Annotated in this window: 51 protein-coding genes and 3 pseudogenes (2 of these 54 only partly in view); 33 read left to right on the top strand and 21 right to left on the bottom strand. The window is 70.1% G+C overall.

Annotated features, from left to right (window positions below):
- The 6 genes from ABZW18_RS03335 to ABZW18_RS03310 all read left to right on the top strand — a co-directional run.
- Window positions 1-1391: the 3' portion of a sialate:H+ symport family MFS transporter gene (locus ABZW18_RS03335; protein WP_356181463.1), read on the top strand. The gene continues 112 nt to the left of window position 1, outside the view; only the last 1391 of its 1503 coding nucleotides appear in the window; its start codon lies beyond the left edge, outside the window; its stop codon occupies window positions 1389-1391.
- A 73-nt stretch (window positions 1392-1464) separates the two neighbouring features.
- Window positions 1465-1857 carry an MmcQ/YjbR family DNA-binding protein gene (locus tag ABZW18_RS03330; protein WP_356181358.1) on the top strand — a complete coding sequence of 131 codons (393 nt, stop codon included), beginning with the start codon at window positions 1465-1467 and terminating at the stop codon, window positions 1855-1857.
- A 149-nt stretch (window positions 1858-2006) separates the two neighbouring features.
- Window positions 2007-3218 carry a CaiB/BaiF CoA-transferase family protein gene (locus tag ABZW18_RS03325; protein ID WP_356181355.1) on the top strand — a complete coding sequence of 404 codons (1212 nt, stop codon included), beginning with the start codon at window positions 2007-2009 and terminating at the stop codon, window positions 3216-3218.
- Entirely contained in the window at window positions 3215-4357 is a 1143-nt protein-coding gene (locus ABZW18_RS03320) for an acyl-CoA dehydrogenase family protein (RefSeq protein WP_356181353.1), read from the top strand. Before ABZW18_RS03325 ends, ABZW18_RS03320 begins: the two co-directional genes overlap by 4 nt.
- A gap of 80 nt (window positions 4358-4437) precedes the next feature.
- Entirely contained in the window at window positions 4438-5652 is a 1215-nt protein-coding gene (locus tag ABZW18_RS03315) for an acetyl-CoA C-acetyltransferase (protein ID WP_356181350.1), read from the top strand.
- 33 nt (window positions 5653-5685) lie between these two features.
- Window positions 5686-7857: a 3-hydroxyacyl-CoA dehydrogenase NAD-binding domain-containing protein gene (locus tag ABZW18_RS03310; protein WP_356181347.1), complete on the top strand. Its 2172-nt coding sequence runs from the start codon at window positions 5686-5688 to the stop codon at window positions 7855-7857.
- 155 nt (window positions 7858-8012) lie between these two features.
- On the opposite strand, the gene ABZW18_RS03305 is transcribed toward ABZW18_RS03310, so the two are convergent.
- Window positions 8013-8474, bottom strand: a complete 462-nt coding sequence (locus ABZW18_RS03305) for an ATP-binding protein (RefSeq protein WP_356181344.1) — start codon at window positions 8472-8474, stop codon at window positions 8013-8015.
- 164 nt (window positions 8475-8638) lie between these two features.
- On the opposite strand from ABZW18_RS03305, the gene ABZW18_RS03300 reads away from it, so the two are divergent.
- Together ABZW18_RS03300 and ABZW18_RS03295 are read left to right on the top strand one after the other, a co-directional pair.
- Complete coding sequence (locus ABZW18_RS03300; protein ID WP_356181341.1) at window positions 8639-9502, top strand: helix-turn-helix transcriptional regulator; 864 nt, start codon at window positions 8639-8641, stop codon at window positions 9500-9502.
- A complete protein-coding gene (locus tag ABZW18_RS03295; RefSeq protein WP_356181338.1) occupies window positions 9499-9705 on the top strand; it encodes a DUF397 domain-containing protein in 207 nt (68 codons plus the stop codon). Before ABZW18_RS03300 ends, ABZW18_RS03295 begins: the two co-directional genes overlap by 4 nt.
- 112 nt (window positions 9706-9817) lie before the next feature.
- Here ABZW18_RS03295 and ABZW18_RS03290 read toward each other — a convergent pair.
- A pseudogene (locus ABZW18_RS03290) lies at window positions 9818-10186 on the bottom strand (class I SAM-dependent methyltransferase); the annotation flags it as partial.
- A gap of 435 nt (window positions 10187-10621) precedes the next feature.
- Here ABZW18_RS03290 and ABZW18_RS03285 point away from each other — a divergent pair.
- Both ABZW18_RS03285 and ABZW18_RS03280 read left to right on the top strand, forming a co-directional pair.
- Window positions 10622-10855 (top strand): annotated as a pseudogene (locus ABZW18_RS03285) (TetR family transcriptional regulator); the annotation flags it as partial.
- Between the two features lie 577 nt (window positions 10856-11432).
- Window positions 11433-12368 (top strand): nitroreductase/quinone reductase family protein, encoded by a 936-nt coding sequence (locus tag ABZW18_RS03280; RefSeq protein ID WP_356181335.1) that lies wholly within the window; start codon window positions 11433-11435, stop codon window positions 12366-12368.
- Between the two features lie 226 nt (window positions 12369-12594).
- On the opposite strand, the gene ABZW18_RS03275 is transcribed toward ABZW18_RS03280, so the two are convergent.
- Window positions 12595-13434: an SDR family NAD(P)-dependent oxidoreductase gene (locus ABZW18_RS03275; RefSeq protein ID WP_356181333.1), complete on the bottom strand. Its 840-nt coding sequence runs from the start codon at window positions 13432-13434 to the stop codon at window positions 12595-12597.
- Between the two features lie 71 nt (window positions 13435-13505).
- Here ABZW18_RS03275 and ABZW18_RS03270 point away from each other — a divergent pair, with 71 nt between their 5' ends.
- Window positions 13506-13961, top strand: coding sequence for a MarR family transcriptional regulator (locus ABZW18_RS03270; protein WP_356181330.1), 456 nt, complete (start codon window positions 13506-13508; stop codon window positions 13959-13961).
- 280 nt (window positions 13962-14241) lie between these two features.
- On the opposite strand, the gene ABZW18_RS03265 is transcribed toward ABZW18_RS03270, so the two are convergent.
- The 6 genes and pseudogenes from ABZW18_RS03265 to ABZW18_RS03240 all read right to left on the bottom strand — a co-directional run.
- Entirely contained in the window at window positions 14242-15021 is a 780-nt protein-coding gene (locus ABZW18_RS03265) for a MerR family transcriptional regulator (RefSeq protein ID WP_356181327.1), read from the bottom strand.
- Between the two features lie 297 nt (window positions 15022-15318).
- Complete coding sequence (locus ABZW18_RS03260; RefSeq protein WP_356181324.1) at window positions 15319-16506, bottom strand: cytochrome P450; 1188 nt, start codon at window positions 16504-16506, stop codon at window positions 15319-15321.
- A gap of 76 nt (window positions 16507-16582) precedes the next feature.
- Window positions 16583-16924, bottom strand: coding sequence for a hypothetical protein (locus tag ABZW18_RS03255; RefSeq protein ID WP_356181321.1), 342 nt, complete (start codon window positions 16922-16924; stop codon window positions 16583-16585).
- A 185-nt stretch (window positions 16925-17109) separates the two neighbouring features.
- Window positions 17110-18093: a sphingomyelin phosphodiesterase gene (gene sph, locus ABZW18_RS03250; protein WP_356181318.1), complete on the bottom strand. Its 984-nt coding sequence runs from the start codon at window positions 18091-18093 to the stop codon at window positions 17110-17112.
- A 71-nt stretch (window positions 18094-18164) separates the two neighbouring features.
- Window positions 18165-20117 (bottom strand): ABC transporter ATP-binding protein, encoded by a 1953-nt coding sequence (locus ABZW18_RS03245; protein ID WP_356181315.1) that lies wholly within the window; start codon window positions 20115-20117, stop codon window positions 18165-18167.
- A 134-nt stretch (window positions 20118-20251) separates the two neighbouring features.
- Window positions 20252-20371: pseudogene (locus tag ABZW18_RS03240) on the bottom strand (PLP-dependent aminotransferase family protein); the annotation flags it as partial.
- A gap of 327 nt (window positions 20372-20698) precedes the next feature.
- Between ABZW18_RS03240 and ABZW18_RS03235 the strand changes: the two are divergent.
- Window positions 20699-21517, top strand: a complete 819-nt coding sequence (locus ABZW18_RS03235; RefSeq protein ID WP_356181460.1) for an oxygenase MpaB family protein — start codon at window positions 20699-20701, stop codon at window positions 21515-21517.
- A gap of 219 nt (window positions 21518-21736) precedes the next feature.
- Here ABZW18_RS03235 and ABZW18_RS03230 read toward each other — a convergent pair whose 3' ends face one another.
- The gene (locus ABZW18_RS03230) at window positions 21737-23251 is read right to left on the bottom strand and encodes a M1 family metallopeptidase (RefSeq protein ID WP_356181312.1); all 1515 of its coding nucleotides are present in this window, start codon (window positions 23249-23251) and stop codon (window positions 21737-21739) included.
- A 603-nt stretch (window positions 23252-23854) separates the two neighbouring features.
- On the opposite strand from ABZW18_RS03230, the gene ABZW18_RS03225 reads away from it, so the two are divergent.
- The 9 genes from ABZW18_RS03225 (at window position 23855) to ABZW18_RS03185 (ending at window position 31359) form a co-directional block, all read left to right on the top strand.
- The gene (locus tag ABZW18_RS03225) at window positions 23855-24184 is read left to right on the top strand and encodes a chorismate mutase (RefSeq protein WP_356181309.1); all 330 of its coding nucleotides are present in this window, start codon (window positions 23855-23857) and stop codon (window positions 24182-24184) included.
- Window positions 24185-24186: 2 nt separating this feature from the next.
- On the top strand, window positions 24187-25194 hold the full coding sequence (locus ABZW18_RS03220; protein ID WP_356181457.1) for an MqnA/MqnD/SBP family protein: 1008 nt from the start codon (window positions 24187-24189) through the stop codon (window positions 25192-25194).
- Window positions 25191-25484 (top strand): Dabb family protein, encoded by a 294-nt coding sequence (locus ABZW18_RS03215; RefSeq protein ID WP_356181308.1) that lies wholly within the window; start codon window positions 25191-25193, stop codon window positions 25482-25484. The genes ABZW18_RS03220 and ABZW18_RS03215 overlap by 4 nt, the downstream gene beginning before the upstream one ends.
- Window positions 25485-25572: 88 nt before the next feature.
- The gene (locus ABZW18_RS03210) at window positions 25573-25989 is read left to right on the top strand and encodes a DUF2000 domain-containing protein (RefSeq protein ID WP_356181305.1); all 417 of its coding nucleotides are present in this window, start codon (window positions 25573-25575) and stop codon (window positions 25987-25989) included.
- A 39-nt stretch (window positions 25990-26028) separates the two neighbouring features.
- Window positions 26029-27453 carry a phenylacetate--CoA ligase family protein gene (locus tag ABZW18_RS03205; RefSeq protein WP_356181302.1) on the top strand — a complete coding sequence of 475 codons (1425 nt, stop codon included), beginning with the start codon at window positions 26029-26031 and terminating at the stop codon, window positions 27451-27453.
- Complete coding sequence (locus tag ABZW18_RS03200) at window positions 27450-28463, top strand: branched-chain amino acid transaminase (RefSeq protein ID WP_356181299.1); 1014 nt, start codon at window positions 27450-27452, stop codon at window positions 28461-28463. The genes ABZW18_RS03205 and ABZW18_RS03200 overlap by 4 nt, the downstream gene beginning before the upstream one ends.
- A gap of 36 nt (window positions 28464-28499) precedes the next feature.
- Window positions 28500-29105 carry a prephenate dehydratase domain-containing protein gene (locus ABZW18_RS03195; RefSeq protein ID WP_356181296.1) on the top strand — a complete coding sequence of 202 codons (606 nt, stop codon included), beginning with the start codon at window positions 28500-28502 and terminating at the stop codon, window positions 29103-29105.
- A gap of 125 nt (window positions 29106-29230) precedes the next feature.
- Window positions 29231-30217, top strand: a complete 987-nt coding sequence (locus tag ABZW18_RS03190) for an ornithine cyclodeaminase family protein (RefSeq protein ID WP_356181293.1) — start codon at window positions 29231-29233, stop codon at window positions 30215-30217.
- Between the two features lie 65 nt (window positions 30218-30282).
- Window positions 30283-31359 (top strand): histidinol-phosphate transaminase, encoded by a 1077-nt coding sequence (locus tag ABZW18_RS03185; RefSeq protein ID WP_356181290.1) that lies wholly within the window; start codon window positions 30283-30285, stop codon window positions 31357-31359.
- On the opposite strand, the gene ABZW18_RS03180 is transcribed toward ABZW18_RS03185, so the two are convergent.
- On the bottom strand, window positions 31343-31795 hold the full coding sequence (locus tag ABZW18_RS03180) for an Lrp/AsnC family transcriptional regulator (RefSeq protein ID WP_356181287.1): 453 nt from the start codon (window positions 31793-31795) through the stop codon (window positions 31343-31345). The two genes, ABZW18_RS03185 and ABZW18_RS03180, sit on opposite strands and share 17 nt — an antisense overlap.
- 169 nt (window positions 31796-31964) lie before the next feature.
- Here ABZW18_RS03180 and ABZW18_RS03175 point away from each other — a divergent pair, with 169 nt between their 5' ends.
- The 3 genes from ABZW18_RS03175 (at window position 31965) to ABZW18_RS03165 (ending at window position 36031) form a co-directional block, all read left to right on the top strand.
- Complete coding sequence (locus tag ABZW18_RS03175) at window positions 31965-32897, top strand: DMT family transporter (protein ID WP_356181284.1); 933 nt, start codon at window positions 31965-31967, stop codon at window positions 32895-32897.
- A 265-nt stretch (window positions 32898-33162) separates the two neighbouring features.
- On the top strand, window positions 33163-34839 hold the full coding sequence (locus ABZW18_RS03170) for a BCCT family transporter (RefSeq protein ID WP_356181454.1): 1677 nt from the start codon (window positions 33163-33165) through the stop codon (window positions 34837-34839).
- A 391-nt stretch (window positions 34840-35230) separates the two neighbouring features.
- On the top strand, window positions 35231-36031 hold the full coding sequence (locus ABZW18_RS03165; protein ID WP_356181281.1) for a pyrimidine reductase family protein: 801 nt from the start codon (window positions 35231-35233) through the stop codon (window positions 36029-36031).
- Window positions 36032-36308: 277 nt separating this feature from the next.
- Here the strand turns inward: ABZW18_RS03165 and ABZW18_RS03160 are convergent, their stop codons facing one another.
- Entirely contained in the window at window positions 36309-37304 is a 996-nt protein-coding gene (locus ABZW18_RS03160; protein WP_356181278.1) for an FAD-dependent oxidoreductase, read from the bottom strand.
- A gap of 145 nt (window positions 37305-37449) precedes the next feature.
- Between ABZW18_RS03160 and ABZW18_RS03155 the strand changes: the two genes are divergently transcribed.
- Complete coding sequence (locus tag ABZW18_RS03155; protein WP_356181275.1) at window positions 37450-38505, top strand: oxidoreductase; 1056 nt, start codon at window positions 37450-37452, stop codon at window positions 38503-38505.
- Window positions 38506-38798: 293 nt separating this feature from the next.
- On the opposite strand, the gene ABZW18_RS03150 is transcribed toward ABZW18_RS03155, so the two are convergent.
- Together ABZW18_RS03150 and ABZW18_RS03145 are read right to left on the bottom strand one after the other, a co-directional pair.
- Complete coding sequence (locus ABZW18_RS03150; protein ID WP_356181272.1) at window positions 38799-39449, bottom strand: TetR/AcrR family transcriptional regulator; 651 nt, start codon at window positions 39447-39449, stop codon at window positions 38799-38801.
- Window positions 39446-39601, bottom strand: coding sequence for a hypothetical protein (locus ABZW18_RS03145; protein ID WP_356181269.1), 156 nt, complete (start codon window positions 39599-39601; stop codon window positions 39446-39448). The genes ABZW18_RS03150 and ABZW18_RS03145 overlap by 4 nt, the downstream gene beginning before the upstream one ends.
- A gap of 205 nt (window positions 39602-39806) precedes the next feature.
- On the opposite strand from ABZW18_RS03145, the gene ABZW18_RS03140 reads away from it, so the two are divergent.
- A complete protein-coding gene (locus ABZW18_RS03140; protein WP_356181266.1) occupies window positions 39807-41444 on the top strand; it encodes an ABC-F family ATP-binding cassette domain-containing protein in 1638 nt (545 codons plus the stop codon).
- A gap of 312 nt (window positions 41445-41756) precedes the next feature.
- Here the strand turns inward: ABZW18_RS03140 and ABZW18_RS03135 are convergent, their stop codons facing one another.
- From ABZW18_RS03135 to ABZW18_RS03120, 4 genes are all read right to left on the bottom strand, one after another.
- Window positions 41757-44177: a Tex family protein gene (locus ABZW18_RS03135; protein WP_356181263.1), complete on the bottom strand. Its 2421-nt coding sequence runs from the start codon at window positions 44175-44177 to the stop codon at window positions 41757-41759.
- Window positions 44178-44265: 88 nt separating this feature from the next.
- Window positions 44266-44385, bottom strand: a complete 120-nt coding sequence (locus ABZW18_RS03130) for an LPFR motif small protein (protein ID WP_356181451.1) — start codon at window positions 44383-44385, stop codon at window positions 44266-44268.
- 117 nt (window positions 44386-44502) lie between these two features.
- Window positions 44503-44697 (bottom strand): hypothetical protein, encoded by a 195-nt coding sequence (locus tag ABZW18_RS03125; protein WP_356181466.1) that lies wholly within the window; start codon window positions 44695-44697, stop codon window positions 44503-44505.
- Window positions 44694-45443, bottom strand: coding sequence for an enoyl-CoA hydratase/isomerase family protein (locus tag ABZW18_RS03120; RefSeq protein WP_356181260.1), 750 nt, complete (start codon window positions 45441-45443; stop codon window positions 44694-44696). The genes ABZW18_RS03125 and ABZW18_RS03120 overlap by 4 nt, the downstream gene beginning before the upstream one ends.
- A gap of 368 nt (window positions 45444-45811) precedes the next feature.
- On the opposite strand from ABZW18_RS03120, the gene ABZW18_RS03115 reads away from it, so the two are divergent.
- On the top strand, window positions 45812-46333 hold the full coding sequence (locus tag ABZW18_RS03115; RefSeq protein ID WP_356181257.1) for an ATP-binding protein: 522 nt from the start codon (window positions 45812-45814) through the stop codon (window positions 46331-46333).
- Between the two features lie 177 nt (window positions 46334-46510).
- Here ABZW18_RS03115 and idi read toward each other — a convergent pair whose 3' ends face one another.
- The 3 genes from idi to galE all read right to left on the bottom strand — a co-directional run bounded on the left by idi (window position 46511) and on the right by galE (window position 49456).
- Complete coding sequence (gene idi, locus ABZW18_RS03110) at window positions 46511-47131, bottom strand: isopentenyl-diphosphate Delta-isomerase (protein ID WP_356181254.1); 621 nt, start codon at window positions 47129-47131, stop codon at window positions 46511-46513.
- A gap of 191 nt (window positions 47132-47322) precedes the next feature.
- Window positions 47323-48267 carry a cation diffusion facilitator family transporter gene (locus tag ABZW18_RS03105; RefSeq protein ID WP_356181251.1) on the bottom strand — a complete coding sequence of 315 codons (945 nt, stop codon included), beginning with the start codon at window positions 48265-48267 and terminating at the stop codon, window positions 47323-47325.
- A 202-nt stretch (window positions 48268-48469) separates the two neighbouring features.
- Window positions 48470-49456 (bottom strand): UDP-glucose 4-epimerase GalE, encoded by a 987-nt coding sequence (gene galE, locus ABZW18_RS03100; protein ID WP_356181248.1) that lies wholly within the window; start codon window positions 49454-49456, stop codon window positions 48470-48472.
- 695 nt (window positions 49457-50151) lie between these two features.
- On the opposite strand from galE, the gene ABZW18_RS03095 reads away from it, so the two are divergent.
- From ABZW18_RS03095 to ABZW18_RS03070, 6 genes are all read left to right on the top strand, one after another.
- Window positions 50152-52116 carry a DUF5941 domain-containing protein gene (locus ABZW18_RS03095; RefSeq protein WP_356181448.1) on the top strand — a complete coding sequence of 655 codons (1965 nt, stop codon included), beginning with the start codon at window positions 50152-50154 and terminating at the stop codon, window positions 52114-52116.
- Window positions 52113-52850, top strand: a complete 738-nt coding sequence (locus ABZW18_RS03090; protein WP_356181245.1) for a phosphocholine cytidylyltransferase family protein — start codon at window positions 52113-52115, stop codon at window positions 52848-52850. The genes ABZW18_RS03095 and ABZW18_RS03090 overlap by 4 nt, the downstream gene beginning before the upstream one ends.
- Window positions 52838-53899: an iron-containing alcohol dehydrogenase family protein gene (locus tag ABZW18_RS03085; protein WP_356181242.1), complete on the top strand. Its 1062-nt coding sequence runs from the start codon at window positions 52838-52840 to the stop codon at window positions 53897-53899. Before ABZW18_RS03090 ends, ABZW18_RS03085 begins: the two co-directional genes overlap by 13 nt.
- Window positions 53877-54662: a CDP-alcohol phosphatidyltransferase family protein gene (locus ABZW18_RS03080; protein ID WP_356181239.1), complete on the top strand. Its 786-nt coding sequence runs from the start codon at window positions 53877-53879 to the stop codon at window positions 54660-54662. The genes ABZW18_RS03085 and ABZW18_RS03080 overlap by 23 nt, the downstream gene beginning before the upstream one ends.
- Window positions 54659-55576 carry a glycosyltransferase gene (locus tag ABZW18_RS03075; RefSeq protein WP_356181236.1) on the top strand — a complete coding sequence of 306 codons (918 nt, stop codon included), beginning with the start codon at window positions 54659-54661 and terminating at the stop codon, window positions 55574-55576. The genes ABZW18_RS03080 and ABZW18_RS03075 overlap by 4 nt, the downstream gene beginning before the upstream one ends.
- A gap of 107 nt (window positions 55577-55683) precedes the next feature.
- Window positions 55684-56422, top strand: partial view of an ABC transporter permease gene (locus ABZW18_RS03070; protein WP_356181233.1) — the 5' portion only. It continues 197 nt past the right edge of the window; 739 of the gene's 936 nt are visible here — the first part of the coding sequence; its start codon is at window positions 55684-55686; its stop codon lies off the right edge, out of view.

Here is a 56422-nt window from a genome sequence, read left to right as displayed (position 1 = left end):
TCGACGGCTTCGACTTCGTCCTCATCACGCTCGTCCTGACCGAGATAGCCGACGACTTCGGGCTCGGCACCGTACACGCGGCGAGCCTCGTCTCCGGCGCCTTCATCACCCGCTGGCTGGGCGGAGCCCTGCTCGGCGCGATGGGCGACCGCTACGGCCGTAAGCCCGCGATGATCGCCAGCATCCTGCTCTACTCGCTGGGCACCTTCGCCTGCGGCTTCGCCTGGGGCTACACCAGCCTCTTCGTCGCCCGGCTGCTGATCGGCATGGGCATGGCGGGGGAGTACAGCGCCAGCGCCACCTATGTCCTGGAGAGCTGGCCGACCCGGCTGCGCAACCGTGCCTCCGGGTTCCTGATCTCCGGCTACGCCTTCGGTACGGTCCTCGCCGCCGAGCTCTACAAGTGGGTCGTGCCCGCCCTCGGCTGGCGCTGGATGTTCTGGATCGGTGTGCTGCCGGTGCTGGTGGCGCTCTGGGTACGGCGCGCACTGCCGGAGGCCGAGGACTGGAGCGCCGAGATCGGCGCTGCGGGGGCGCGGCCCAATCCGTTCCGCCCGCTGTTCGCCGGCCCGGGGCGGGCGGCCGTCAATTCGGTGCTCACCGTCGCCGCCGGTGCCGCGCTGTTCTGCGTCTTCACCCCGGTCGGGGCCGGCATGGTGCCCGCGCTGTCGGCGGTGGCGGGGGCCTGCCTGATCGCCTTCGCGGTGCAGCTCGGCGGCCGGAAGGGCTGGGTCCTTTACGTGGCGCTGATGGCGACCGTCTTCTGTGCCTTTCTCTACAGCTGGCCCATCCAGGCCCTGTTGCCGACCTATCTCAAGACGGAGCTGGGGTACTCGCCCGCTCAGGTCACCGACGTCATGTACTACGCCGGGTTCGGCACGATGCTCGGCTGCTGGCTCGCGGGTTTCGTCGGCGACCGGCTCGGCACCCGCAAGGCGTACACCGTCACCCTTGTCGCCTCACTGGCCTTCATCTTCCCCGTCTTCGCGGTCCAGGACAGCCTTGCCGGGCTCGGCGTACTGCTGTTCTGCATGCTGGCGCTCAGCCAGGGCATCTCCGGCATTCTGCCCAAGTACATCGCGGGCCACTTCCCCACGGAGACCCGGGCGGCCTCGCTCGGCTTCGTCTACAACGTGGGGGCGCTCGGCGGGGCCGTGGCCCCGGTCCTCGGCGCGAACCTTGCCGAGGGCATGTCCCTGGGCCGGGCGCTGGCCGTGCTCGCCTTCGGTCTGACGGCGGTCGTGATCGTGCTGGTCGGTGGCAACATTCCGCACCGGCTGCATCTGCTGACCGACCGGACGGCCGAGAGCGACCACCTGGTGCCCGCGCCGGTGCCGGAGCGCGGGGCTAGCGTGGGACGCACCGGGCAGTCGCCCGAGCCGGCCGGTTGAGCGGCTGCCCGCCGGCGGCTGCCCCACCAGCCGGGTCACCACTGAGGATCCACTCACTCCGGAGGAAGAGGCGATGGCCGCGGCGAAGGATCCCCTGAAGGGGCCGCTCAAGGCGCGGGAGAAGGTGCGGGAGTTCGCTCTCGGCCTGCCCGGCGCCGTCGAGGAGTTTCCCTGGGGCGAGAGCGTGATCAAGGTCAACAAGAAGGTCTTCGCCTTTCTCGGTGTCGACGACGGGAGCTATCCGCCGGGTATCACCGTCAAGCTCAAGGACGACCAGGTGCACGAGCACGCGATGTCCGCCCCGGGTGCCGAGCCGGCAGGCTACGGCCTCGGCAAGGCCGGATGGGTGTCCGTGCCGCTCGGCGAGAGCGGTGCTCCGAAAGCGGAGCTGCTGTGCGACTGGGTGGAGGAGAGCTACCGGACGATCGCGCCCAAGAAGCTGATCGCGGAGCTGGACCGCGGCTGAACGCCGCCCCCCGTGCAGCGCTGAGCGGATGTGGTGACCCAGGGGCCGCCGCATCCGCTCATTGGTGCCCGTCGGGGCTTGTGCAAAGTGGAACACGTTCTTAGCATCACTGATGTTACATCAACAGTGTCAAACAGCTTGGGGGCTTGATGGCAGCGACGGGAACGGGCCCGCTGTCCGGGGTGAAGGTCGTCGAGCTGGCCGGAATCGGACCCGGCCCGTTCGCCGCCATGCTCCTGGCCGACCTCGGCGCCGATGTCGTACGCGTGGACCGGCCCGGCGGTCACGGTCTCAACATCGACCCCGCGTACGACGTCACCAACCGCAACAAGCGGTCGGTTCTGCTCGACCTCAAGGACCCGGCGGGCCCCGCGGCCGTGCTCGCTCTGGCGGAGCGCGCCGACATCCTCATCGAGGGCTACCGCCCCGGAGTCGCCGAGCGCCTCGGTGTGGGTCCCGAGACCTGCCTCGCCCGCAATCCGCGGCTCGTCTACGGGCGGATGACCGGCTGGGGCCAGCAGGGCCCGCTCGCCGACCGCGCCGGACACGACATCGGGTACATCGCCATCACCGGCGCCCTGGGCATGATCGGCGCCGCCGACGAGCCGCCCGTCGTCCCCGCCAACCTCCTCGGCGACTACGCCGGCGGCTCCCTCTACCTCGTCATCGGTGTCCTCGCCGCCCTCCAGCACGCCCGCGCCACCGGCACCGGGCAGGTCGTCGACGCCGCGATCGTCGACGGCACCGCCCACCTCACCGCGATGATCCACGGGATGATGGCGGCCGGCGGCTGGCAGGACCGGCGCGGAGCGAATCTGCTCGACGGCGGCTGCCCCTTCTACGGCACGTACGAGACCGCGGACGGCGGCCATATGGCGGTCGGAGCGCTGGAGCAGCGGTTCTACGACGAATTCGTCCAGCTGCTCGGGATCGCGGACCAGGCGCCCGAACGCAAGGAGTGCGACCGGTGGCCCGAGCTCCGCGCCACCATCGCTGCCTGCTTCAGGACCCGCACGCGCGAGGAGTGGACGGCCGTCTTCCAGGACTCCGACGCCTGTGTCGCGCCCGTACTCTCGCTGCGCGAGGCTCCGGCGCACCCGCACCTCGCGGCCCGTGGGACCTTCACCGACCACGGCGGCATCACCCAGCCCGCGCCCGCCCCGCGCTTCTCCGTCACGCCCGGCGCCGTACGCCGCCCGCCGGCCCTGCCCGGCGCGGACAGCGCCGAGGTGGCCCGCGACTGGGACGTTGCGGGCCTCGCCGGGACAGCGGACGGAGCCGGTGACGCGGGCACGTCCGAAAACGCCGGGAAGCCCGGAAACGCCGACCAGGCCGACGAGGTTGTTCAGGAGGACCGTTGAAGCGCCAGATCTTCACCGCCGAGCACGACGCGTTCCGGGAGACGGTCCGCACCTTCCTCGCCAAGGAGGTGCTGCCGCACTACGAGCAGTGGGAGCGGGACGGCATCGTCGACCGCGCGGCCTGGCTCGCGGCCGGCCGCCAGGGACTGCTGGGCCACGCTGTGCCCGAGGAGTACGGCGGCGGGGGGAACGACGACTTCCGGTACGCCGCCGTGCTCTCCGAGGAGTTCACCCGGGCCGGGGCGCCCGGACTCGCCATCGGCCTGCACAACGACATCATCGGCCCGTATCTGACCTCCCTCGCCACCGAGGAGCAGAAGCGCCGCTGGCTGCCCGGCTTCTGCACCGGTGAGATCGTCACCGCGCTAGCGATGACCGAACCGGGCGCGGGCTCCGACCTCCAGGGCATCCGCACCACCGCCGCGGACGAGGGCGGCCACTGGCTGCTGAACGGCTCCAAGACCTTCATCTCCAACGGCATCCTCGCCGACCTGGTGATCGTGGTGGCGAAGACCAGCCCGGAGGGCGGCGCGCACGGGCTGAGCCTGCTCGTCGTCGAGCGCGGCGCGGAGGGCTTCGAGCGGGGCCGCAATCTGGACAAGATCGGGCAGAAGTCCCAGGACACCGCCGAGTTGTTCTTCAACGACGTCAGGGTCCCCAAGGAGAACCTGCTCGGCGAGCTGAACGGCGCGTTCGTCCACCTCATGACCAACCTCGCTCAGGAGCGGCTGGCGATCGCGGTGTCCGGCATCGCCGCCGCCGAACACCTGCTGGAGATCACCACGGGGTATGTGAAGGAGCGCGAGGCCTTCGGCCGGCCGCTCTCCGAGCTCCAGCACATCCGCTTCGAGATCGCCGAGATGGCCACCGAGTGCGCCGTCACCCGCACCTTCCTCGACCGCTGCATAGTCGATCACGGAGCCGGTGAACTCGACGCCGTACACGCCTCGATGGCCAAGTGGTGGGCCACCGAGCTGCAGAAGCGGGTCGCCGACCGATGCCTCCAACTCCACGGCGGCTACGGATACATGAACGAGTACCGCGTCGCCAAGGCCTTCACCGACGGCCGTATCCAGACCATCTACGGCGGCACCACCGAAATCATGAAAGAGATCATCGGCCGGTCCCTCCTCGGCTGAACCCGCACGCATACCGGTCGCGGGCAACGGCGACCGCCGGGACTCCCGGGAACCCACCCTCACCCTGCGAAAGGCTTGACGTGAGCACCGAAGCATTTGTGTACGACGCGATCCGCACCCCGCGCGGGCGCGGCAAGGCCAATGGCGCACTGCACGGCACCAAACCGGTCGACCTCGTCGTCGGCCTCATCCACGAGATCCGCCGCCGCTTCCCCGATCTCGACCCCGCGGCCGTGGACGACGTCGTGCTCGGTGTCGTCAGCCCGCTCGGCGACCAGGGATCCGACATCGCCAAGGTCGCCGCCATCGCCGCCGGGCTCCCCGACACCGTCGCCGGCCTCCAGGAGAACCGCTTCTGCGCCTCGGGCCTGGAAGCCGTCAACCTGGCTGCCGCCAAGGTGCGTTCGGGCTGGGAGGACCTCGTCCTGGCGGGCGGTGTCGAGTCGATGTCGCGCGTTCCGATGGGCTCCGACGGCGGAGCCTGGGCCATGGACCCGATGACCAACTTCGAGACCAACTTCGTGCCGCAGGGCATCGGCGCCGACCTCATCGCCACCATCGGCGGCTTCACCCGGCACGACGTGGACACGTACGCGGCCCAGTCGCAGGAACGGGCCGCCGAGGCGTGGAAGGACGGCCGCTTCGACCGCTCCGTCGTGCCCGTCCGCGACCGCAACGGCCTCACCGTGCTCGACCGTGACGAGCACATGCGGCCCGGGACGACCGCCGAGAGCCTGGCGGGGCTCAAGCCCTCCTTCGCGACGATCGGCGAGGCGGGCGGCTTCGACGCCGTCGCGCTGCAGAAATACCACTGGGTCGAGAAGATCGACCACGTCCACCACGCGGGCAACTCCTCCGGCATGGTCGACGGCGCCGCGCTGGTCGCCATCGGCAACCGCGAGGTGGGGGAGCGGGCCGGCCTCACGCCGCGGGCCCGTATCGTCTCCGCCGCGGTCTCCGGCGCCGACCCGACCATCATGCTCACCGGCCCCGCGCCCGCCTCGCGCAAGGCCCTCGCGAAGGCGGGCCTGTCGATCGACGACATCGACCTCGTCGAGATCAACGAAGCTTTCGCGGCGGTCGTGCTGCGCTTCGCCGCGGACATGGGCCTCAGCCTGGACAAGATCAACGTCAACGGGGGCGCCATCGCCCTGGGCCACCCGCTCGGCGCCACCGGCGCGATGATCCTCGGCACGCTCATCGACGAGCTCGAGCGCCGCGACCAGCGGTACGGCCTGGCCACCCTGTGCGTCGGCGGCGGCATGGGTGTCGCCACCGTCATCGAGCGTCTCTGACCGTCCGTCCCACCCCCTTACGGAGCACACCAGATGAGCGAGTCCACCACCATCCGCTGGGAGCAGGACGAGACCGGCGTCGTCACCCTCGTCCTCGACGACCCCCACCAGTCCGCCAACACCATGAACGAGGCCTTCAAGGCCTCGATCGCGGCGGTAGCCGACCGCCTGGAGGCCGAGCAGGAATCGGTCCGCGGGATCATCTTCACCTCCGCCAAGAAGACCTTCTTCGCGGGCGGCGACCTCAAGGACATGAGCAAGGTCGGGCCCGAGCACGCCCAGCAGGTCTTCGACACCGGCATGGCCATCAAGCGCGCCCTGCGCCGTATCGAGACCCTCGGCAAGCCCGTCGTCGCCGCCATCAACGGCGCCGCGCTCGGCGGCGGTTACGAGATCGCCCTCGCCTGTCACCACCGGATCGCGCTGGACGCCCGCGGCTCCAAGATCGGCCTGCCCGAGGTCACCCTCGGTCTGCTGCCGGGTAGCGGCGGCGTTGTCCGTACGGTCCGGCTGCTCGGCATCACCGACGCGCTGCTCAAGGTGCTGCTGCAAGGCACGCAGTACAGCCCGGAGCGCGCACGGGAGGCCGGCCTGATCCATGAGGTCGCGGCCACGCCGGAGGAGATGCTGGCCAAGGCCCGCGCCTTCATCGACGCGAACCCCGAGGCCCAGCAGCCCTGGGACGTCAAGGGTTACAAGATCCCCGGGGGGACGCCGGCCAGCCCGAAGCTCGCCGTCAACCTCCCCGCCTTCCCCGCCAACCTGAAGAAGCAGGTGGGCGGCGCCCCGTACCCCGCCCCGCGCAATATCCTCGCCGCGGCCGTGGAGGGCTCCCAGGTCGACTTCGAGTCGGCGCAGGTCATCGAGTCCCGCTACTTCACCGAGCTGGTCACCGGCCCGATCGCCAAGAACATGATCCAGGCCTTCTTCTTCGACCTCCAGGCCGTCAACTCCGGCGCCAGCAGGCCGTCCGGCATCGAGCCCCGCGCGGTCACCAAGGTCGCCGTCCTGGGCGCGGGCATGATGGGCGCGGGCATCGCCTATTCCTGTGCCAAGGCGGGCATCGAGGTCGTCCTCAAGGACGTGTCCGCCGAGGCCGCGGCCAAGGGCAAGTCGTACGCGGAGGGCCTGCTCGCCAAGGCGCTGGCGCGCGGCCGTACGACCGAGGCGCAGCGGGACGAACTGCTCGCCCGGATCACCCCGACCGGCGACCCCGCCGATCTGGCGGGCTGCGACGCCGTCATCGAGGCGGTCTTCGAGGACCCGGCCCTCAAGCACAAGGTGTTCAAGGAGATCGAGGCGGTCGTGGCCCCGGACGCGCTGCTCTGTTCCAACACCTCCACCCTCCCCATCACGCTGCTCGCCGAAGGGGTGGAGCGGGCGCGGGACTTCATCGGCCTGCACTTCTTCTCACCCGTCGACAAGATGCCGCTGGTCGAGATCATCAGGGGAGAGAAGACCGGCGACGAGGCGCTGGCACGCGCCTTCGACCTGGTCCGGCAGATCCGGAAGACCCCGGTCGTCGTCAATGACTCGCGCGGCTTCTTCACCTCGCGCGTCATCGGCCACTTCATCAACGAGGGCGTGGCGATGGTGGGGGAGGGCATCGACCCGGCCTCCGTCGAACAGGCCGCCGCCCAGGCCGGATACCCGGCCAAGGTGCTCTCCCTGATGGACGAGCTGACCCTCACCCTGCCGCGCCGGATCCGCGAGGAGTCCAAGCGCGCCGTGGTGGAGGCGGGCGGGGTGTGGGAGCCTCACCCGGCGGAGGCGGTCGTCGACCGCATGGTCGACGAGTTCGACCGCCCCGGCCGCAGCGGAGGCGCCGGGTTCTACGACTACGTGGACGGCAAGCGCGCGGGCCTCTGGCCGGGCCTGCGCGAGCACTTCGCCAAGCCCGGAACGTCTGTCCCGTTCGAGGACTTGAAGGAGCGGATGCTCTTCGTCGAGGCCATCGACACGGTCCACTGCCTGGAGGAGAACGTCCTCACCTCGGTGGCCGACGCCAACATCGGCTCCATCCTCGGCATCGGCTTCCCCGGCTGGACGGGCGGCGTGCTCCAGTACATCAACGGCTACGAGGGCGGCCTGCCCGGCTTCGTGGCCCGCGCGCGCGAACTCCAGGCGGCGTACGGCGACCGCTTCGCGCCTCCGGAGCTGCTGGTGGAGAAGGCGGAGCGCGGCGAGACGTTCACGGACGCCTGACGGCAGGTGAGTTGACTTGGGACGGGCGGGCCGAGCGCGAAACGGCGCTGGGCCCGCCCGCCCTTTGTTGGTCAGGCGTGCGATCGAAGGAGGCTCGGTCGGGGCTTGATCGTGGCTGAGACCATTCCGGTGAGGAACAGCAGTTCCCAGCGGGATCAGAACTGGATCTCCGCCCAGATGGTCTTGCCGGAGGGTGGGCGGTCCAGGACGCCCCAGGTGGTGGCGAGGGCGTCGATGAGGCGCAGGCCGCGTCCCCTCTCGGAGTCGGGGGAGGGGAACGGGACGGGAGTGCCGTCGGGGTCGGGGCGCTTCTCGCCGAGGGCGTCGGCCACTTCGATACGGAGAGTGGCGGGAAGGAGCAGGCCGGGTCCGACGGTGAGGCGGAGTTGGAAGTCCCGTCCGGGGAGGCGGCCATGGGTGGCCGCGTTCGCCGCGAGTTCGGCGACCAGTAGGGCGGCGGTGTGAGAAGTGCCGGAGTCGTACGGCCATCCCCACGCGTCCAGTTGTTGGGCAGCCATCAGCCTGGCCAGGCGGGCACCGCGTGGTGTCGAGCTGAAGAGCTGGGCGAACTCGTGGGTGGGCGCGGCGAATTCGGTGGCCGCGGTTTCGGACTTCATGTCACAGAGCGTGGTCGCGCGAGCGTAGCCTGGCCAGCAGCGCAGCCGGTACGGAGTGTGTCTGTCCGGGTACGGATGGTGCGTTGTCCGAGGTTGCGGCAGTGACGACGGGTGGTGCGGGCCGTTGGGGTACGGGCGTACGGGCACGTGGGAGGTGGCGGAAAATGGCGGTCGAGAAGCAGGTGAAGCCGACGGATGATCCGGCGGAAGCGCCCCGGGACGATGGCGCGGGCACGGACCCCGTCCTCAGGGCCATCGGCAAGCAGATCAAACTGCTGAGGGAGCGGTCGGGGCTGACTCAGGGGCAGTTCGGTAAGGAGATCGGGTACGGGGTGGAGCAGGTCTCGTCGGTCGAGCGCGGGCGGCGGGCACCGAAGCCGCAGTTCATCGACGCGGCGGAGCGGGTTCTGGGGGCAGGTGGGTTACTGAAGGCCGTACAGGAGGATGTGGAGCGGGCGCGGCTTCCGGCACGCTTCCGCGACTTCGCCACCTGGGAGAAGGATGCGGTCAGCCTCTACGCGTACGAGCCCTTGACGATCCCGGGGCTGCTGCAGACCGAGGGATACGCGCGAGCCCTCATCGGTGGCCATTGTCCTCCGCTGGACGACGAGACCGTGGACGACCGAGTCGCGGCCAGGCTGGAGCGGCGCAGTCTGTTCGTCAGCAAGACGGCCCTCGTCATCGGCTTTGTGATTGAAGAAGCCGTGCTACGGCGGTCAGTCGGAGGTTCAGCCGTCATGAAGGAGCAGTTGGACTGGCTGCTCGAGAGGTCCCGGCTGCGGAACGTCTCGCTACAGATCATGCCTACCGCCCGGTGGGAGCACAGCGGGCTCCTCGGTCCCATCACCCTCCTGGAGACCACGGACGGGCGTATCGTCGCGTATACAGAGTCGCAGGGCGTGAGCGCCGTCGTCACGGATCACACACAAGTACGGATCTACGCCCAGCGTCATGGAATCATCCGCATGCAGGCTCTGGACACGGAGGAGTCGGCGCGTCTCGTCAAGCAGCTGGCAGGAGAGCTATGAGTAACGAGCGGCGTGCGTCCACCCACGCTGGCCTTGCGTGGTTCAAGAGCAGTTACAGCGACAGCGAGGGCGCCAACTGCGTTGAGGTAGCCACCGGCTCGGGCGCCGTTCATGTTCGAGACTCGAAGGACAGGCAGGGAGCCCAGCTCGCCTTCACACAGGAGGAGTGGTCGAACTTCGTGGCGTTCGCCGTCAAGAGCTGATGTCTTTTCTCAATGAAGTAAGTCGACGACGGGCCTGTTGAGCTGCGAGGACTGGATTGCGTGAGACACCCGACTCGCTCTGTTCGGCAGGCAGGGCGATCTTGGGGTCCGCTCAATGGCGATGCCATACGAGCGTGTAGCGCCAGAACAGTCGACGGCGCAGCCGTGCGCCGGGCAGGGCGTCATAGGCCTCGCTGACGATGTCGGAAAAGCTCATGTCCGCTGGTCGGGTCAGGGCGGTCATCGAGACCGGCCGGGGTGCCCTGCGGCCCTTGTTCTTGAGCCAGCCCGTGGCGGCATTCAGCGGGCTGGCGGCGGCGCCGAGCAGATAGTCTCCGGCAGTCTGCGCCCGGGAAAGGCCGACGACCACCAGGGTTCCTCCGGGGGTCAGGTGCTGGCGGAAGACGGTGAGAGCTTCGGTGAAGGGCAGATGGTGGATGGTGGCGACGCAGGTGATGACGTCGTAGGAACCGGCAGGGATCCCAGCGTGGCAGCCGGTACGGCCACCCAGCGCCCCCAGTGCGATCACCCGCGGGGCCAGGTTCGCTGAGACAGAAGACGCTACGACTTGGTTCCGTGAGTCAACGCCTCGATTGGATGAGAGCGGTCAGCTGAACGCTGAACCGTTGACGGAGTGCCCGACCGGCAGCGGTGGGCCACCGACGGAATGTGTTGACCTGCGGCTTTGTCGCTTCGTAGCCAAGAACCCCTGCGGCCTGTGGCCGCAGGGGTACTCCCACACCCATGTCCGGCGGGCACCCGTGGCTGACCGGGGCGATGGGCGCCGACCGGCGGGTGGTGCGGCGGCTGGCCGCCGCGCTACAGGACTGCCACCGGGTGGCCGTCGCCCCATACTGGGGGCGTATCCACCAGCACCTGGAGGGGAAGGGCGCGGCGCGGGCGGCTTTTGGTGCAGGGCGGGGTGGGGGCGCTGCTGCACACCTACTTCCTCGACCGCTTGGTGCCCGTCTGCGCGCAGTTGCTCGACGCCGCAGTCGACGCCGGCGAAATCAGGCCCGGTACGCACGCCTACGAACTGATGCGCGGCATCGGCAATCTCTGCATCGGACGTGACGGCGACCCCCGCTATGACCCCCGCCGATTGGTCGAACTTCTCCTTCAGGGACTACGGCGACCGCAGTCATCCTGATGTCGACGGTGAGCCCGAAACAACCGAGATCATTACCGGTACTCGTCACGGGCACCTCATTCGACCACTCCGCGCGCAGGTCAACACGCCTAATTTCGGCCTGCGTTGACGCCTGAGCTGAAACAAGTTGCCGGTGAGCAGGGCCGTGTCCGCGTGCGATCTTCAGCGTTGACAGGCGGCCACCAGGGTGGCTGTAATGGTGCGCGTGTCACGTGACGCCGACCAAAGAGCAGTGGGCCGGTCGGCAGTCGGGCGAACACCATTCACCGAGGGTCGATGCCATGAGTTCATACTCCGCACCCCGCGTCTGACGTAAGCGCCTCCGCGCGTTCGCCCTTCTCATCCGCGGTGCACGCCACGGCCATGTGACATCAGTACGCCCTGCCTCCCCGACGGCCGCCGCGTCCCGGCGACCGTCCACGGTTCCGCGTGCTCGATGGTCGTTGGGTTGGTCTCCGGGCGGGGGCTCCGCGCGGTCACTGCGCGCTGCGCGCTGCGCGCTACGCGCATCACCGCCATCCACCATCACCGCGTTCACCGCGGACCCACGCACTCTGACTTGGAGATCCGACACCGTATGCCCGCATCCTTCAACCAATCGATCATCGAGGAGTTCCGAGACAACGGGGGAAAGGTCGGCGGTCCCTTCGAGGGCGGCAACCTCCTCCTGCTGACCACCACCGGCGCGAAGTCGGGGGAGGAGCACACGGCTCCCCTCGGCTATGTACGCGACGGCGACCTGCTGCTGGTCGTCGGGTCCAACATGGGCGCGCCCCGAAACCCCGCCTGGTACCACAATGTGCTCGCCCATCCTCTGGTGCGGGTGGAGATCGGCACCGAGGAATTCGAAGCGATAGCGGTCCCCGCCGAGGGCACGCGGCGCGACCAGTTGTTCGAGCACGTGGTGCGCGAGGTGCCCGGATATGCCGACTACCAGAACAGCACCACCCGGACCCTGCCAGTCGTGGTGCTGGAGCGCTCCGAGCCCGAGGCGGGGGAGAGCCGCCGCGAGGCCACCAATCTGGCCGAGAAGATCGTGGAAGTCCACACCTGGCTGCGCTCGCAGTTGCGGCACGTACGCGCCGAGGCCGACGCCTACTTCGCCGGACGGGCGGCCCAGCAGGGGGTCGGCGAACCGCCGGCGCCGGGTCTTGGGCTGCAACTGCGGCAGCACTGCCTGGCGTTCTGCGAGGTCCTGGAGTTCCACCACACCGGTGAGGACGCGCACGTGTTCCCCGCTCTCGCGCGCCAGTATCCCCACCTGGCCGACGCCTTCGCCCGGCTCGGCGACGAACACCGGACTGTCGCGCGTATCCAAGCCGAACTGGTCGCCCTGCTGGCCGACATCGCCACGGCCGACCCCCGTCGTTTCCGCACCGAGCTGGACCGGATGTCGGAGGAACTGACGGCGCACCTCGACTACGAGGAGGAGTCGCTTCTCCCCGTCCTGGCCAAGATCCCTTTCCCCCCGGCCCCGCCGGTACCGGACTCGCCCGAAATCGCCACCACGTGACGGGTGATGAATGACGGGGGGAGGGAGGTGACGGGTCGCATCCCGGGGCCCGCCACCGTCCTCCCCCACCTTGCCGATGACGAGCAATGTGCTCGCGCTGCGGCGGCCCACGCCGCGGGCGCAAGGAGAGGGGGCGGCGGCCATCACCGTTTGCCGGGGCCGCCCACTCCGTCGTCGAACAGGGCGTGCGGCTCGAACAGAGTGTGCGGCGTTGACGCCCATCGGCTCAGGCGACCAGGCTCCTGGTCAATGTGGCCAGCCGCGCTCTGGCCGCCGCGTCATACGTCTGGTCGTGGGCCCGGCTGTCGGTGAAACGGTCGAAGTACCGGCCGTTGGTGGACTCCAAGGCCGGGTCGGTGATCAGCCGTACCGTCGGCTGCGCGCCCTCCTCGACGCCGACGGCCGGTTCCAGCCCGGCGTCCCGCACCCCCGGAGTGTCCATCAGATGGGCCGGGTGCAGCGCATTGGCCGTCACCCCGCGGTCCGCGAGCTCGGCCGCCAGGTCGAACGTCCACATGATCAGTGCCACCTTGCTCCGGCAGTAGGCGTGGAGGGCGTCGTATGCGTGCTCCAGCATCACGTCGTCGAAGTCGACCGGTGCCTGCCCTATCGAGGCGACGTTGACGACACGTGACGGTGCGGACGAGGTCAGCAGTGGCAGCAGCGCGCGCGTCAGCACGTACGGCGCCAGATAGTTGACGGCGAACCGCAACTCGTATCCCTGGGCGCTCAGTTCGCGCTTGGTCCAGTCGGCGCCCGCGCCGACGACGGCGTTGTTGACCAGTACGTCGAGCCGGGGCTCGGCGTCGAGGAGCCGAGCGGCCATGGCACGCACCTGGTCGAGATCGGCCAGGTCGGCGAGGTAGGTACGCACCGCCGTCCCTGGAGCGGCCGTACGGACCTGTGCCGTGATCTCGTCCAGGCGCGCGCTGTCGCGTCCGTGAAGCAGCAACGTCGCGCCGTCCGCGGCGAGGTCCAGGGCGAGCTGATGGCCCAGCCCGCGCGTGGCGCCGGTGATGAGGATCGTCTTGCCGCGAGTCGAGGGCTTGCCCGTATGCATATCCATGGTCTGATTTATATCAGGGCCTTGATACATGCTCCAGCATTGGTAGAGGTACGTGGCTGTATGCTCCCGGTATGGGAATGCCCGCTGACGAGCGTCTCGGCCTGGACATCAAGCGCGCGGAGCAGGCCCTGATGGCAGCCAAGAGCGCCGCGCTGAAGGATCTGCACCTCACCGTCGCGCAGTACGCGGCACTGTTCGGCCTCGCCGACAACCCGGGCATCTCAGGAGCGGCACTGGCCCGTGCCTGTCTCGTCACACCGCAGGCCATGGCGGCTGTACTGAAGAATCTCGAGGAGCGCGGGTTGGTCGAGAGGTCGGCGCACCCGTGGCATCAGAAGATGCTGGAGACCCGGCTCACCGAGACCGGGCTCGAGACCGTACGCCTCGCGGACGAGCAGGCGGTACGTATCGAGCAACGGCTCGCCGACGCACTCACGGCCCAGGAACGCGACACGCTGCGCGCCTTGCTGGCGCGCTGCGTCACAGCTGTCCGGAACGATGTCCGGAACGATGTCCGGAACGGCTGACAGGTCCGCGGGCCCGCCAGTGCGCCGCGGTTCCTCGGTCAGCCGGTCCCAGCGGCCCAGCGGCCTAGCGGCCCAGCGGCCTAGCGGCCCAGCGGCCTAGCGGCCCAGCGGCCTAGCGGCCCAGCGGCCCAGCGGCCCAGCGGGCAAAGCGGCCCAGCGGTCAACCAGTCCCCGGCGGTCAATCGATCCAGCGGTCCCAGCGGGCAAAGCGGCCTCGCAGTCCCGGAGCTAAAGCGGCTAAAGCGGCTAAAGCGGTCCTGCGGTCCTGCGGTCCCGCGGATTACGCTCCGGAGGTCGACCGGCCGTCCGCGGTGGCGTCCCCTGCATCCTTGTCGTGCCAGGCCCGCAGCTCTTCCCTGAGCGAGCGCGTGAAGGCGGTCACCAGGGCCTGTACGACCATCGGCTGCATATGGGCGGACAGCGACTTCATGGTCCTGACGTGGTCGGCGTCCGACTCGCGGTCCACGTACGGCTGCCACACCTCGTCGCGGAAGAGCCTGCTCAACTCGCGGGCCGCCGACCTGCCGTGCTCCATCAGCACAGTACGGGACGCCAGGATCGTCTCCAGGGCGATCGGCACATCCAGCAGTTGCACACCCAGCTGCAGCAGGCCCGGGTCCACCCGGAAGGCATCGGGATCTCTGGTGCGCTCGAGCACGTTCATCGCGGCCAGCCGGTCCAGATCCTGCTCGGCCAGGGCCCGGCCCGCACGGCGTTCCAGCTGCTCGCGCGTCGTCTCCTCGGCCGTGTCGGGCGACCAGGCGGCGACGAGCGCGCGGTGGATGGCGAGATCGTGTGCGCTGAGGTCCTGCGGCAGCTGCTGGAGGTAGCGTTCGATGGCCGCCAGGGTCAGGCCCTGGTGCTGGAGCTCCTCGATCAGGGCGAGCCGGGAGAGGTGGTCGGGCCCGTAGCGGCCGACGCGTCGCGGGCCTATGTCCGGCGGTGGCAGCAGCCCCCGGGTGCTGTAGAAACGGATCGTGCGGACGGTGACACCGGCTCGGGCGGCCAGTTCGTCGACGGTGAGGGACGGCTCCGCAGTGTCCGTGGTATCCGTGGTCATCGGCTGCGCCTCGCTCTCTGCTGTGCACCCATCCAGTGCAACAGTAATGCTGTCTCACCATCGCTGTGAAACCGTTCCGGCCGCCTCGGGCCGGGCAGGGTCTGGGATCGGCGGCTGCGGCGGGCTCCCGACGCGCCGACCCGGCGTATCCCGATCGCGACGAACAGAGGCAGACGGGCCAGATCTCCGAAGCCTGGCGTGCGCTTCCCAGGTGCAAGCGGACCGCCCCTACGACCGGCCGCCACGACGAACTGAACGCCGGCGCCCGACGGGCTGATGCCTTGGGCCATGCGGAGTTCACCACGTGAGGGGAAGCTTCCGCAGGCCGCGCTTGCGGAGGTTCGGCCACCACTCCAGTGCGTCGGCGGGGACGGCCAACGTGAGGGTAGGGAACCGGCGCAGGAGGCTGGTGATGGCGATCTCTCCTTCGAGCCGTGCCAGCGACGCACCGAGGCAGTAGTGGATGCCGTGGCCGAATCCGAGGTGCACCGCCGTCCGGGCCGGGTCGAAGGTGTCCGGTGCCTTGAACTGCGCGCCGTCGCGGTTCGCTGAGAGGAGGGACAGCCAGACTCGGTCACCGGCCATGATGTCGACTCCGCCGATGGTCAAGTCCTCGAGCGCGAAGCGGCGGACCGCCAACTCGGCCGGCGAGTTCCAGCGGAGGGTCTCCTCCAGCACCGCCCGAACCGTCGTACTGCCGTCGCGGACGGCTCGCATCTGGTCGGGGTGGGTGAGCAGGGCCAGGACAGCGTTGCCGATGAGGTTGACCGCGTTGTCGTAGCCCGCGAACAGGATGAGGAACGCCATGGCTACCAACTCCGGTTCGCTGAGGCGGTCGCCCTCGTCGCGCGCCTCGATCATCGCTGAGAGCAGGTCGTCGGTCCGTCGGGGCCGTTTGTCCGCGATGATGTCGAGCAGGAAGCTGTGCATGTGCCGCATCGCTGCCCGGGAGTCGACCGCCGCGTCCGGTGTCGGCGACAGCAGCGTGCTGGTCCAGGCCCGGAAGTCCGTGCGGGCGTCGAGGGGGATGCCGAGCAGCTCGCAGATGACCCCCATCGGCAGCGGGTTGGCCAACGCGGCCATGAGATCCACGCGGGAGCCGGTGAAGGCGTCCAGGAGGTCGTCGGTGGTGGTCTGTACGGATTCACGCAGGCTATCGATATGGCGTGGGGTGAACGCCCTGGAGACCAGGCGGCGCAGTCTCGCGTGGTCGGGCGGGTCCATGTTGAGCAGATGGGTGTCCAGTTCCGGCGGCATGGAGGACATGTAGTGCTCGCTGGTGCGAGCGTTGGCCTTGTTCAGCGACAGGCGTGGGTCGGCCAGCGCGGCGCGTACGTCCGCGTACCGCGTGACCAGCCATACGGGGGCGCCATCGGGTGTCGTGGTGTGGTGCGCCGGGCCTGTTTTCCGCAGTTGTGCGAAAGCGGTGTGCGGGTCCGCCATGAGCTTGTCGTCGATGATCGGGGAGTGGCGGCAGTGCTCCATGCTCACAGGGCTCCAGCGGGTTTCACGCGCGTACGTTTCCACGGCACCGCAAGGGTCGCAGCCATCCGACTGTGGCTCAGCTCTGGTGTGATCGGCCGGACAGGTCTTCGCGGTCTCGCTCGCCGCCGTCAGGGCGCTGTATTCGGACCACACCCGCATCCAGGTCTACAGGGAACGGTGGCTCCTCCGCGGGCCTGACGTTCTTGCGCATGCGCTCCTGCTCCATGGCCTTTCTGCCGGCCTGCGCCCCCGGAGTGATCTCCTGCATGATGTCGGAGCCGATCGACGACAGGCCCTTTCGCTTGCGCCAGTAGACCCAGCCGCGACGCTCCAGCCATAACAGCGCGCTGTCCGCGAGGAAGAGGACCGCGCCCAGAGCGGCGGCTCCCCACAGGAGCCCCCATACATAGCTCATCATGTCCGGAGAACTCCCCGGCCGGAGACGGCGTTCCCCGTCCCGGTGCACCGTGCGCAGCCCCACAGCCCCCGATGGCGACGACGGCCGCGCAACACCCCGACATCCTCTCCGGGTTGGTGTGAGCGTCCGGCGGGCGCCCTCCGCCTGGATGGCGGAAGGCGCCCGGACGACGCGGAGCCGTCCCGCTAGTGCCCGGTCACCGGGTAATGGTCGGAGAGGTTGTTGTACGTGTAGTCCGTGCCCCAGCTGGAGACCGTCCAAGGGGCGCTCTGCTCCTTGACGACCTCGTTGTGCCAGACCGCGGGGCGGGCGTGCCCCTGGCGGTGCAGAACGTAGTCGAGGTCCTCGCGCGGGTCGTCCGGGTAGCGGTCCCGCGCGATGGAGTTGTCCTGGGTGTCGAAGGAGTACGGATGGCCCGTACGGCTGTCGGCGGGCGCGAGCCCCGCGTCGGTGAGCATGGAGGCGTACTCGGTGCTGCGCGCGTCCACATTGAAGTCACCCGCGACCATCACCTGCTCGCCCGCAGGGATGGCCTTCGCGTCGAGGAAGGCGTCGATCTCCTTGAACTGCCGGGCGCGCGTGGCGGCCGCCTCGCCCGCGTCGCACCCCGGGTCGGTCGACTGCGTGTGCGTGCCGACGACATGCACCTTGGTGCCGTTCACATCGAGGACGGCGTAGACGAACCCCTTGTTGGACCACCGGTCGGAGCCGCACGCGTCCTGATAGACGTACTGCTCCTTGCGCACGATGGGCCACTTGCTGAGGACCGTGACGCCGCCGTCCTCCGGGGTGAGCGAGGAGTACGCGCCACTGGTGGTGTCCCAGCCGCTCTTGCTGCGGCCCACCACCGGTGTCTGGTGCGGGTATTGAGCGGCGGCGTTGCTTTTCAGGGCTTCCGAGGAGGAGTTGTCGAACGCCTCCTGGAGGACGACGACATCATTGCCCCGGAAGAAGTCCGTGGCCGGTATTTCCTTGGCCCGGTGGTCCTGGCCCCAGTTCGGATACAGGGTTTTGCTGAACAGGAAGACGTTGTAGGTGAGCACCTTCAACGGCGGTGCGTCCGCGGTCCCGTCGGCCGCGGCGGGCGGCGCGGCTGCGACGAGCGCGGCCGCCGCGAGCGCGGTGGCGAGGGCGGCGCCCTGGGCTTTGCGGAGAGTGGAGTGCGGCACTGCAGCTCCCGGTGGGATTGGGGGGTGGCGATTGAACTTCGGTCGCCGCACATCAAAGCAGCTGTAGTTGCCTAGATGTATGAGCCCTCGGCGGTGGTCGCGGGCTCCGGGGACGGCAGCGCGGACTTCTGCGGGCCGTGCTGACCGGACGTCGGCACGGCTCGCTGGTCGAACTGTGTCCGGTGCAGCTCCTCGTAGCGGCCCCCGGCGGCGAGCAGTTCGCTGTGCGTCCCCCGCTCGACGATCCGCCCGTCCTCCACGACGAGGATGAGATCCGCGGCCCGGACGGTGGAGAGCCGGTGGGCGATGACCACGGCGGTGCGTCCGTCCAGCGCCTCGGCGAGCGCTTCCTGCACGGCCGCCTCGGACGTCGAGTCCAGGTGCGCCGTGGCCTCGTCGAGAATCACCACGCGGGGCCGGGCCAGCAGGAGGCGGGCGATGGTGAGCCGCTGCCGCTCGCCGCCGGAGAAACGGTAGCCGCGCTCGCCGACCACGGTGTCGAGTCCGTCGGGCAGCGCGGCGACCAGCCCTTCGAGTCGCGCCCGGCGGAGCACCGCCCACAGCTCCTCCTCCGTCGCCTCCGGCCTGGCGAGCAGCAGGTTCGCCCGGATCGAGTCGTGAAAGAGGTGCCCGTCCTGGGTCACCATGCCAAGGGTTTCGCGGACCGAGTCCGCGGACAGGTCGCGGACGTCAGTGCCCGAGAGGCGTACGGCTCCGCTGTCGGCGTCGTAGAGCCGCGGCAGCAGCTGAGCGATGGTGGACTTGCCCGCTCCGGAAGAGCCCACCAGCGCGACCATCTGTCCGGGCTCGGCCCGGAAGGACACCTCGTGGAGAACCTCGACACCGCCGCGGGTGTCGAGGTTCGCGACCTCCTCGAGGGAGGCGAGGGACACCTTGTCGGCGGAGGGGTAGCCGAAGCCCACCCGGTCGAATTCGACGGAGACCGGCCCGTCGGGGACGCGGCGCGCATCCGGCTTCTCGGTGATCAGCGGCTCGAGGTCCAATACCTCGAAGACCCGCTCGAAGCTGACGAGGGCGCTCATCACCTCCACGCGCGCACCCGCGAGAGAGGTCAGCGGGGCGTAGAGACGGGTGAGCAGGAGGGCGAGGGCGACGATGGCGCCGGGGTCGAGCGTGCCGCGCAGCGCGTAGAAGCCGCCGAGGCCGTAGACCAGGGCGAGGGCCAGGGAGGAGACCAGGGTCAGGGCGGTGACGAACGAGACCTGCACCATGGCCGTACGGACCCCGATGTCGCGGACGCGGGCCGCCCGTGCCGCGAATTCGGCGGACTCGTCGGCGGGCCGTCCGAACAGCTTGACCAGCGTGGCGCCGGGCGCGGAGAAGCGCTCGGTCATCTGGTTGCTCATCGCGGCGTTGTGGTTCGCGGCCTCGCGCCGCAGCTTCGCCAGCCTGCCGCCGACGCGCCGCGCGGGCAGCAGGAAGGCGGGCAGCATGAGCAGTGCGAGCAGGGTGATCTGCCAGGAGATCCCGAGCATCACGACCAGTGTGAGCAGCAGCGTCACGAAATTGCCGACGACGCCGGAGAGGGTGTCGCTGAACGCCCGCTGCGCGCCGATGACATCGTTGTTCAGCCGGCTGACGAGCGCGCCGGTACGGGTGCGGGTGAAGAAGGCGACCGGCATGCGCTGGACGTGGTCGAAGACCGCGGTGCGCAGATCGAGGATCAGGCCCTCTCCGATGGTGGCCGACAGCCTGCGGGTCACCAGCCCCAAGCCGGCCTCGGCCAGCGCGATGGCGGCGATGAGGACGGCCAGGGCGATGATGACGTCCGGCGAGGAGCGGTCGACGATGGCGTCGACGACGCGCCCGGCGAGCAGCGGCGTCGCGACCGCGAGCATCGCCATCACGGTACTGAGCAGGAGGAACCAGACCAGCTTGCGCCGGTGCGGGCGGGCGAAGGCACCGATGCGGCGCAGCGTGGCCCGGGAGAACGGCCTCCGGTCGCCTTCCTGCGCGTACGTCGCGCTGTGGAGTGACGTCCACGCCGTGACTTCCATGTCCATCGGGACCTCCGAGGTGTCGGTGTGCAGCGGTGGATCCGCGGCACGTAAGGACCGTAAAACCTCAACGAAAGTTGAGGTCAACATCTTCCGTGCGGAACGCCGCTGCACGGACACGCGGTCATGTGGCGCCCCCGCCCCATCGTCAATGCAGGAGCGAGGCGTTCCGAGACGCTCCCAGCGGAGCAGACGTGCTCCGGCATCCTGGCGCGAAGAGCAAGGACCGGAGGCCGGTCGTACCGGTGCTCGTCGTCATAGGCGCTGCCGTGACGGCCTTGGACCGGAGGCGGGCGGGCCGCCCCCGCGTGCGCCACTGCCGTCTTGACGGCCTTGGCCGCGCTGCCGCGCTGCCGCGCTGACCGAGGCGGGCGGGCCGCCTGCGTGCGCCCGTGCCGCCGTGACGCCAGGGCCGCGCCGCCGCACTCGCGGAGGCGGGCGGGGCCCTCCCGCGTGCGCCAGGACAGGACCGGGCGCGCGCGCCGGAGCGGAGTCATGCTGGAAGGGTGACCAGGATCCGGGAACCCGCACACGAGGCCCGTACGGGCCAGGGCGCGTCCGGCCCCGTACCGCCTCCCGCCGGCGGCATGCTCTGGAGCATCGCCGGGGAGATCCGCTCGGTGCTGGCCCTGCCCGCCGCGCTGACGATGCAGGTCGCGCACCCGGCCGTCGGCGCGGGTGTGGACGATCACTCGGTCTTCCGCACCGACCCCTGGGGCCGAGGCGAGCGTTCGCTCGCCTCCGTGCAGCTCTGGGTCTACGGCGGCGCGGCCGCGGCCGAGGAGGGCCGCAGACTGCGCAAGCTGCACGGGTCCATTAGGGGCACCGACGCCCACGGCCGCCCCTACGACGCGCTCACCCCCGCCCTCTACGCATGGGTGCACGCCACCGGCTTCCCCGTCTACCTCCACGCGCAGCGCGTCCTCGGCCGCAGGCCGTACACCGAGGCGCAGGAGCGGCGGCTGTACGCCGAATGGCTCCAGGTCGGACGGATCCTGGGGATCGCCGACCTCGACATGCCCCAGACGGTCGAGGAGTTCTGGCCGTACTACCGGAACGTGCTCGATCACGAGCTGGAGGCGACGGTGGTCGTACGGGAGCTGGTCGCCACGGACGTGCCCGTACCGCCGCCCGCCCGCGGCCCCCGCCCGCTGCGCCTGCTGCTGCGCGCCGCCTGGCCGCTGCTGCTGCCACCGTTCCTGCGGGCCCGCCGCTTCCTCACCATCGGCCTGATGCCACCGGACGCGCGCGAGGCGATCGGCCTGGAGTGGACCGAACGGCAGGAGCGCACACTACGGCGCTTCGGGCGGGTCGTGGCGTACGTGGTGCCGCTGCTCCCGGAGCGACTGCGCTATCTGCCCTACGCGCGCAGGGCCCGCCGCGCGAGCCGGGAGTCCGCCCTGTGAACGCGGAATGGCTGTTCCGGGATGCCTTGGGAGACCAGCTCCAGTGCGCGGCACCTCACTGAGCCTTTTCCAACCTCCCTGCGACCAGCGGGCCATCAGCTCAACCGCTCGGCCGGCGTTGTGTGATGGCCCGCGCCACTGTGAGTGCGCCGATGGAGTGCGAAGCCCGCCGGGCCGAGACGGAACGGTGGCCCGGCGGGCTGCGGGTGACGAGCTGGGTCAGTGCACCTTGCCGTAGTCGTGGGCGGTGTTCGTCGCGGCGATCTTCTTCCATGACTTCGGCTTCGCCGGGGCCTTCTCCGTGCCTATCGTGGCGCGCGCCGCCGCCGGGGCGGCCGGCTTCACCTCGGTGTAGAGCCAGGTCTCGAAAAGATCCGCGAGCGGCTTGCCGGACACCTTCTCGGCGTACTGCACGAAGTCCCCGACCTTGGCGTTGCCGTAGGCGTTCTCCTGCGGCCAGCCCTTAAGGATCGCGAAGAAGTCCTTGTCACCGACCTCGTTGCGCAGCGCCTGGATCGCGAGGGCGCCACGGTCGTAGACGGCGAGGTGGAACTGGTTCTCCGGGCCCGGGTCGCCGGGCTCGACCTTCCAGAACGGGTCGTCGGCCGGGTGCTGCGCGTAGACGTAGTCGGCCAGGTCCTGCGCCGTGCCGTCGCCCTCCTTCTCCGACCACAGCCACTGGGAGTAGCGGGCGAAGCCCTCGTTGACCCAGATGTCCTTCCAGCTCTTGACCGAGACGCTGTCGCCGTACCATTGGTGGGCCAGTTCGTGGACGACGACGGAGACATTGGCGCCGTCGGCGAACTGGCGCGGGCTGTAGAACGGCCGGGTCTGGGTCTCCAGCGCGTAACCCGTCGTCGTGTTGGGGACGTAGCCGCCGAGCGCGTTGAAGGGGTACGGGCCGAACACCTCGGTCAGCCACTCGGCGACCTCGGTCGTCCGCTCGACGCTTGCGCGCGCCGCGCCCGCGTTGTCGCCCAAGTCCTTGCTGTAGGCGTTGAGGACGGGCAGTCCGTCGGCCGTCTTGCCGGTGGTGATGTCGAACTTGCCGACGGCGAGGGTGGCGAGGTACGTCGCCTGGGGCTTGTCGGAACGCCAGTTGTAGCGGGTCCATCCGAGCTGTGAGGACTGCGAGGTCAGTACGCCGTTGCTGACCGTCTGTGTGCCGGCCGGCACGGCGACTGAGATGTCGTACGTGGCCTTGTCGAGCGGGTGGTCGTTGCTCGGGAACCACCACCAGGCGGCCTCCGGCTCGTTCGCCGCGACTGCGCCGTCCGGCGTGCGGTGCCAGGAGGTGTAGCCGTCGACCTTCACCTGGGACGGGGTTCCGGAGTAGCGCACGACGACGCTGACCCGCTGTCCCTTGTCCAGCGGCGCGACCGGGGTGATCTCCAGCTCGTGCGAGCCGGCCCGGGTGAACGCCGCCTTCCTGCCGTCGACCCGCACCTCGCTCACATCGAGTGCGAAGTCGAGGTTGAAGCGCGACAGAGCCTCGGTGGTGGTGGCGAGGAGCGTGGCGGTACCTTCGAGGCGATCGTTCTTCGGCTGGTACTTCAGGCGCAGGTCGTAGTGCGAGACGTCGTATCCGCCGTTGCCGTAGTCCGGGTAGTAGGGGTCGCCGATGCCCGGGGCGCCGGGCGCGCTCGCTTCGGGGGCAGCTGTCGCTGCCGATGCCGGGATCGCCAGCAGCAGGCAGCCGGCGAGCGCGCTCGGGGCAAGGAGTCTGCGGTGCACGAGTCCTCCAACTCGTAGACGCAAAGGGTCCGTTCGACCCTATTCGGCACCAAGGGACGCGGGGGCATCCATGGCCACTTATGTCACACGGTCGCCATGCCGGGGACACGAGGATGCCGTGCCCGGATGTGGGGCACGGCCTCGCACGCTTCCGGGGGGTGGTCTGGCAGAACATGCCAAGAGCTATATTCGGTGTGTATACATCCGGTGCAGAGAAGCCGTCGGCACGTCTCCGGGCCGATGTGCGGGTGCAGTTGAGGCCATGCGATGCAGCGCCTGTGCTGGTAGCGGACTGAGCTGAGGAGATGAGGGCGGACCGCCCGTAACCGATTCAACGGCGTTGCGTTGGAAGCAACGTGACCGTAAGGCCGCTCTCTGTAACCGTGACGGCGTTATAAAGAAGCTGACCAGTCATCAAGAAAGCGGTATCGGGGGCCAGTACGTCAGGATCCCGTCTCAGATTTCAAGATCACACTGCCAATCCTTGCTCCCCGGCGCATGCACTGCTTAAGATCGATCCAAGCGACAATTGATCGCCCGGCAGGCGTATCTACGGCCGCCGGGTCATGCCTGAATTACGTTGAGATTCTCCCCGGTCGGACAGTGGGTAATATTCAAGTGAACTTACGTAATGACGATGCACCCATCGAGAGCTATCGCAAAGAGATAGACGAGATCGACACCGCCGTAATTGAACTCCTGCAACGCAGGATGCAGATTTCCGAGCGCATCCAGCGGCGGCGCATGGGTGGCGGCGGCCCGCGCACGGTCTTTTCACGGGAAATGGTCGTGCTCAACCGCTACAACGCCGGCGTCGGTACGCCCGGAACGACCATCGCGATGAGCATTCTGGAGCTCTGCCGCGGTGGCGCCCAGGAGCCGCTGCCCGCCACACCGCCGCCCGCCGCGCCCGCGGTCCAGACCTCCGCGTGACCATGCCCGCGGGTTCCTCGGAACGCGGTCGGCACGCCATCGCCAGGGTCGGCGACATCTCCTTCCTCAACTGCGCGCCCGTCCGCTGGGGCCTGGCCGACAGCGGAGCCGCGCACCAGCTGGAGTCGCTGTCCGCGGCCCCGGAACAGCTGGCGGCCGAACTGCTCGCCGGGCGGCTCGACATCAGCCCGGTGAGCCTGGTCCGGTACCTGAAGCACGCGGATGAACTGCTGCTCCTGCCCGGCCTGGCGATCGGCAGCGACGGGCCCGTGCGGTCCTGCCACCTGGTCAGCCGGCTGCCGCTCAAGGAGCTGGACGGCAAGGCGGTGGCTCTGTCGAACACCAGCCGCACCACCGTGCTGCTCGTACGGATGCTGCTGGAGGACGCCGTCGGCATACGCCCCGACTACCTCGCCCACCACCAGGATCTGGAGGCGATGTCGGGCGCCGCCGACGCCGCCGTACTCATCGGCGACGACGCGCTGCGGCTGAACTCGACCAGGCCGGCGGGCCTGACGCTGCACGACACCGGGGCCATGTGGCGCAGTTGGACCGGGCTGCCGATGGTCTTCGCCGTATGGGCGGTTCGGCGGGAGTTCGCCGCCGCCCACCCCGACCGGGTGCGCGCGGTGCACTCGGCACTGCTCGACGCTGTGCTACGGGCCCGCGGCCACCCCGACGCGGTGGCCGCGGCCGCGAACCGGGCGTCGGCCACCGAGCGCGCCGGGCGTCTGGGCGAGCAGGTGCTGGCCGACTACTACCACGCCCTGGACTACTCCTTCGGGGAGCGCCAGTTCGCCTCGGTGCGGGAGTTCGCCCGCCGCGCGGCCGCGCGCGGCGAGGTGCCCGCCGACGTCGAGCCCCGGTGCGTACCGGACCTGTTCCCGGAACCGCGCCCGGAACCGGGCCTGGAACCGTGCCCGGACCCGGACTTGGGCCCGGACTCGGAACCTGGCCGGGACAGCGCCCCTTCTTCTCCACACCTTTCCACTTTCGGAGGCCAGCTGTGATCCGTCATGTCGTGCTCTTCAAGCTCAAGCCCGGAATCACCTGGGACGACCCCAGGGTGCTGGAGGCGGAGCGGGTCGCCGAGAAGGTCGGCTCGGAGGTTCCGGAACTCCACGAGTGGCGCGTGGGCCGTAATATATCCACCCGCCCCATCGCGTACGACTTCCTCGCGATGGGACTCGTCGAGGACGAGGCGGCGCTGGAGCGTTACCTCGTCAATGAATTTCATCAAAGCGCCATCAAGTTGTGGCGTGAAGTGAGTGACTGGGTCATTGCCGACGTAGACGAGTAAGACCGTTTCCCCTTCGACGCGGTGAACCCCGCGGCAGCCCGCGGTCCACCGCCGGCCAGCGCTACGGCGCGGAAATCAGGAATGCGTAATGGACGGTAACTTCGAGAAGTGCGCCATCGTCATCGATGAGGAGCTTGCCCTCGGGCTCGCGATGAATACGGTGGCGGCCCTGGCGCTGTCGGTGGGGAAGTTCGTGGACGGCATCGTCGGCGACGCGGTCAAGGACGGCGACGGCCGCTCGCACACCGGGATCACCGCGATCCCCGTCCCCATCCTCAAGGGCAAGGCCGCGGACCTTCGGGACATCGCCCTCAAGGCCGCTGAACTGGAGGGGGTCTTCGTCGTGGATTTCACCGCGGTGGCCCAGTCCTCCCGCAGCTACGACGAGTACACCCGGCGCACTGCCGAGATCCCCACCGCCGAGCTCCCGTACATCGGCCTGGCCGTATGCGGCGGCAAGTCCCCGGTGAACAAGCTCACCGGTAGTCTCGCCCTCTACCGCTGACCACCGCTTCCCACCCCACGCGCACTGACACGAGGAAACATGTTCACGGTTTTCAACGAGGAACTCGCACAATTAGCCCACGGGATACGCGACCGGCACCAGTCCTTCGCCCGCGGCGAGTGGACCGAGGAGTCCCTGGCGGCCCACCAGCTCCAGGAGTTCCGGCGGACCATCGCGTATGTGAAGGAGCACTCTCCCTTCTACGGCCGCCACCTCGCCGCGTGCGACCCGGCGGCGATCACCTCGCTCTCCGCCGACGAGCTCGCCGCCGTCCCCTTCACCACCAAGGACGATCTGCGCCGCGAGTTCGAGGCAGTGCTCTCCCTCCCGATGTCGAAGGCCTGGATCTTCTACGAGACCACCGGCACCACGGGCCGCAGCACGCCCTGCCCGCGCAACAACACGGACTCGCTGCACAACAACACCGCACTGACCGTCTATTACGACACGATCTTCCGCCAGTTCGGCGACGAGCAGGTCATCGGCGTCTCCGGCCCGACCGAGCTGCACGCCTTCGGCGACACCTTCGGCGACGTCTGCCGGAACCTCGGCCACGCCGTCGCCAAGATGTGGCCCCACTCGCCGATGGTCGGCTACGACCGTGCGCTGGAGACGCTTCGGGTGCTGCCGGCCACCGGCCTGTTCAGCACCCCCGGCATGGCCCTGTCGCTGGCGAAGAAGGCGTACGCCGCCGGGCTGAACCCGCGCCGTGACTTCAACCTCGATGTACTGATGTGCACGGGCGAACTCGCCTCGCCGAGTTTGCTGGAGAACATCGGCGCGCTGTGGGGTGCCCGCGCCTACAACGCGCTGTACGCCTCCCAGGAAGCGTCCGTGATGGGTGCCGGCGGCGCCGACGGGCGCCTCTACACCGCGCCCCTGCTCAACCTCTACGAGGTCATCGACCCGGAGTCCGGCCTCGCGGTGGAGCCCGGGGCGGACGGCGTGCGAACCGGCGAACTCGTCGTCACCTCCCTCTACCAGGGCAGCAAGCCGCTCGTCCGTTACCGCACCGGGGACCTGGTGCGCCTCGGCGCGGCAGACCCCGCCGCCACCCTGCCCGCCACCAGCCTGGAGGTCCTCGGCCGCACCCGCGACGGCCTGGTGATCGGCGGTCACCGGATCAGTGGCTACGACCTGGAGGAGCTGGTGCTGAGCAGGCCGCGCGGCTACCTCGACTACCAGCTCGTCATCGATGCCGTGGACGGCCAGGATGAGCTGACCCTCCACTTGGAGGTGCCGTCGGACCGCGACGGCGTGTCGGTGGACGAGAGTGCCATCGCCGAGGTCGTCCGCGAGCGGCTGGACGTACCGGTCACGGTCGAGTACGGCACGCTGAGCAGCGTCACCACCACCGGCGCGATGGTCAGTTGGAAGGCCGCGCGGGTGGAGGACCGCCGACTGGCCACCCCGGACGGTGAGCGAGCCGCTGCGCTCGCGCTCACCAGTGGACGTGCCCAGTGACCGCCCCCGCGCAGTCCACCGCTGCGCAGTCCACCGCAGCTACCGGCGCCGCCGACCCTGGCGCAGCCTCCCCCGCGATCGCCGCACTCGCCTACCACGACGGGGAGTTCGTCCCGCTCGCAGACGCACGCGTTCCCGTCACCACCCAGGCCCTGCAGTACGGCACTGGTGTCTTCGAGGGCATCCGCGCCTACGCCGGGCCCGACGGCGAACTGCGGATCTTCCGTGCCCACGACCACTATCTACGCTTTCTCCGCAGCTGCCGGACGCTGCGTATCGATGTGGACCGCAGCGCCGAAGAGCTCTGCGAACTCACCGCCGAGCTGCTGCGCCGGCTCGGCACGGGCAGCGACATGTACATCCGCCCCCTGGGCTACAAGCGCGCCCTGATGCCCGGCACCCCGCCCGGCGTCCAGCTCCAGCGGGTCTCCGACGCGCTGTCCGTCAACGCCTTCCGGATGGGCTCGTACACCAAGTCCTCGGGCATCCGCTGCGCCATCAGCTCCTGGCGCAGGCCGCAGGCGGCTGTGCTCCCGGTCCGCGCCAAGATCACTGGTGGCTACGTCAACAACGCCCTCGCCGTGGACGAGGCGCAGGCGGGCGGCTACGACGACGCCATCCTCCTCAACAGCCGCGGGCACGTGGCCGAGGCCAGCACCTCCAACGTGTTCGCCGTCGTCAAGGGACAGCTGGTCACCCCGCCCGCCACGGCCGACCTGCTGGAAGGCATCACCAGGGAAACCGTGGTGACACTGGCCGCCGACCTCTTCGACACCCGGACGTCCTTCGAGGACCTGGACCGGGACGACCTCCTCAACGCCGACGAGGTCTTCCTGACCGGCACCGGCGCCGAGATCGTGCCCGTCAACGAGATCGCGGGCCGCTCTATCGGGAGCGGCGTCCCCGGCCCGCTGACCAGATCCCTGGTCAGCGCCTACCAGGACGTCGTACGAGGTCAGAATCCGAGCTACCACCACTGGTTGCAGGCCGTCGGCTCGACGACGGCCTGACCACCACTCACTCAGAAACCGACACGGGGGGTACCCATGCTTCAGGAATTAGGCTGGATAGACGCCGGGCTCAGTACCGGCGGAAAGATCACCTCCATTGCCACGCTCGGCCCCGCGGGCACCAGCAGCGAGCAGGCCGCGCTCTATCTCTGGGCCGACCGCGGCCAGAACGCGCCGCCCAGCATCCAACTGCACGACACCTACGAGGCGGCGGGCGAGGCGCTGCGCGCCAAGAACGCCAGCCATGTGGTGGTCGCCAACGCCTACGCGGGCATCCACAGCTTCTATATGGACCCCGGCCTGTTCTTCGCCGGGGCATTCCTCTTCGACACCCCGCACTACGGCATCGCCATCTCGCCCGGCCACCGCGTTCCCGCCAAGGCCCGGATCGCCACCCACCCGGCGCCGGTCGCCCTCGTGGGCGAGCTGCTGCCCAAGGAGTACGCGGTGGGCGAGATCCTCTACACCACCTCCACCAGCGCCGCCGCCGGACAGGCCCACCGCAGGGAGACGGACCTGGCGCTCACCACCCAGCCCGCTGCCAAGGCCCATGCGCTGGAGTTCATCTCGCGCACCCGGACGATCCGCATGCTGTGGTCGGTCTTCGCCTTGCGCGGCCCCGCGGAGAAGGACAAGGACTAGGCCCCCGGGCCGACGCGTCGACACGCGTACGCCCGGCGCGTCGGCCCAACCCCGCACAGCCGTTTCACCCCGTACAGCCGCTTCGTCCCGCACAGCCGAACCACGCACGACACGGAAAGGCCGCAATGCTGCTCATCGACCGCGCCACGGTGCGACAGGTCTACCCGATGAACCGCGCCATCGAGGTCATGGCCGAGGCCATGCGCCGGTACAGCGGGGGCCTCGTCGACCAGCCGCTGCGCACCATCCTGCGCCCCGAGTCCGACAGCGGTCTGCTGGGCACCATGCCCGGCTACGTCCAGGGCGAGGAGCTGGCCGGGTACGGCCTCAAGGCCATGGTCCTCAAACCGGAGAACCCCGCACGCGGCCTCGATCTGCACATCGGCATCGTCATGGTCTTCGACCCCGACACCGGTGTGCCGGTGGCCATGATGGACGCCGGCGCGGTGACCGCGATACGCACCGCGGCGGTCTCCGCCGTCGCCGCCGACGCTCTTGCCCGGCCCGACGCCGGCGACTTGGCGGTGCTCGGCTCCGGCGTGCAGGCCCGCAGCCACCTCGAGGCCATGCGGCTGGTGCGGCCGCTGCGCCGGGTGCGTGCGTGGAGCCGTACGGCAGAGAACGCCCAGGCGTACCGCGAGTGGGCCGCCAAGAAGCTGGACATCGAGGTGGAGCTCGTCGCCACACCGGCCGAGGCGCTGGCCGGAGCGGACCTGGTGTGCACCACCACCTCCACCAAGGAGCCGATCGTCGAGGCGGCGGATCTGGCCCCCGGTGCGCATCTGAACGCCGCGGGCGCCTCTTTCGCCGACCACCGCGAGCTGTCCTCCGAAGCGGTGGCCCGGAGCACGTTCTTCGTGGACAGCCGGCAGTCGGCCGAGTCCGAGTCCGGGGATCTGCGCGCGCCGCTGGCCGAGGGCCTCGTGGGCCCGGACCACATCGCGGCGGAACTGGGCGAGGTGCTGCTCGGCGACCACCCCGGACGCCGCGCCGCGGAGGAGATCACCATCTACAAGTCGCTGGGGCTCGGGGTGCAGGACATCATGTCCGGCTTCGCCATCGCCGAGGCGGCCCAGGCACAGGGGCACGGTCACCGTTTCACGCTGGACTGAGAGCCGGTGTCCGGCCCCCGCTCGTAGCCGATTCTGTACGCGACCCCCCAGAGGAGACCCGGACGATGCGTCCCAGTGCCCCCGCGCCCCGCCCCGAGCTGAGCGGTATACCCGCCTACGTGCCCAAGCCCCCGAGGCCGCCCGCCGCGGGCCCCTCGCACCGACTGTTCCTCAACGAGAACCCCTACCCGCCGCTGCCGTCCGTGCGCGAGGTGATCGCCGAGGCGTCCGCGGCGACCAACCGCTACCCCGGCATCTTTCCCGAGCGGCTGATCGACGCGCTGTCCGGCAAGCTCGGCGTCCCGCACTCCCATGTGATCACCGGGCCCGGTTCGGTCGGCATCTACCAGCAGATCGGCCAGGCCATGCTGAAGCCGGGCGACGAAGTGGTCTATGCCTGGCCGTCCTTCGAGGCGTTCCCGATCGTCGTCAGGATGGCCGGCGCGATCCCGGTCGAGGTCCCGCTGACCGGCCACACCCACGACCTGGACGCGATGGCCGCGGCCATCACGCCGCGCACCTCCGCCGTCCTGCTGTGCGAGCCGAACAACCCCACCGGCACGGCGGTCGGCGCGATGCGGCTCAAGCGCTTCCTGGACCAGGTGCCCAGCGATGTGCTGGTGGTGCTGGACGAGGCGTACTTCGAGTTCTACCGGTCGTCGGACGCGCCGGACGGGATGGCCCTGTACCGCGACCGCCCCAACCTCCTGGTGCTGCGCACCTTCTCCAAGGCGTACGGACTGGCGGGCCTGCGCGTGGGCTACGGCGTCGCGCACCCCGAGATCGCCGAGGCGCTGCGCAAGTGCGCCGTCCCGTGCGGGGTGAGCTCCATCGCCGAAGAGGCGGCCCTGCACTCGCTGGATGCCGAGGCGGAGCTCTTCGCGCGGGTTGAGCGGATCACCGCGGAGCGGGAGCGGGTGCGCGCGGCGCTGGCGGCGCCCGGCCGGGAGGTGCCCGCGAGCGAGACCAACTTCCTGTGGCTGCCGCTCGGTCAGGACACCGAACGGGTCACCTCCGAGCTGGAGCGGCACGGCGTCCTCACCCGGGCCTTCCCCGGTGACGGGGCGCGGGTCACGGTCGGCGAGCCGGCCGCGAACGATCTGCTCATCGAGGTCGCGGAACAGCTCATCCGAGGTCGATGACCTTCTTGCGGTGGTGCCCGTAGACCACCGAGGTGCGTACGTCGGCCAGTTCCTGCCGCTTGGTCAGCTCATCGAGCACCAGCGCGTGCAGATGGTCGGTGTCCCGTACGGCCACATGCAGGATGAAGTCGTCCGTGCCCGTCAGGACGAACACCGAGATCACCTCGGGCATTTCCGCCACGAACCGCTGGAACCCCTCGATCACCGCACGCGTCGGGGGCCGCACCCGCACCGCGATCATGGCCTGCAGCCCCCGACCCATGGCGGTCAGGTCGACCTCGGCGTGGATGCCGAGCAGCACCCCGCGTTCGCGCAGCGACCGCACCCGTTCCAGGCAGGTGGAAGGGGCTATCCCCAACTCCCTTGCCAGGTCCCGATTGCTGCGCCGACCATCCTCTTGCAGAAGACGTACCAGTGCCGAATCTAGTTCGTCCATGTTCTGGCCAATCGCCTATGTACCGAATGAAGTTCGGATGTTACGCCTCCTCATCGTCGGCCTGCTACGGTCTGGTTCATTAATCCGTTCATAATTCGCCTGGGGTCCTTGAGAGTCGACCTGTGTGAACCGCAGGCCTGAGAGGGGGACCGCAGTGAAGGACGACGGGATGACCAGGGTGTGGGCGGTGAGCGCCGTCGTGGGGGCCGCGCTGTTCTGGAGCAGCTCCTACGCCGTCACCAAGCAGGTACTGAGCGATGTCGGGCCGCTCACGATAGGCGCGGTGCGCTTCACACTCGCCGCGGTGCTGCTGATGATGATGATGCGGCTGCGCCGCAGCGCCGGGCCCCGGCCCGGCCGGCGTCAGCGCCGGTTGATGTATCTGAGCGGACTGCTCGGCATCACGGCCTACTTCATCCTCGAGAACATCGGAGTGCAGCTGTCCGCCGCCTCCGACGCCTCACTGATCGTGGCCACCTACCCGCTGATGACCATGCTCCTCGAGCTGGTGGCCTTCCGGGTACGGATGCCCCTGCTGCGGGTGACCGGTGTGCTGCTGGCCGCCGCCGGGGCGGTCCTCGTCGTCCGGAACGGAGCCGAGGTGGGCGGCGACAACCGCTGGCTGGGCGACATCCTGCTGCTGCTCGGCGGGCTGGTCTGGGCCGGCTACAACGTTCTCGCCAAGCTCTCCAGCGACGGCCAGAACGCCGTCAGCGTCACGTACTACCAGACGGTCGCGGGCGCCGGGGGCTTCCTCCTCGCCTCGCTCCTGGAGATCCCCGACTGGCGGATGCCCAGCGCCGGCAGCTCCGCCCTGCTGGCCTATCTCGCCGTGGCCTGCTCGGTCGGCGGCTTCCTGCTCTACAACTACGGCCTGCGCCGCATGAAATCGAGCGTCGCGGTCAACATCCTCAATCTGGTACCGGTGTTCGGGGTGCTGGGCGCCGTGGTCATCAACGGGGAGCGCGTGCAGGCCGCGCAGCTGGTGGGCGGCCTCATCATCATCGTGGGTGTGATGCTCGGCCTGATCGAACGCAAGTCGGTCCAGGCGAGCGCGCCGGCACCCGAAGCGATGGCCGTCACGGACCGCGTCAACGCGTAGGGCACCGCGCAGCCGAGGCCGCGTAGCATCTCACGGTCGGTCGGCCCGCGGCCGGCTGCTGACCGCCACCACTACGTATACGGAGCGTAGGGGTGCGACTGCGTGCAGGCAGGGTCATGTCACGCTCGCACAACGGCTTCCACCGGACCGGATTGGGGCAGGGTTGCGTGGTTAGGGGTAGCGGATAGCCAGATTTCAGCCACGAGAGGGTCATTAGGTGTTGGATCAAGAAAATGACGGCGGTGGGGCAGCCGACGAGGTGGTGATGAATCACTCCTCCGACAGCGCGCACCAGACGGAGCGTCCGAAGACGGACCGCGTCGTGTTCGGCGTCACAGCCGCCGCGACGCTCGCTTTCGTCGTCTGGGGCGCCCTGGCCACGGACGCGCTCGAGAAGACGTCCGGGTCGCTGCTCGGCGGTCTGATGCACAACGCGGGCTGGGCCTTCGTTCTGGCGGCCTCCGGCTTCGTCGTCTTCGCGCTGTGGCTCGCGGTCAGCCGCTACGGCAAGATAACCCTCGGTAAGGAGGGTGAGCAGCCGGAGTTCCGCACCGTGTCCTGGGTCGCCATGATGTTCAGCGCGGGCATGGGCATCGGCCTGATGTTCTACGGCGTCAGCGAGCCCCTGTCGCACTTCAGGGAGCCGCCGCCCGGGACGAACCCGGCGGACGCCGCGCAGGCCATGGAGACCGCCATGGCCACGACGCTCTTCCACTGGACGCTCCACCCGTGGGCGATCTACGCGGTGGTGGGCCTGGCGATCGCGTACAGCACCTTCCGGCGTGGCCGCCGCCAGCTCATCAGCTCCGTCTTCGAGCCGCTCATCGGCAAGAAGCGCGCGAACGGCTGGGGCGGTCAGCTCATCGACATCCTGGCGATCTTCGCGACGCTCTTCGGCTCCGCCGCCTCGCTGGGCCTCGGCGCCCTGCAGATCGGCAGCGGCATCAAGGAGCTCGGCTGGATGCAAACGGTGGGCACCGGGGTTCTCGTTGCCGTCATCGCCGTGCTGACCGTGGCCTTCATCGCGTCCGCGGTGTCGGGTGTCGCCAAGGGCATCCAGTGGCTTTCCAACATCAACATGGTGCTGGCGCTGATCCTCGCCCTCTTCGTGTTCGTGGCCGGTCCGACGATCCTGATCCTCGATCTGCTGCCGACCACCATCGGCACGTACCTGGGAGACCTGCCGCAGCTCATCGGCCGTACGGAGGCCTCCAGCGGTAAGGGCGTGGCCGACTGGCTCTCCAGCTGGACCGTCTTCTACTGGGCGTGGTGGATCTCCTGGACGCCGTTCGTCGGCATGTTCATCGCGCGGATCAGCCGTGGCCGCACCATCCGGCAGTTCGTCGGCGGTGTGATCCTGGTGCCCAGCACGGTCAGCCTGGTCTGGTTTGCGATCTTCGGCGGCTCGGCCATGAAGCTGCAGGAGATGGGGAAGCTCGCGGGCGAAGCGACGCCCGAGGGTCAGCTCTTCGGTGTGCTCCAGCAGTACCCGCTCGCCACCGTGATGAGCATCCTCGTGATGGTCCTGGTCGGCATATTCTTCGTCTCCGGCGCCGACGCCGCGTCGATCGTGATGGGGACGCTCTCCCAGAGGGGCGCCTTCGAGCCGACCAAGCCCGTCGTTGTCTTCTGGGGCGTAGTGACCGGTGGTGTCGCGGCCGTCATGCTGCTGATCGGCGGCGGGGAAGGCGATGCCCTGACCGGGTTGCAGAACCTGACGATCCTGGTCGCGGCGCCCTTCACCCTGGTCATGGTCGGGTTGTGCTTGGCTCTCATGCGTGACCTGCGGCGGGACCCGCTGATCGTACGTGGCGAGCGGGGTGAGGAGGCCGTCGAGACGGCGGTGATCGCCGGTCACGAGAAGTTCGGCGGCGACTTCGAGATCCACATCGGCCCGGCCACGGACTCGGGTAACGGCAAGGAGCCGGCTCCCAAGAGCTGAAGGACGGCGCAGAGGCTGAGCCTCCGTCACCCGGCGAGACCTGGTGACGGGGGCTCAGCGCCGTTTCGGACCGGTGGGGCAGGCTGGACGCCCGGCTCGGCCCGCCTCACCCCGCCCGGACCCTGTGCCGCCTCGCCCGGACCCTGTGCCGCCTCGCCCCGCCCCTGGACCCCGTGCCGCCTCGCCCCGTCCCGCTCGGCCGCTATCTCTGGGCGAGAGCGGCCGCGATAGCCGCCTGAACCGGGTCGATTTCTCTCGCTTCATCCTTGATGTTCCAGAGTGTGCGGGTTGGCGGTCGTGGGTCACGGGTGGCGGGTGACGGGGGGCGGTGTCGAGGGGGCGGCCTTGCGTTGGCCTGCGGACTGCGGCGATATAACAGAGAATGACCAATATGCGCAGGTTGATCCCTCTACCGGAGTCCGGCATCGGTGATATCGCTCCGGACGACGCGGCCGCTCTCGCCGAGGTGTACGCCTATCCCGCGGCTGCGGCCACCCGGACCTGGCTGCGGGCCAATATGGTCTCCAGCGCCGATGGCGCGGCCCAGCTCGACGGTCTGTCCACAGGCCTTTCGGGGGCGGGGGACAAGCGGATCTTCCACGTCCTGCGAGCACTCGCCGACGTGATCCTGGTGGGTCAGAACACCGTGCTCCAGGAGAACTACGTCCCGCTCCGGGAGCCGGAGGGGGACGTCGCCGACCGCCGGGCCGCGGCCGGGCAGGCACCGGTGCCCGCCATCGCCGTCGTCTGCGACGAGCCCGACCGCCTCGACTACAGGGCGCCGCTGTTCACCGAGGCCCTCGTACCGACCGTGGTGATCACCACGCGGCGGGCCTCCGCCGGCCGCGCATGGGCGAAGGCGGTTCAGGTGGCAGACGGCATCGTCGTGTCCGAGCCGGGGCGTGAGGACCAGGTCGATCTCCGGGCGGCCGTCGTCGCGCTGGCCGAACGGGGCTGGACGCGGGTGCTGTGCGAGGGAGGCCCGACCCTGCTCGCCCAGTTGGCGGTGGCCGGACTCCTCGACGAGCTGTGCCTGTCCGTGTCGCCCCAGGTCACCGCCGGGCCCGGCAAGCGGATCACGCACGGCTCCGTACCGGGAGCGCCGTTGCACCTGCAGCTGGCGGGGCTGTTGGAGGAGGACGGCTTCCTCTTCGCCAGGTACCGAGCGGACCGGGCGCGGGCCGGATCCTAGGGCGGCCGCCGCGCCGACGGGGAGGGCGCCCGGAAAGACGCCGGAGATACGCAACGCTCGAGCGCGATGCGTGCGTCGGCGGGCGGTACCAGTCCGCGAGACCCACGCGGCCCATCGGCGCACCCCGCCCCGCCGGGCAGAGCGTGCGGCCGCAGAGACACCGGAGGCGCGCACCGTGGGCGGCAATGCGGGCGTCGGGTGCTCCCCCATGCCCGCGCGAGACCGCCGCGATTCACCGGTTCCCCCGCCGACCCGCGGGCCCGGCTGCCCGGAGCGCTCAACCCGGGCGGCCTCCCGTGGGCCGCCGCGTGGCCTCCCCGCCCGCCACAATCAGCCACGCTGCCTCCTCCGCGCAGCCCCACGACACGGTGATGCCCGCCCCGCCGTGCCCGTAGTTGTGCACGCACAGCGCACCACCGGGCAGCCGTTCGACCTCCAGCCGGACGCGGGACCTGAACGGCCGCAGCCCCACCCGGTGTTCGAGCACCCGGGCCTCCGCGAGCCCCCGGTGGCAGCGCGCGCAGCGGCGGACGATCGCCTCGGCCGTCCCCGGATCAGGGGTGAGGTCCCACGCTCCCTCCCGCGCTGTACCCCCGAGGATCACGCCGTACGGCTGCGGCAGGATGTACGTCGTCTCCTCGGCGCCCCCTCCCGCGGCCACGAACCACTGGTCGATACCCGGGTTCTCCACCACCACCAACTGCCCCTGCACGGGCCGCACATCAGGATCGGGGACCAGGTCACGAGCGCCCAGCCCCGTACAGTTGACGACGAACGACGCCTCCCGCCCCGCCTCGTCGAGCGAAACCGCGACGCGCCGCTCCAGCACTCCGCCCGCCGCAGCCAACCGCCGCTCCAGATAGGGCAGATGAGCGCGCATGTCCACGAGTGGAGTGCGGGCGTGGAAGCCCGCTTCGTAACCGTCCGGCAGCTCCTCGGCCCGCGCGGCACGCAGCCCGGGCACGCTCTCGCCCCATCTCCCCATGTCCCAGCCACTGGTGTCGGCCATCGTGCCGGCGACCAGCCGCACCCCCGTCTCATCCGGTGCTTCGGCCAGCTCCGACAGCACATGGAAGGAGTGCAGCGACCAGGTCACGGCCTGCTCCTCCGGCTCGATCCGGTACGGCCAGCACAGCCCGCCCGCCACCGCCGACGTCGTGTCCCCGGCGGGATCCCGGCTCCACACCCGTACCCGCTGCGCGCTCTCGGCCAGGACGATCGCGGTGGTCAGCCCGATCACCCCGCCGCCCACGACGATCACATCGCTCTCCATGCCGCGACGCTACCCATAGCGGGCCGCTTGGTGCGACAGCTGACACGGCGCCAGGAATGAGCCATTCCACACCGTCCTGTAGGCACATGTGAACCAATCTGCGCGGCTGCGCTCAGAAGGCGCCCCTGATGGGGATACTCAGGACATGTCTGCCGAGCACTCATATGTGACCTTCGGCCTGGCGCCGGCGATGCGCGCCGGCGGCGTCCTGTCGGGCGGTGACTACCAAGTGCACCGGGATTTCCTGGACTTCATCGTCGACGGCAGGCCGTTGCTGCTCCGGCTGGCGGACCTCGACGCCGTCTCGCCGCTCGCCTCCGACCTGGGGCCGTCCATCCTCACCGCACAGGTCCGGCGGCTGCTTCTGGAGACCGAACCACCCCCTGCCCACAGCCGGTACGTCATCTACGGCTGCCCCGAGTGCGAAGGGCTCGGGTGCGGGGCGGTCACCGCCGTCATCGAGCGGGACGGCACCGACATCGTGTGGCGGGATTTCGTCTGGCAGACGGATGAGCGGGCCGACCTCGCCCGCAACGGATATCCGGGAATCGGCCCTTTCCGCTTCCGGGGCGAGCAGTACCGGGCGGAGTTGGAGCGGCTGCTCGCGGACGGCGTCCCCGGCCACCGTCGCCGCGTACTGCTCATCGGCCGACGCGTGGAACTGCTGGCCAGGCTCGCCGCCGCACTGCGCACCATCGGCATCGGCGCGGAGATCACCCGGGACGCCGCGGGCGCGCACGCCGACGAACTGCGTACGTACGGCGCCGTCGCCTTCGGCAGGTCCGTGGACGGTGAGGAACGTGCCGCCGTGCACCGGGCATTCGAGGCCGCCGGCTCGGACGCGGTCTTCGTCGAACGGCCGGCCCCCATCGTGCCGCTGCTCGTCGCGCAGATGGAGCAGGCACTGGACCGCAGCCCGTACGACCGGCGACGGCTGGGAGCGCTGTCCGCGAGCACCGAGGGAGTCACGCTCGAGGTCACGGCGCCGTGCCGGGTGCGGCTCATCGCCTACCGCGTCGACCGGTTCCGGCGCACCCACACCCACGAGCTGTTCGACGGCCGACTGGAGCCGGGCCGACGCCTGATCGAGGCGGACCGCAAGGCACTCAAGGGGGAGTCCTACGTCGTCGCGCGCACGGCGGGAAGCGTGCTGGTGGCGCCCGTACGAGACACCCCGCCGGCGGAGACGCCGGACCGCTGACCGAGGTCCTCGACGGCGGCCGCCGACGGCTCCCCGGGGGCCGGTCGGCCGTGACGGGTCCGGGGGGACTGGTCGGCCGGGCGCATCTCCTGCTGATTCGGCTGACGTGTACGGATGATGCCGTGGCTCTTGGCGAGCCGGTCGAGCTCCTGATCCATCCCGGCTGTCGAAGCGAGTTCGGCCAGGTCCAAGACTCTGTCATACGAGATTCCGCCTCGGCGATGACATGTGAGGGTGCTCCGACCCACACCGAAGCACGGTCGGCGGCGCCCCACGTCACGCGCCCCGGAACATCATTCCCGGAGCAACTGAACAGCGTGCTCCGCGAGTTGCGCATCCATCGCGGTCGATCTGCTGCCGGCGATACCCGAACGCATCAAGGCCGCCCCTTCGACCAGCGCGACGAATGTCTCGGCCCTCGCCCGACAGAATTCGCCCGACCAATCCGGCCGGCCCTGCTGGACGAACGTCTCCACATGGGTGACGTACTTCCGGTAAAACTCCCGGACCACAGCGGCGATGTCGTCGTCCCGGGCGGCCAGCGCCCACACCTCGACGTAGAGCCGGACCAGTTGCGGATCCTCCTGCTCGGCGAGGACCACCGCCACCACATCGGCAGGGTTTGCCGGCCCTTCATGAGTCTCGATGGCCGACGGGTCGTCGCGCGTGATCCGCAGCCCCGTCGTATCGGCCAGCCGCTCAAGCGAACGGTCAAGCGCCCGCTCCAGCACCGCTTTGATCAAATCGGCCCGCGTCGGGAAGTAGTGCTGCAGATGCCCGACCCGCACCCCGGCCTCACCGGCGATGGCCCGGAGCGAGGCATCCGCGTTCCCCTTGGCGACCAGGACGGCCTCGGCCGCGTCGAGAAGGCTCGTACGCCGAATACTCCCCTGCCGTGTCAGCTGGGGAGCCTTGCCGGCGCCCTGGCCCTTCTCCTCGATCATGACAGCTCGACCATGACGCCTGCCTTCCCGAGCGCCGGGACGACGTCCTGCGGCGCCGGTGTCATCTCGGGGAAGACATCGCCGCCGACGGTGCCGTAACCGCCGACCACGAGTACCGGGCCTGTCGGATCGGACTGGATGTCATCGTCCACACCGAAGATTCTAGGTCACTCGACCTAGAAACTCAGCTCCCTTACTCCCGACGGTCTTTCAAGCCCTCATGACGCGCCTGGGAGCCATGGCCCTAGTGTTGGCACAGCTCATCGCCTTCCGGGTGCGACGGTACGGGCCCCGGCGGCGGCTCCGGTCAGGCCGAGCGCCGGGTACGCGGGTCCGCTGGCTAGGATCGTCCGTCTGATGACTGCCACCCTCGTCGCCAAGGACCTCGCCGCCGGACACGGCGACCGCTCGCTCTTCTCGGAGCTCGACCTCGTCGTCGCCCCCGGGGACGTGATCGGTCTCGTCGGGGCCAACGGCGCCGGAAAGTCCACCCTCCTCCGCCTGCTCGCCGGACTCGACACCCCCGAGCACGGCGGCCTGCGGCTGAGCCCGCCGACGGCGACCGTCGGGCATCTGCCGCAGGAGCCCGAGCGCAGGCCGGGGGAGACCGTACGGGAGTTCCTCGCCCGGCGCACCGGCGTGTCCGCCGCCCAGACGGCTCTCGACGAGGCCACCCAGGCTCTGGTCGACGGCGCGCCCGGCGCCGACGACGCGTACGCCGCCGGGCTGGAGCGCTGGCTGGACCTCGGCGGCGCGGACCTGGAGGAACGCGCGGAGGAGGTGGCGGACAGCCTGGGCCTCACCGTCGGTCTCGACCGTCCGATGACCGCCCTCTCCGGCGGCCAGGCCGCCCGCGCCGGGCTCGCGTCCCTCCTCCTCAGCCGCTACGACATCTTCCTGCTCGACGAGCCCACGAACGACCTCGACCTGGCCGGGCTGGACAGGCTGGAGTCCTTCGTCACCGGGCTTCGCGCGGGCACGGTCGTCGTCAGTCATGACCGTGAGTTCCTCACCCGCACGGTGACGAAGGTGCTCGAACTCGACCTCACCCAGCAGCAGGTGAACATCTACGGCGGCGGCTACGCGGCCTACCTGGAGGAGCGCGAGGTCGCCCGGCGCCACGCCCGCCAGGAGTACGACGAGTACGCCGACACCCGCTCCGCCCTGGAGGCCCGGGGCAGGATGCAGCGCGGGTGGATGGACAAGGGCGTCAAGAACGCCCGGCGCAAGGCGGGCGACAACGACAAGATCGGCCGGAAGTTCCGCTCCGACGCGAGCGAGAAGCAGGCGTCCAAGGCCCGCCAGACCGAGCGCATGATCGAACGGCTGGAGGTCGTCGACGAACCGCGCAAGGAGTGGGAACTCCGGATGGAGATCGCCGCCGCACCGCGCTCCGGGGCGGTCGTGGCCACACTCCACGGCGCGGAAGTGCGCCGCGGCGCGTTCCACTTCGGTCCGGCCGATCTGCAGATCGACTGGGCCGACAGGGTGGCGATCACTGGAGCCAACGGGTCCGGCAAGTCCACTCTCCTCGCCGCTCTGCTCGGCCGGATCCCGCTCGACGCAGGCCGGGCCGCGCTCGGCCCGGGCGTCGTGGTGGGCGAGGTGGACCAGGCGCGGGGCCTCTTCTTCGGCGACGAAGCGCTGATGGACGCCTTCGCCGCGGCGGTCCCGGACACGGAGCCCGCGGAGGTCCGCACCCTGCTGGCCAAGTTCGGCCTCAAGGCCGCCCACGTCCTGCGCCCCGCGTCCACGCTCTCACCGGGCGAGCGGACCCGGGCCGCCCTCGCCCTTCTCCAGGGCCGGGGCGTAAACCTCCTGGTCCTGGACGAGCCGACGAACCACCTCGACCTGCCCGCCATCGAGCAGCTCGAATCCGCCCTTTCGAGCTACCCCGGCACGCTGCTCCTCGTCACACACGACCGCCGCATGCTCGACGCGGTCCACACCACCAGACGCCTGGAACTCGCCGACGGCAAGCTGACCGCGACGTAATTCCCGGACTCGCAACGGCTGGGCTGCCGTCCCCCCAGAATCGGCCGCCGCCCGGTACCCGAAGGGCCGCACGACGTTCCAGCTGCCCGCCGCACGACGAGTTCCAGCTGCGCGCGCCCCCGCAAGGGCGGGCTGCTCGCGAGCAGCCCGCCCATGACGGGCATCGCCGATCCGCACAGCAGCACCCGCATCCGCCGGCTCTCCTCGGTCTGGAACCGGTCGATCTCCCGCTGGATGCGCGAGCCGGCTCCGGAGCGGTCCGAGGCGCGCCGGCACGGCGAGCCAGCCTCGGACCATGCGGCGCTGTCCGGCTCAGCGGCCCTTCGGGTCGACCAGTCCCGCCCGACGCAGGGCCTCCGCCATCGCGCCGTTCGCGGGGGCGGCCTCCCGCCCGCCGCTCCCGCCGCGTCCGCCGCCGCGACCCTGTCGCTGCTGCGGCGCACGTGCCGAGTCGCGGTCGCCGCCGCGGTCTCGCTCCCGCTGACCGCCGCGATCACGCTCACCGCGGCCACCGTTCGTACGCCCACCGCTCGTACGCCCGCCGCCCCCGCCGGACGCGGACTCGTCGTCCAGCCGCAGCGTCAGCGAGATCCGCTTGCGCGGGATGTCCACGTCCATGACCTTCACGCGGACGATGTCACCCGGCTTCACCACATCCCGCGGGTCCTTGACGAAGGTCTTGGACATGGCCGAGACATGCACGAGCCCGTCCTGATGGACACCCACATCCACAAAGGCGCCGAACGCGGCGACATTGGTGACGACACCCTCCAGGACCATCCCGGGCGCGAGATCGCCGAGCTTCTCCACGCCCTCCTTGAAGGTGGCGGTCTTGAAGGCCGGCCGCGGGTCGCGCCCCGGCTTCTCCAGCTCCTTGAGAATGTCGGTGACGGTCGGCAGACCGAAGGACTCGTCCACGAAGTCTTCGGGCCTCAGCTCGCGCAGCACCCCGGTGTTGCCGATCAGCGTCGACACGTCCGCGCCCGCCGAGGACACCATCCGGCGCACCACGGGGTACGCCTCGGGGTGCACGCTCGACGCGTCCAGCGGGTCCTCGCCGCCGGGAATCCGCAGGAAGCCGGCGCACTGCTCGTATGCCTTGGGGCCCAGCCGGGCCACGTCCTTGAGCGACTTCCTCGTCCGGAACGGACCCTGCGCGTCGCGGTGCGCCACGATGTTCTCGGCGAGACCCGCGCCGATGCCCGAGACCCGCCCCAGCAGGGGTGCGGACGCCGTGTTGACGTCGACACCGACGCCGTTCACACAGTCCTCGACCACCGCGTCGAGGGAGCGCGACAGCTTCACCTCGGACAGATCGTGCTGGTACTGGCCCACGCCGATCGACTTCGGGTCGATCTTGACGAGTTCGGCCAGCGGATCCTGCAGCCGCCGTGCGATGGACACCGCGCCGCGCAGCGACACGTCCAACCCGGGCAGCTCCTGCGAGGCGAAGGCGGACGCCGAGTACACCGAGGCCCCGGCCTCGGACACCATCACCTTGGTCAGCTTCAACTCCGGCTGCCGCGCGATGAGATCGGCCGCCAGCTTGTCCGTCTCACGGGAGGCCGTGCCGTTGCCGATGGCGATCAACTCGACGCGGTGCTCGCGCGCGAGCACGGCCAGCTTGGCGAGTGACTCGTCCCACTTCTGCTGCGGCACGTGCGGATAGATGGTCTCGGTCGCGGCGACCTTGCCGGTCGCGTCGACGACGGCCACCTTCACGCCCGTACGGAAACCGGGGTCGAGGCCCATCGTGGCGCGGGTGCCGGCCGGTGCGGCGAGCAGCAGGTCGCGCAGGTTCGAGGCGAAGACGCGAACGGCCTCGTCCTCGGCCGCCTGCCGCAGCCTCAGCCGCAGGTCGATGCCGAGGTGGACCAGTACGCGCGTGCGCCAGGCCCAGCGGACCGTGTCCGCAAGCCACTTGTCGCCCGCGCGGCCGCGGTCGGCGATGCCGAAGTGCCGCGCGATGGCCCGCTCGTACGAGGTCGGACCGGGCTCCGGCGAGGGCTCCTCGGGCTCCAGAGCGAGGTCGAGGACCTCCTCCTTCTCCCCGCGGAACATCGCCAGCACCCGGTGCGAGGGCAGCTCGGTGAACGGCTCGGAGAAGTCGAAGTAGTCGGCGAACTTGGCGCCCGCCTCCTCCTTCCCCTCCCGCACCTTCGAGGCCAGCCGGCCCTTGCCCCACATCCGCTCGCGCAGCTCGCCGATCAGGTCGGCGTCCTCCCCGAACCGCTCGGTGAGGATCGCCCGCGCGCCCTCGAGCGCGGCGGCTGCGTCCGCGACGCCCTTGTCCGGATCGACAAAGGCGGCCGCGGCGGCGAGCGGCTCGACCGACGGGTCGCTGAGGAGCCCGTCGGCCAGCGGGTCGAGCCCGGCCTCTCGCGCGATCTGCGCCTTGGTGCGGCGCTTGGGCTTGAACGGGAGGTAGATGTCCTCCAGCCGGGCCTTGGAGTCCGCGGCCCGGATCTGCGCCTCCAGCGCTTCACCGAGCTTGCCCTGCGACCGCACGGACTCGAGGATCGCGGTGCGCCGCTCCTCGAGTTCGCGCAGATAGCGCAGCCGCTCCTCGAGCGTGCGCAGTTGCGCATCGTCGAGCATCTCGGTCGCTTCCTTGCGGTAGCGCGCGATGAACGGCACGGTCGACCCGCCGTCGAGCAGCTCGACGGCCGCTTCCACCTGTCGTTCCCGTACGCCGAGTTCCTCGGCGATCCTGCTCTCGATCGACGTCGTCACGATCCCGTTCCGCCTTGTCGTTGCGCTGGTGCCTGCATTGTGGCAGGTGGCGCCGACAGACTGGGGTTCAGACCCGGCGGTGCCCCGCTTACCTGGCAGAGCGGGAAGCGCCGCCGAACAGCCTCGCGAGGGCGCGGAAGGGGAGCGTCACCACGGCGGCGAGGGTGCCGCCGATGGCGCGAAGTACGTCTGCGATGGCGCGCAACACAATGTCCTCCTGGACGTCGTTCACGGAAAATACTGTGGCCCGCTGGTTGCCGCGCAGCCCCACCGCAAACGTGCCTCGCCCGTCCCGGCCCTTCGCCCCACCATTCCCCCGGCCGCTTCAGCCCTTGCCGATGAGGCCCTCCGGGAACGCGCCGGCGCTCAGCGCCGTCATCGTCCAGCCGCCGGTCAGCTCCGTGAGCCGCGCGACCCCGGCCTCGCCCAGATGCTCGTACGGGGCCCGGTCGAGCCGGTCCGTCTCCTCCTCGATTCGAGGCGGCCCGCACCCCGAAAGCCTCTCCCCGGAAAGGCTCACCCCGACCAGGTGAAGCGCGGTGCCCTGCGCTCCAGGAATGCGGCGACCCCCTCCGCGGTGTCGCCGCTGCCGCGCGCCTGCGCCGCCCAGTGCGCGACCCGCTCCGGCCCCGCGGGCCCGTTCGCGAACTCCTTGGCCGCCGCCTGAGTGAGCAGCGACCGCGACGCCAGGACGCGGGTGAACGCCGCCACGCGCTCGTCCAGCGCTTCGCCGGGCAGCAGCTCGTCCACCAGGCCGGTCCGCAACGCGCGCTCGTCGTCGATCAACTCGCCGGAGAACAGCAGGTACTTGGCGGTCGCGGGACCGACCAGCTCGGTCAGCCGTCGGGTGGACGTCGCCGGGTAGACGATGCCGAGCTTCGCCGGCGTGACTCCGAAGGACGACCCCTCGGCGGCGAATCGCAGATCGCAGGCGGCGGCGAGCTGGCTGCCGCCGCCCACGCAGTAGCCGCGTACAGAGGCCAGGGTCGGCTTGGGGAAGGCGGCCAGTGCCTCCTCCGCCTCCACCGCGAGTCCCTGCGACTCGCCCGCCGACTGCTGGAGCGAGCCGATGTCGGCGCCCGCGCAGAAGGTGTCCCCCGCGCCGGTCAGCACCAGGACCCGGACGGCGGGATCGGCGGCCGAACCGTCCAGGAGGCCTGGAAGCTCACGCCACATCGCGGTGGTCATGGCATTGCGCTTGGCGGGGTTGTGTATGACGACCGTCGCGACACCGTCGGCGACATCCAGCTGCAGTCCGGGCTCCATGCGCCGGATGCTATCCGCCCGGGCCGGACCCATCCGCCGGCCTCCTCGTCGCGCCGCTCCTCCTCACCGGCGGGCCCGACCGAAAAGGAAGTTGCTTGAAGGCGGAGCAGGACAGACAGGACCAGTCGCACTGCTCATGCGGTTAAGCGAACCCGAGCAGAACCCGTCGATTAAGTGCTGACTTTTTGTCAGCTGGCCGGTACGGACCAATATGTTCCCAACACTCGACGTGTGAGGCGGAATCCGCCGTCGCACCCGTGACGGATGCCTGACGCCTGATGCCTGCCGCCGGTGCGGCGGCAGGGCTGCGGGATCCTCACGCGAGGTCGTGGGGTCCCCCATGTCGAGGACCAGGGAGGGTGCCGATCATGGAGATCCGCGGGAGCGTCCCGTCCGACTCGGGACGGGCGGCGGTGTCCGGAGCCCCGGTTGCGGACGGGCTGACGGCTTCACTGCCGTACGAAGGGGTCTGGCGATTCACGGCACCGGCCCTGGATTCCTCGGTCCCGCATGCCAGGCATGCGGTCCGCGATCTGCTGCGTAACCAGCGGGTCCCGGTCCAGCGGGACGTCGTCCAGGGCCTGCTGCTGATCGTCTCCGAGCTGGTCACCAATGCCGTACGGCACGCGGCCGTGCTTTCCCCGGAGATCGCGGTGGAGATCTCCGTGGGCGCCGACTGGGTACGGGTCGGGGTCGAGGACAACCATCCGTACCGGCCCAAGGCGCTGATCGCGGACCAGGGCCAGACGGGCGGCCGGGGCCTGCTGCTCGTCAAGGCGATCACCGCGGAGGCGGGCGGTGTGTGCGACGTCCAGCACACCGCGAGCGGTGGCAAGGTGATCTGGGCGGCGCTGCCGCTGAACCCCGCCGCGATGATGAGGCCGAGGTGACCTGGAGGGGCCTGCGCACATCCGGGTGACCCGGTGAGCGAGTGACCCGGCGCACTCGCTCACCCGCACTCGCTCACCCCGGCCACCCGGGTCACCCCCGGCCACCTGGGTCACCCCCCCGTTGCCACCTGGGACCCCCGGCCACCCGGGTCACCCGCTGCCACCCGGGTCACCCGCTCACCAACCGGCCGACGGGCCGGTCAGCTCGCGGATCGCCGGGCGTGCCGCGTCCAGCACGGTCATGAACCAGGCCGAGAACGGCCGCCCCTCGTCCAGCCCCGTCAGCTCTGTCAGCTCCGCGGCGGTCACAAAGGCCGTTTCGCCGACCTCCTCCGGATCCGGCTTCAGCTCGGACTGCATGAGGCCCACGAACAGGTGGTTGTACTCCTGCTCCACCAGCCCCGACTCCGGGTCCGGGAGGTTGTAGCGGACCGTGCCGGCCTCGCACAGCAGCGAAGGGGACGCACCCAGTTCCTCCGCCGTACGCCGGGCGGCGGCGGCGAAGGGTGCCTCGCCCGGGTAGGGGTGCCCGCAGCAGGTGTTCGACCAGACGCCGGGGGAGTGGTACTTCCCCAGAGCCCGCTGCTGGAGCAGCAGCCGGCCGGAGGCGTCGAAGAGGAACACGGAGAAGGCCCGGTGGAGCCGGCCGGGGGGCAGATGGGCGGAGAGCTTCTCCGCGGTGCCGATCGTCCTGCCCTTCTCGTCGACCAGTTCGAGCATGATCGCTGCTTCGGCGCCGTTCGAGGGGCTGGAGCCGTTCGACGAGAATTCCGCCGTGGGGGCTGGTGTGGTCGGCATGGCCATCCTTCGGGTGGGCTTTCGAAGCTACAAAGGTCAAGTCTGCCGCACGAAAGGGGCGTAGCGGTGCCCTTCACCGCGCAGGTCAACCCGATTGGCGGTTGATACGCCCAGCTCGGCCCGGGACGGCGCGGACATGGACGGTCCTGTCGGACGGACCTGTCGGACGGCGCGGCGCGGGGCGCCCGGATTCAGTGGCAGAGCTTGATCTCGTGCTCGGCGTGCCCGACGGGCTCCAGCTGGAATGTGCAGTGCTCCACATCGAAGTGCTTGCCCAGGCACCCCTGGAGATCGTGCAGCAGCTTCTCGTGCCCGACCGCGTCCAGCACGTCCTCCCTCACCACCACGTGCGCGGAGAGCACCGGCAGGCCGGACGTGATCGTCCACGCATGCAGATCGTGCAGGTCCTCGACCCCCGGCAGGGCCAGGATGTGCGATCGGACCTCCGCCATGTCCACATCCTTCGGGGCCGCCTCGAGGAGTACGTCCAGCGCCTCGCGGAGCAGCCTCCAGGCCCGTGGCACGATCATCAGGCCGATCGCCAGCGAGGCGATCGGGTCGGCCTGCCGGAATCCGGTCGCCAGCACGATCGCCGCCGAGACGATGACCGCCAGCGAGCCCAGAGCGTCGGCCATCACCTCCAGGAACGCCCCGCGGACGTTGAGGCTGTCCCGCCGGCCGCGCATCAGCAGGGCCAGCGACACTACGTTCGCGGCCAGGCCGATCAGACCGAAGACGACGGTCAGCCCGCCTTCGAGCTCCTGCGGGGTGATCAGCCGTCGCACGGCCTCGTAGAGGATGAAGCCGCCGACGCCGAACAGCAGCAGGCAGTTGGCGACCGCGGCGAGGATCTCGGCACGCGCGTATCCGAAGGTGCGGCGCTCGCTCGGCGGGCGGTTGGCGAAATGGATGGCCAGCAGCGCCATCGAGAGCCCGACGCCGTCGGTCGCCATGTGCCCGGCATCGGCGAGCAGGGCCAGGGAACCGGTGACGACGCCGCCGATGACCTCCGCGACGAGCACGGTGAGGGTCAGGCACAGCGCGATCCGCAGCCGTCCGCGGTACGCCGCCGCGGCGGTGCCCGTGGTGCCGGGCGGCGGGCCGTGCGAGTGTCCGTGGTCGTGCCCTGCCCCCATGCCGGCTGCCTCCCGGGTCGCTGACGACTGGGCCGGTGGATGCCGGCCGCTCGCCGCGGTCGCGGCCTGTCACAGCACAGTCAACTACTGCCGGTGGGAACCCGGCAACACGGCACTGAACACCGTTGTCATATGCTCTGACCTGCACTTTTAAACCAGCGCGGAGATCGGCTCGGAGATCGGCTAGGAGATCGGCTCCCGATCAGCGGGAACGTGCCTCCGGGTGGAGCAGGCACCATCCCTGCCACGCGGATTCGACCATCTCGCGTACGTCGTGCCGGGCGGTCCAGCCGAGCTCCCGGGAGATCAGCTCCGCGGAGGCGACCACCCGCGCGGGGTCTCCGGGCCGCCGTCCGACGACCTTCGCCGCCGGTTCCGTACGGCCGGTGATCTCCGCGATCAGATCGGCCAGCTCCCGGACGGAGACACCGCGGCCCGTGCCGATGTTCACCGTCAGATCGCCCGCTTCCCGCTGGGCGGCCGTACGCCGGGCGGCGGCGAGATGGGCATCGGCAAGGTCGGACACATGGACGTAGTCCCGGATGCAGGTGCCGTCCGGGGTCGGGTAGTCGTCGCCGAAGATCAGCGGGGCCTCGCCGCGGGTCAGCGCGTCGAAGTACATCGGGATGATGTTGAACACCCCGGTATCGGCCAGCTCGGGGCGCGCGGCGCCCGCCACGTTGAAGTAGCGCAGACAGGCGGTGGCGATTCCGTGGGCCCGGCCGGCTGCCCGTACGAGCCACTCGCCCGTGAGCTTGGTCTCGCCGTACGGATTCATCGGCAGACACGGGGTGTCCTCGGTGACGAGGTCCACATCCGGCATGCCGTAGACGGCGGCGGAGGAGGAGAAGACGAAGCGCCGCACCCCGGCTGCGACCACCGCTTCCAGCAGGGTCCCCAGACCGTGCACGTTCTCGCGGTAGTAGTGCAGCGGCTGCTCGACCGACTGCCCGACCTGCTTCCTGGCTGCGAGATGCACCACGCCGTTGACGCGGTGCCCGGCGAGCGTACGGTCCAGCAGCTCGCGGTCCAGCACCGTGCCACTGACCAGCGGGACGCCCTCCGGCAGCCGCTCGGGGATGCCCGCGGAGATGTCGTCCAGTACGACGACGTCCTCGCCGGCGTCCGCCATCACCCGCGCCACATGGGCCCCGATGTACCCGGCTCCACCTGTGATCAGCCACGTCATGCCCGGCAGCCTACGGCCTGATTCGGCTGTCGCGCCTGGTCGGCGGCTCTGCCGGGGCCCTGTCCGGCACCCGACGGCGTTACCGGAGCTGTCGGGGCCGCTGGAGCTGCCGCAGTCGTCGGAGTCGTCGGAGCAGCAGCGGCCCGCCGTCGGCCCGCGGCATGGCCGACCGGGCGGCGGAGGACGATCCTCCGCCTCCAGATGACTCCCGGCGGATGGCTCCCGGCCGTCGACCGGGACGGGGGTGGCTCCCGTACAGCCCGTACAGAACGCCGCGGCCCCGCACACCCGGCAGCCCGGCGCCGCTCGGGAGCAGGCCCCGCCGGCCAAGGGGATCCGGCAGCGTTTGTCCTCAGTGGCTGCGATCGACCATGATGCTGAGGTGGATCTTCGTCGGTCGACTTCCGCATCGCTACGGCCTTATCCGGGCGTAAACAGGCGATGAACGGTCGCTTCCGAGAATCCGATAGCCTCTGCCGACGTGCCGCCCGCCCGCCACGGAGCCGGGGCGTGCCACGAGCGCTGCCCGTACACCCCTGAGTCACGGGGCGGCCATGCCAGCTTCCAAGGAGTGAGTTCGTCTGCCGACCGCAATCCTCACCGGTCCGCCGGTCGCCGGGTCGCAGCTCGAGGGCGACCTGCGGTCGCTGGGCTTCGACGTGGTCGCAGCCGCGGCGGACGATGAACTGGTGACCCTGGTCACCGCCCTTCCGGCCACGGAGCGCGCGACTCTGGTCGACCCCCGTCTGACGGCTCACCGGCACGCGCTGCGGCTGGCTCTGACCGACCCCCGTTTTCCGGCGTCAGCGGTGTCCGGAGCCGTGACGGTCCAGGCCGAGGCCCGGCCCGCGCTGCTCGCCGCGCTGGCTCGCACGGCTGCGCCCGCGGCGGAGCCCGGCGTCGGGCACCCGGGCGCCCCTGCCCCCGCGGCCGCCACGAACACGGACGCCGGGAGCGCGGCCCAGCCGGGGGCGGGCGACCGGTCGACCCGGACGGCGGCGCGTCAGGAAACCGCCACCCGGCCCGCCACCGGCGGACCGGCGGCAACGGCGGCGGGCCCGGAGCGGACGGAGAGCCGGCAGGACGCGGGACAGCGGGACGCCGGGCGGCAGGACGCAGGGCTGCCGGGCGCGGAGGCCTCCGCGCCCGGCAGCCTGCCGGACGCCGTTGCCGCCGCACTGCACGCCGCAGGTGTCCCCGTGCACCGCCCCGAGCTGGGCGTACTCGTCGCCGCCGTGCCCGTGACCCCCGCGGAGCGAGCCGAGGCGCAGGCCGTCGTCGACGGAGTCGACGACGAGCGGGTGCGGCTGCGGAACTCTGTGAAGTCGCGCGACGGCTTCTTCACCACCTTCTTCATCAGTCCGTACTCCCGCTACATCGCCCGCTGGTGCGCCCGCCGCGGTCTGACCCCCAACCAGGTCACCACCGCGTCCCTGCTCACCGCCCTGATCGCGGCCGGCTGCGCCGCCACCGGAACCCGCGGCGGATACGTCGCCGCCGGCGCCCTGCTGCTCTTCTCCTTCGTGCTGGACTGCACCGACGGCCAGCTGGCCCGCTACTCGCTGCAGTACTCGACGATGGGCGCGTGGCTGGACGCCACCTTCGACCGTGCCAAGGAGTACGCCTACTACGCGGGTCTCGCCCTGGGTGCGGCCCGCGGCGGTGACGACGTGTGGGCGCTCGCCCTCGGCGCGATGGTGCTCCAGACCTGCCGCCATGTCGTGGACTTCTCCTTCAACGAGGCGAACCACGACGCGGTGGCCAACACCAGCCCCACCGCCGCCCTCTCGGGAAGGCTCGACGGGGTCGGCTGGACGGTGTGGGTGCGCCGGATGATCGTCCTCCCGATCGGCGAGCGGTGGGCGATGATCGCGGTTCTGACGGCCGTGGCCACGCCTCGCACCGTCTTCTACGTCCTGCTGGCCGGCTGTGCGCTCGCCGCCTGCTACACCACCGCGGGCCGCGTTCTCCGCTCGCTGACGCGCAAGGCCGTGGGGGTCCCCCCAGGCGTTGAGCACCGGGGGAGGACGGACCGCGCCGCCCAGGCGCTCGCCGACCTCGCGGACTCCGGCCCGATCGCCGAGGCCGTCGCCGCGGGCCCCGGCCGCAAGGCACCGGCCGGGGCGTACTCCGCTCCGGTCGTGGCCGCGCTCGGTACCGCGATCCTGCTGGTCAGCGCCTATTTCCAGTGGCTCGACGGCTGGGCGGTCGTCCTGGCCGCCCTGGTCTACGCCTTCTGCGCGGGATGGGCCGTCGCCCGGCCGCTCACGGGCCCGCTCGACTGGCTCGTGCCACCGCTCTTCCGCACAGCGGAATACACGACCATCCTGGTCCTTGCCGCCGGCTCCGAGGTGAACGGTGCCTTGCCTGCTGCTTTCGGACTGGTGGCCGCCGTCGCCTACCATCACTACGACACGGTGTACCGCATCCGCGGCGGCACCGGCGCGCCCCCGCACTGGCTGGTGCGGGCGATCGGCGGGCACGAGGGGCGGATTCTGGTGGTCACGATCGCCGCCGCCCTGCTGCACGACACAGATTTCACCATCGCGCTGACGGCACTTGCCGCGGTCCTCGCGCTGGGGGTGCTCTTCGAGAGCATCCGCTTCTGGGTGTCCTCAGGGGCACCCGCAGTACACGACGAATCAGGAGAACCCGCATGATCGGCCTCGTGCTGGCAGCCGGCGCCGGACGGCGTCTGCGCCCCTACACCGACACCCTGCCCAAGGCTCTGGTGCCGGTGGACGGAGACACCACCGTCCTCGACCTCACTCTCGGCAACTTCGCCGAGGTGGGCCTGACCGAGGTCGCGATCGTCGTCGGCTACCGCAAGGAGGCCGTGTACGAGCGCAGGGAGGCCCTGGAGCAGAAGTACGGCCTCAAGCTCACTCTGATCGACAACGACAAGGCCGAGGAGTGGAACAACGCCTACTCCCTGTGGTGCGCCCGTGAGGTCATCAAGGGCGGCGTGATCCTCGCCAACGGTGACACCGTGCACCCGGTCTCCGTCGAGAAGACCCTGCTGGAGGCCCGCGGCCAGGGCCAGAAGATCATCCTCGCCCTCGACACGGTGAAGCAGCTCGCCGACGAGGAGATGAAGGTCGTCGTGGACCCCGACAAGGGCGTCCAGCGGATCACCAAGCTCATGGACCCGGCCGACGCCACCGGTGAGTACATCGGTGTCACCCTGATCGAGCCCGAGGCCGGCGAGGAGCTGGCCGACGCGCTGAAGACCACCTTCGAGCGCGACCCCGACCTCTACTACGAGGACGGCTACCAGGAGCTCGTCAACCGCGGCTTCAAGATCGACATCGCGCCGATCGGCGACCTCAAGTGGGTCGAGATCGACAACCACGACGACCTCGCGAAGGGCCGGGAGATCGCGTGCCAGTACTGACCCGACTCATCCCGTCCCCGGTCGTCGTCGACATCAACACGGGTGCACTGGACGATCTCGCGGGTCTCCTGGCCGACCAGCGGATCTCCAGCTCCGGGAAGCTGGCGATCGCGATCAGCGGCGGCTCCGGGCAGGCGCTGCGCGAGAAGCTGTCCCCCGTACTGCCGGGCGCCGACTGGTACCCGGTGAGCGACGGCACGATCGACTCCGCGGTCAAGCTCGCCGACGCCATGCGCGGCAAGCGTTACGACGCGGTCGTCGGCCTCGGCGGCGGCAAGATCATCGACGTCGCGAAGTACGCCGCGGCGCGGGTCGGCCTGCCGATGGTCGCCGTAGCGACGAACCTGTCGCACGACGGCATCTGCTCGCCGGTGTCCATCCTGGACAATGACAACGGCCGCGGCTCGTACGGTGTCCCGACCCCGATCGCCATGGTCATCGACCTCGATGTGATCCGCGACGCCCCGGTCCGGTTCGTCCGCTCCGGAATCGGCGACGCGATCTCCAACATCTCGGCGATCGCGGACTGGGAGCTGTCCCACCGCATCAACGGTGAGCCGGTCGACGGGCTGGCCGCCGCGATGGCCCGTACGGCCGGCGAGTCCGTGCTCCGGCACCCCGGTGGCACCGGCGACGACGAGTTCCTCACCGTCCTCTCCGAGGCGCTGGTGCTCTCCGGCATCGCCATGTCGATCAGCGGGGACACCCGCCCGTCGTCCGGCGCGTGCCACGAGATCAGCCACGCGTTCGACCTGCTGTACCCCAAGCGCTCCGCGCTCCACGGCGAGCAGGTCGGCATCGGCGCCGCCTTCGCGATGCACCTGCGCGGTGCGCACGACGATTCGGGTCTGTTCGCCGAGGTGCTGCGCCGGCACGGGCTGCCGGTGCTCCCGCAGGAGATCGGCTTCAACGAGGACGAGTTCGTCAAGGCGGTGGAGTACGCACCGCAGACCCGGCCCGGGCGCTTCACCATCCTCGAGCACCTCGACCTGTCCACCGACCAGATCAGGGACGCATTCGCCGACTATGCCAAAGCCATCGCTAGCTGAGCTCCGTCCGGTCGTCCACCCCGGTGGACTCAAGGACCGGCGCAGCGGTGAGCACTGGGCCGGGCGCATCTATATGCGGGAGATCTCGCTGCGATGCACCCGGCTCCTGGTGGACACCAAGATCACGCCGAATCAGTACACGGGCCTGATGATCGTCGCGGGCGTCGCGGCGGGCGCGGCCCTGCTGGTCCCGGGCCTCACCGGGGCCGTCCTCGGCGCGCTTCTGATCCAGCTCTATCTGCTGCTGGACTGTGTTGACGGCGAGCTGGCCCGCTGGCGCAAGCAGACCTCGATCACCGGGGTCTACCTGGACCGGATCGGGCACTACCTCAGCGAGGCCGCTCTGCTGGTGGGCTTCGGTATCCGAGCGGCGGACATCTTCCACACCGGCGGTGAGCCGACCCAGTGGCTGTGGGCCTTCCTGGGCACGCTCGCCGCCCTCGGCGCGATCCTGATCAAGGCGGAGACCGACCTGGTCGACGTCGCCCGGTCCCGCAGCGGCCTCTCGGCCGTACAGGACGAGGCGTCCACCCCGCGGTCCTCCGGCCTGGCGCTGGCCCGCAAGGCCGCCGCCGCGCTGAAGTTCCACCGGCTCGTCGGAGGCGTCGAGGCGTCCCTGCTGATCCTGGCCGCCGGTATCGCGGACTACGTCCACGGCGACCTGCTCTTCACGCGGATCGCCGTCGCCCTGCTCGCGGCCGTCGCGGTGCTGCAGACGGTGCTGCACCTCGTCAGCATCCTCGCATCGAGCAGGCTGCGATGAGCGCCGGCGGCCCGCAGCGGTCTCCCGGGGGACGGCCTCCGGCGAAGGTCGGCGCGATTGTCCTCACCATGGGCAACCGCCCCGACGAGCTGCGTGCGCTGCTCGACTCCGTCGCCAAGCAGGAGGGCGATCGGGTCGAGGTCGTCGTGGTCGGCAACGGCTCCCCGCTGCCCGAGCTGCCCGAGGGCGTACGGACCGTGGAGCTGCCCGAGAACGTGGGCATCCCGGCCGGCCGTAACATCGGCATCGAGGCCTTCGGCCCCGGCGGCAGCGACGTCGACGTGCTGCTCTTCCTCGACGACGACGGCCTGCTGCCGCAGACCGACACCGCGCGGCTGTGCCGTGAGGCGTTCGCCGCCGACCCGGAGCTCGGCATCATCAGCTTCCGGATCGCCGACCCCGACACCGGCGTCACCCAGCGCCGCCACGTACCCCGGCTGCGCGCCGCCGACCCGCTGCGCTCCTCCCGGGTGACCACCTTCCTCGGCGGCGCGAACGCGGTGCGCACTGCTGTATTCCAGCAGGTCGGCGGCTTGCCGGACGACTTCTTCTACGCCCACGAGGAGACCGACCTCGCGTGGCGGGCCCTGGACGCGGGCTGGATGATCGACTACCGCTCCGACATGGTGCTCTTCCATCCGACGACCGCCCCCAGCAGGCATGCCGTCTACCACCGCATGGTCGCCCGGAACCGGGTCTGGCTGGCCCGCCGTAATCTCCCTGCCCTGCTCGTCCCTGTCTATCTCGGCGTATGGCTGCTGCTCACGCTGGCCCGCCGGCCTTCCAGGCCCGCGCTCCGGGCCTGGCTGGGCGGCTTCAAGGAGGGCTGGACCGCTCCGTGCGGTCCCCGCCGTCCCATGAAGTGGCGTACGGTATGGCGGCTGACCCGACTGGGCCGACCTCCTGTCATCTGACAAGCTCGTGTCTGAGAGCATCGGGCGTGTCCCGGGACGCGGCATTCGCCCCAGGCCTGCCCACGCCCCGATCCGGCTGCGCATCCTGAAGACGAAAGTTTCCACTTGTGAGTGAGACAACGCATGACGGTGCGGTTGTGGTGAGCGCCCCGCCATCCCCCGACGACGGCCTGTCCCCGGCCGAGCTCGCCGCCAAGTACGGGCTCTCTGTGAGCGGGGCCCGGCCGGGTCTCGGTGAGTACGTCCGGCAGCTGTGGGGGAGGCGGCACTTCATCCTGGCCTTCTCGCAGGCCAAGCTGACCGCCCAGTACAGCCAGGCGAAGCTCGGCCAGCTGTGGCAGGTCGCGACCCCGCTGCTCAATGCCGCCGTCTACTTCCTCATCTTCGGTCTGCTGCTGGGCGGCCGGGGTGACATGGAGAACGACATCTTCATCCCGTTCCTGGTGACGGGTGTCTTCGTCTTCACCTTCACCCAGAGCTCCGCTCTGGCCGGTGTGCGCGCCATCTCGGGGAACCTCGGGCTGGTCCGCGCGCTGCACTTCCCGCGCGCCTCGCTGCCCATCTCCTTTTCGCTCCAGCAGCTCCAGCAGCTGCTGTTCTCCATGATCGTGCTCGTCATCATCCTGGCGGGCTTCGGGCACTTCCCGATGTGGTCGTGGTTCCTGGTCGTCCCGGCGCTCGCGCTGCAGTTCGTCTTCAACACCGGCCTAGCGCTGATCATGGCCCGGATGGGCAGCAAGACCCCGGACCTGGCGCAGCTGATGCCGTTCATCCTGCGGACCTGGATGTACGGGTCCGGTGTGATGTACAGCCTGCCGTACATGCTCGAGAGGGCTCACGCCCCCA

It is taken from the genome of Streptomyces sp. NPDC004647 (assembly GCF_040609575.1).
Lineage (GTDB): Bacteria > Actinomycetota > Actinomycetes > Streptomycetales > Streptomycetaceae > Streptomyces.
The sequence above is the reverse complement of the archived record's forward strand: the minus strand, read 5'-3'. Positions and strand labels throughout refer to the sequence as shown.

Excerpts from the sequence above, each read along its gene's own strand:
- ABZW18_RS03330 (WP_356181358.1), top strand. The coding sequence starts at position 1,465 with ATGGCCGCGGCGAAGGATCCCCTGAAGGGGCCGCTCAAGGCGCGGGAG.
- ABZW18_RS03325 (WP_356181355.1), top strand. The coding sequence starts at position 2,007 with ATGGCAGCGACGGGAACGGGCCCGCTGTCCGGGGTGAAGGTCGTCGAG.
- ABZW18_RS03310 (WP_356181347.1), top strand. The coding sequence starts at position 5,686 with ATGAGCGAGTCCACCACCATCCGCTGGGAGCAGGACGAGACCGGCGTC.
- ABZW18_RS03305 (WP_356181344.1), bottom strand. The coding sequence starts at position 8,474 with ATGAAGTCCGAAACCGCGGCCACCGAATTCGCCGCGCCCACCCACGAG.
- ABZW18_RS03300 (WP_356181341.1), top strand. The coding sequence starts at position 8,639 with ATGGCGGTCGAGAAGCAGGTGAAGCCGACGGATGATCCGGCGGAAGCG.
- ABZW18_RS03295 (WP_356181338.1), top strand. The coding sequence starts at position 9,499 with ATGAGTAACGAGCGGCGTGCGTCCACCCACGCTGGCCTTGCGTGGTTC.
- ABZW18_RS03280 (WP_356181335.1), top strand. The coding sequence starts at position 11,433 with ATGCCCGCATCCTTCAACCAATCGATCATCGAGGAGTTCCGAGACAAC.
- ABZW18_RS03275 (WP_356181333.1), bottom strand. The coding sequence starts at position 13,434 with ATGGATATGCATACGGGCAAGCCCTCGACTCGCGGCAAGACGATCCTC.
- ABZW18_RS03270 (WP_356181330.1), top strand. The coding sequence starts at position 13,506 with ATGGGAATGCCCGCTGACGAGCGTCTCGGCCTGGACATCAAGCGCGCG.
- ABZW18_RS03265 (WP_356181327.1), bottom strand. The coding sequence starts at position 15,021 with ATGACCACGGATACCACGGACACTGCGGAGCCGTCCCTCACCGTCGAC.
- ABZW18_RS03260 (WP_356181324.1), bottom strand. The coding sequence starts at position 16,506 with ATGGAGCACTGCCGCCACTCCCCGATCATCGACGACAAGCTCATGGCG.
- ABZW18_RS03255 (WP_356181321.1), bottom strand. The coding sequence starts at position 16,924 with ATGATGAGCTATGTATGGGGGCTCCTGTGGGGAGCCGCCGCTCTGGGC.
- ABZW18_RS03245 (WP_356181315.1), bottom strand. The coding sequence starts at position 20,117 with ATGGACATGGAAGTCACGGCGTGGACGTCACTCCACAGCGCGACGTAC.
- ABZW18_RS03235 (WP_356181460.1), top strand. The coding sequence starts at position 20,699 with ATGCTCTGGAGCATCGCCGGGGAGATCCGCTCGGTGCTGGCCCTGCCC.
- ABZW18_RS03220 (WP_356181457.1), top strand. The coding sequence starts at position 24,187 with ATGCCCGCGGGTTCCTCGGAACGCGGTCGGCACGCCATCGCCAGGGTC.
- ABZW18_RS03210 (WP_356181305.1), top strand. The coding sequence starts at position 25,573 with ATGGACGGTAACTTCGAGAAGTGCGCCATCGTCATCGATGAGGAGCTT.
- ABZW18_RS03205 (WP_356181302.1), top strand. The coding sequence starts at position 26,029 with ATGTTCACGGTTTTCAACGAGGAACTCGCACAATTAGCCCACGGGATA.
- ABZW18_RS03195 (WP_356181296.1), top strand. The coding sequence starts at position 28,500 with ATGCTTCAGGAATTAGGCTGGATAGACGCCGGGCTCAGTACCGGCGGA.
- ABZW18_RS03190 (WP_356181293.1), top strand. The coding sequence starts at position 29,231 with ATGCTGCTCATCGACCGCGCCACGGTGCGACAGGTCTACCCGATGAAC.
- ABZW18_RS03185 (WP_356181290.1), top strand. The coding sequence starts at position 30,283 with ATGCGTCCCAGTGCCCCCGCGCCCCGCCCCGAGCTGAGCGGTATACCC.
- ABZW18_RS03180 (WP_356181287.1), bottom strand. The coding sequence starts at position 31,795 with ATGGACGAACTAGATTCGGCACTGGTACGTCTTCTGCAAGAGGATGGT.
- ABZW18_RS03175 (WP_356181284.1), top strand. The coding sequence starts at position 31,965 with ATGACCAGGGTGTGGGCGGTGAGCGCCGTCGTGGGGGCCGCGCTGTTC.
- ABZW18_RS03170 (WP_356181454.1), top strand. The coding sequence starts at position 33,163 with ATGAATCACTCCTCCGACAGCGCGCACCAGACGGAGCGTCCGAAGACG.
- ABZW18_RS03165 (WP_356181281.1), top strand. The coding sequence starts at position 35,231 with ATGCGCAGGTTGATCCCTCTACCGGAGTCCGGCATCGGTGATATCGCT.
- ABZW18_RS03160 (WP_356181278.1), bottom strand. The coding sequence starts at position 37,304 with ATGGAGAGCGATGTGATCGTCGTGGGCGGCGGGGTGATCGGGCTGACC.
- ABZW18_RS03155 (WP_356181275.1), top strand. The coding sequence starts at position 37,450 with ATGTCTGCCGAGCACTCATATGTGACCTTCGGCCTGGCGCCGGCGATG.
- ABZW18_RS03150 (WP_356181272.1), bottom strand. The coding sequence starts at position 39,449 with ATGATCGAGGAGAAGGGCCAGGGCGCCGGCAAGGCTCCCCAGCTGACA.
- ABZW18_RS03140 (WP_356181266.1), top strand. The coding sequence starts at position 39,807 with ATGACTGCCACCCTCGTCGCCAAGGACCTCGCCGCCGGACACGGCGAC.
- ABZW18_RS03120 (WP_356181260.1), bottom strand. The coding sequence starts at position 45,443 with ATGGAGCCCGGACTGCAGCTGGATGTCGCCGACGGTGTCGCGACGGTC.
- ABZW18_RS03115 (WP_356181257.1), top strand. The coding sequence starts at position 45,812 with ATGGAGATCCGCGGGAGCGTCCCGTCCGACTCGGGACGGGCGGCGGTG.
- idi (WP_356181254.1), bottom strand. The coding sequence starts at position 47,131 with ATGCCGACCACACCAGCCCCCACGGCGGAATTCTCGTCGAACGGCTCC.
- ABZW18_RS03105 (WP_356181251.1), bottom strand. The coding sequence starts at position 48,267 with ATGGGGGCAGGGCACGACCACGGACACTCGCACGGCCCGCCGCCCGGC.
- galE (WP_356181248.1), bottom strand. The coding sequence starts at position 49,456 with ATGACGTGGCTGATCACAGGTGGAGCCGGGTACATCGGGGCCCATGTG.
- ABZW18_RS03090 (WP_356181245.1), top strand. The coding sequence starts at position 52,113 with ATGATCGGCCTCGTGCTGGCAGCCGGCGCCGGACGGCGTCTGCGCCCC.
- ABZW18_RS03080 (WP_356181239.1), top strand. The coding sequence starts at position 53,877 with ATGCCAAAGCCATCGCTAGCTGAGCTCCGTCCGGTCGTCCACCCCGGT.
- ABZW18_RS03075 (WP_356181236.1), top strand. The coding sequence starts at position 54,659 with ATGAGCGCCGGCGGCCCGCAGCGGTCTCCCGGGGGACGGCCTCCGGCG.